General features: G+C 42.7%; 5 protein-coding genes. All 5 read right to left on the reverse strand.

Annotation, left to right across the window (positions count from 1 at the left end; translation table 11 throughout):
• Positions 1-153: 153 nt before the first annotated feature.
• Positions 154-2,496 carry a gliding motility-associated C-terminal domain-containing protein gene (locus AB1349_00100; protein MEW6555736.1) on the reverse strand — a complete coding sequence of 781 codons (2,343 nt, stop codon included), beginning with the start codon at positions 2,494-2,496 and terminating at the stop codon, positions 154-156.
• Positions 2,493-5,738 carry a hypothetical protein gene (locus AB1349_00105; protein ID MEW6555737.1) on the reverse strand — a complete coding sequence of 1,082 codons (3,246 nt, stop codon included), beginning with the start codon at positions 5,736-5,738 and terminating at the stop codon, positions 2,493-2,495. The genes AB1349_00100 and AB1349_00105 overlap by 4 nt, the downstream gene beginning before the upstream one ends.
• Before the next feature lie 98 nt (positions 5,739-5,836).
• Positions 5,837-7,882: a FliG C-terminal domain-containing protein gene (locus AB1349_00110; GenBank protein ID MEW6555738.1), complete on the reverse strand. Its 2,046-nt coding sequence runs from the start codon at positions 7,880-7,882 to the stop codon at positions 5,837-5,839.
• A complete protein-coding gene (locus tag AB1349_00115) occupies positions 7,879-9,534 on the reverse strand; it encodes a PorV/PorQ family protein (protein ID MEW6555739.1) in 1,656 nt (551 codons plus the stop codon). Before AB1349_00115 ends, AB1349_00110 begins: the two co-directional genes overlap by 4 nt.
• A gap of 566 nt (positions 9,535-10,100) precedes the next feature.
• Positions 10,101-44,051: a hypothetical protein gene (locus AB1349_00120; GenBank protein MEW6555740.1), complete on the reverse strand. Its 33,951-nt coding sequence runs from the start codon at positions 44,049-44,051 to the stop codon at positions 10,101-10,103.
• Positions 44,052-44,217: the final 166 nt, after the last annotated feature.

A 44,217-nucleotide genomic window follows, 5' to 3' on the forward strand; every position in this document is an offset into this window, starting at 1 on the left:
AGCAAATAGCAAATAGCAGAGAGAGGAAAGAGGAGAGAGGATAGAGGTTAGCAGTTGGTTTTCTATCCGCTATCCGCTCTACGCTATCCCCTATTCGCTCTACGCTATTTTTTAATCGCTTAATCGCTAAATCGCTAAATTGCTGATTTTTTTTCATCTTGCCACAACTATTGTGCCGTTGCATACATTTTTCCCGTTTTTTATCTGATATATATACACGCCGGGCAACACAATTTTACCGTCTGACTTTTTGCCGTCCCACGCAAACCATGAAAAATCCTTTTTTGTCAGTATAGCGACTTTTTTACCAGTAATATCAAAAACTTCGCCTTCGACATTTTCTTCTGTGATACCTGTGAATATAAGATTTATCTCATCGTTAATACCATCGTTATTTGGTGTAAAAATTTTTTTCGGGAATGCAGATATGAGTTTCAATTTTGGTGTTTCAATTTTACCGGTATAAAACAAACCCAGTTTTGTCGTCTGGATTGTGATACTTTTGTCTTTTTTACCGCCGAGTGCGACATATTCTACGCTGTTGTGCCAGTAGACGCAGTCGTCATCAGTTTCAAAAGTAATCTTTACCGGGGTTGGAAATTGAAAATTGGGTATCTCGGTTAAACTGGAATTATTCAATGGTTTTATCTCGTAAATCTGACCAGTTTTTGTAATTGATATAATAACATCAGAAAGTGTGGACTGAGCCGCAGCCGGGATTTCTATAAGTAAATCCTGCTGTTTTGAAAGCAAGCACTGGTTAGGTTCACTGGGATTTACAGCGATAGAGTTTGCGCTTTCGTTACCGAATTCGTCAACTGCCCTGATAACAGTCCACAAGCCACTGACTGCGGGTGTAGATGTTGTGGTTGTATATCCTGCAAAAGTTTGGGCAGCGCCTATATTTTTAATATCTGCGGATTGATATATTTTATATGTTGCGAAATCAACTATTGGAGTGCCGTCTTCATCCAGCAGCACAGTGTCCCAAGAAATTATTCCGTCGGTAATTTTGACATTTGCAGGTGCAGATGGCAAAACCGGTTTTACATAAAACGAGCCTGTCAGCGTAGAGGTTGTCACTGCAGGTGAGATATACTCGTCAGATGCTATTACTTTCCAGTAGTATGTTGTATTTTCTATCAGATTTGTTGTGAATAAAAAACTCGTATTTGTAGTAGTTGTTGTTAGATAAGTTGAAAAATTAGAAGTTGATGAATAATATATTGTATAATTGATATTCCATGGCGGGTCCGGGTCATCAGAGGCATTCCAAGAAAATGTCGGGCGTTTCAGGACGGTTTCGTTATTAGGTGATAACAAGTTAAAATCTGTTGGTGCTGAATTGGCTATATTTATATGGACAACACTGCTTGTAGAATATGTTATACCTAAGTCCATATCTATCGCTTTTGCCCGCCAGTAGTATGTTTTATCGTCGGAAAGTGGCTCAACAAAAGTGTAAGATGAATATGAAAGCGGTCCTTTTTCGCCTGGCGGATATGGAAAATCGCTATAAAAAGAATACTCTATAGAATATGAAGCGATACCTTCACCATCCGGGTCTGTTGTATCTTGCCAATCAAACGATGGCTTTGTAGTTGTTACAATTGTCCCATTTGAAGGTGAAACAGTTGCAAAATCAAATGGTGGATTATTGAATGGTGTCGCGGATGGTTCCGGCGATGTTATATCTATTGCTGACCAGCCGGTAGCATTTTCATCTCTTGTTTTTATCGCAAAATAATATGTTGTACCATTTGTAAGTGCTGTAACTGTATAACTTTGCGATACAGATGGCGATGTAGAAGTTGGGATAACAACCCGATATTGTGTAAGTATGCTATTCCAATCATTTTCGTTCACAATCTGCTGCTGTATAGAATATCTAACCTCAAACTGTCCATTGGTAATAGGTCCAATTGTGTTATCATCGCCTGGTGCTGTCCATGTAAGTATTGCTTTTTTATAGCCTGGCGTAACTGACAGGTTGGTGATTGTATCTGGTGAAATCCATTTCACGATATTGGCGGCACCGAGATTTATACCTGCGACATCAATTGATGAATTCCAGACCGACCAGCCACCACTACCTGACGATATTATTGCAAAATAATACCACTGGTTAGGTGCAAGCCCTGTGAGAAGCCGTGATTCTAACTTATTTCCTGAGACAAGTCCTGTCCATGCGTGTGGATATGGTGTAGCAATTGAAAATCCTGCTCTTGTAATAACCTCTTTGGTACTATATGTAACCATATAGCCATAGACGGTAGCGAGTGTCCCGTCTTTCCCGGGTGCAGTCCATTGCAGTACAAGTTCACCCTCGTTACTACCGGGCAGTGCGGTTAAGTCCGAGATATTTGCAGGCACTGCAAAGAGGCAGATAGGAGATAGGAGATAGGAGATAGATAAAAAAACAAAAAGCAAAGTTGGGATAGTTTTGCTTTTAGTTTGGAATTTGGAATTTGTGATTTGGAATTTGTCTTTTCTCATACTGCTGGCGAGTTCAGCCACCTCCAGAATTTTGCAAAAACCGAGTCAACCTTTTTGTCTAATTTTTTAATATCTTCTGTTGATTGTTTGTTCTCCAACAGTTTATTTTTAGCATCCAGAATCGCTTTTTGGAATATCTGTATATTTTTAAATGTTTCAAGTTCTTTTGTTAGCCGGTCTATTTCAGCCAAGTTTTTAGTATTTGCATTCAGCAATGTTTCTTCAACCATTTTTCGTTCAGATTGATTTTTGTTTTCTATTGCTTCTATTTTTTTTAGAAACTCGGCATCTAATTTTTTTCTTTCTTGTGCTAATTTGGTTTCCAGTTCGTCTTGTAGTATTAAGAGTTTTTCATCTTTTTGTTTATTTTGGGCTTCTAACAGTGCGAGTTCATTTTCAAATTCCTGTTTTAAGAAATTCAGTTGCTCATTGTTTGTAGCAATCATTTTTTCATACTTCTGGGTTGCCATTCTTATCTGCTCGTCTATTGTTGATTGGCTTGTTTTCAATTTTAACTCCATCGCTTCAAGTTCCGCTTTCTTAACTGCGAGCACTCGTAATTCATCTGCCGATTTTGTACGTAATGTTTCCGTTTCTTTCTGTGCGGCTAATATCTCTTTTTCTAACTCGGTGATTGTTGCTTCTTTATCTACTGCGACTGCTTTTAACTCGGTTTGATAGGCGGCTGTCAGCTGGTTGATTTCTGTTTCTTTCATTTTGACAAGGTTTTCTATCTCTGATTTTTCAGTTTCCAGCTTTTTTATTTTATCTGTATAAACATTTATCTGATGTTCTAAAGTTTTAAGCTCGGTTGTTTTGCTGGTTAGTTCGTTAGCAAATTTTGTTCGTTCTGCAATAAGATCTGCGGATAATCTATCAATTTTTTCTTTTAATCCTTTTTCAATATGAACCATTTCAGCAAGTCGGGTTTCGTAATTGTTTTTCAGGTTTTGTAATTCCTGTTCTTTTGCTAAAATAGTTGTTTTATCGTTTTTGATTTCTTCTAAATATTGTTTATTTCTGTACGATGCCTCGTTTGTAATATCAGCAATTTTTTTCTCAAGATACGATTTCTCAGTATCCAGTTTTTTTTGGGAATCCTGCTGGGCTAATGTCTTTTCTGACTCTATCTGTTTGATTCTGGTTTCATAATCAGTTTTAACTTTTTCGGTTCTTATATGCCATTCTTCATCTCTGGTTCTCATGCTTTTTTCATACTCTACTTTTTTAGTTTCTAATTCAATTCTATATTTTTGTTCAAGTTCATCTCTGACAGAAACCAGTTCGTCAATTCTTCGCTGGTTTTCAGCCCTAAGTTTTTCTATTTCCTGTCTGTATCGTTCTTCAAGGTAATCAATTTCTTTTATCTGCTCCTTTTCAAGCGAACTCAATCTTGCGTAATAATTCTGTTCCAGTTTGGTTTTATCATCCAACGATGCAGAAAGCCGTTTTGTGTATTCAGTAGTCAACACTTCTATCTCACTTTTATATTTCATTTCCAATTTTATATTTTCATTTAATGCATCTGCAAGTCGTTTCTCCAATTCAGACCGGATAGCAAGTTCTCGTCTTTCAAACTCGCTTGTAACGAGTGCAATTTTTTCATCTTTTTCTAAAAGCGCTTCTTCATAAAACTCGTGTTGTTTCCGTAGTTCGTCCTGGAAAGACGATTTAATAGACATTATTTCTTTCTCTTTGTCTGAAATTATGCTGTCAAGTTTTGCATGGTCTTGCAAGATTGTTTGATTTTTCTGGTTTAGTTCTTCTTTCAATTTTGCTATCTCTAACTGATTAGAGTTATTTAACAGGGTGATTCTGTTATTATAGTCCACTTCTATTTTTAGCCGTTCGGCATCTTTTTCGCGTAATTTGCTTTCATAGTCGTTTCTGATATTTGTAGTTCGGGCATGCCATTCAGTTTCTTTTTCGCGTAGTGCTTTTTCAAACTCTGCTTTTCTGAATAGCAGTGTTGTTTCTATTGCTTTTTTCTCAGTTTCAAGTTCGGCTAATTTCTTGTTGTAGTTGTCTTTCAGTTTTTGAGTATCTGATTTCATTTCTGCTTCAAGTCGGGTTTTATCACTGTTATTAAACGAAATTTGTTTCTCGTATTCTGTCTGTAAGAGTGTTTCTCTATCCTGGAACTGTTTTTGCAATGCTGTAATTTCTTCTTCTTTAAATTTCAATTTTTCTAATAGTATTTTTCGTTCACCTTCAATTTGAGAGTTGAGTGTAATATATTTACCTTCTAAATCTGACATTGCGGTTCTGGCTTGGTTAAGTTTTAACTCGTATTCCGATTTTATATTTGCTTCTTTCAGTAAAATTTCGGCTTTTGCGGCTGTTAGTTCGTTTTGCAGTTGTATCAAATTTTTGTTATAATTTTCTTTTGTCTCGTCTAATTTAGCAATTAAGTTGTTGATTTCAGATTGTTTATTAAAAACCTTTTCATTAAACTCTTTATTAAGCCGTTCTTTTTCCTGCTCTATTTGTTTCAGCAATGTTTCTTTTTCAGTTTGTAATGTATCCGCTTTGCTGATATAGTTCTTTTCTTTCTGTGAAAATTTCAGATACACATTAGCGATTTTATCTTCATACTGTTTTCGCAGGAGTTGTAATTTTTCTGCCAGCGTCTGTTCAAGTTTCAGTTTCATTATTTCTATTTCTTGGACAGTATTTTTCTGGATAGTTTTTAACTGCACATCTTTCATTGCGGATTCTAATTGAGCAGAAGTTGCCTGTTCTTCTTTTGCTTTCAGCGCCTGAAAGAATGTTTTTTCCTGTGCGGTTTCCAGTCGGGCTTGGAGTTCTTTCAGTGTCTGTTCAAGCCGTAATTTTTCGTCACGGCTTTCTGCTTCTTTTTTTGTTTTTTCTTCTTCTTCTTTTAACTGCCGTGCTGCGAATTCGTCCATTACTGTTTGTGATTCTTTCTGCAGTGCTGTTATTTTTTCTTCCCATAATGTTTTTTCGTTATCGTGTTTATCTTGTATTTCTTCAAGCATTTTCAGCATATCAAGTCGTGTCTGTTCCATTTCCTGAAACTTTTTTTCATAATCAACGGAAGGAGTAGCAGGTAAAGATTGAGACACAGTTGGCATTGGATAAACACCGGGCAACGAGGGGGCGAGTGGTGAAGAAGTTATATCGGGTAGTGGTAAATCCGGTGGTGGAGGTGGGACCAAATTGTTGTTAGAAGGTAATGGTGGCACAGTGCTACCAAAAATTTTTGTTTTTTCGTCTTCCATTTCTGACCTCCAAAAAAGGCAAGTTAAAGGTAAAAGGTTAAAGGCTAAAATTTTGGTTTTACTTTTAACCTTTTATTTTTCCATTTAACCTATCTTTTTTATTTTGCTGCCAGTCTTTTTTGTTTCTCAGTTGCAAGCCAATCTCTTAACTGTGTATTTGATGGATTAGCAGCGAGTGAGCGTTCATATGATTTTATTGCTTCTTCAATCCGTCCTTTTGAATAGAGACAACTACCAAGATACTGCCACGCCTGCCAGAAATTCGGGTTATACTCTACAGACCGCTGAAAATAATGTATTGCATCATCAATTTTCCCGGATGAATACGCAGTAATACCGGCATTATAATACTCTATAGCACGCTGTGGAGATACTTGTGGTTGCTGAGTTTGGGGTGGGGATTGAGTTTGCTGGGTTTGTTGCTGAGACGGCTGCGGTTGAGTTCTATATTCATCACCAATATCCAGTTTCTGTAGCCGACCTTCTATCACAACCGCTGTCCCTTTTTTTTCTTCCATTCGGAGCACTATTTTTCGTTCAGTTTCCATTCTTTTGATTATTTTTTCAATATCACGCTGTGCTTCTTCTATCTGCTGTGGGCTCACAGGCCTGCCGAAATCCATTTCCTCTTTTAATAATAGCCGACCACCTTCTGACATATTCGCAAGCACCTTCTGCATAACTGCATCCATCCCGGCACCTTTTAATGCAATTGCTAACTGGTCTGTTTTTACCTCACGCATAATAAACTGAACTGTCTGGTCTGGCAGGTTTGCTATATCCTCAAACATAAATACATTCTCACGAACTATTTTAGCCAGTCGTGGCGATTGTTTTTCTAATGTGGATAGCATTTCTTTTCTGATACGGTTTTCAACCTGACCTAAAATTTTTATGAATGCATCCATCCCGCCGACGAGGAAATCAATATTTTTCTTTATCTTATCGTTAATTTTTGTCACATCTTCTTCGGATGTTAGTTTAACATTTGCGAGACAAACCGCAGTTTGGAGTTGTAAATCAGACGGCAGTGCTGCGACAACTTCGGCCGCAAACTCCGGATTAAGATAAGTAATAACTAATGCGATTACTTCCGGCGTTTCTTCCTGTAGAAGATAAATCAGATTTTTAAGATTTTCTTTTGTGATATATTCAAACGGTTTTTCTTTCTTTTTCATTTCTTCTTCCTCCTCTTCTTTTATGGTGACCGAAGCACCTGCTGCACCACCGACACCACCACCGCCACCACCGCCACCACTGCCAGCACCTTCACCTTTAGTTTCACCTTTACTTTCAGTTTCTGATTTTGACAGTACTGTGAACTCGCCACCTTTTCGGCTTTCTTTGAACGCATTTGCAAACGATTGCAAAACACTGTGGAGCGGTCCCATCAAGACAATCAGAAAAATGATACCCAGAATTAGCGGTACAAGAACTTTTGGCTCTAAAAACGGTGCCCAGAATGATGTTGTTGTGAATGGCGCTTCTTTTATTTCTAATGTGAACTTGCCACCACCAACATCAGAACCAACCGATTGAGTAATTGCCTCTTTAATAATTAGTTTCTTGGCTTCCTGTATGCCTTTATCCAGCAGAATTGTTACTTTTAATGCTCTCAACATTGTAGAAACAATTATTCGTTCAGCTTTCTGTGCCTTACCGGCTGATTTTTCGCTACCTGCAGCGGGCTGTTGAACTTCCGGCGCTACTTCTGCTTCAAACCCTGGCAAAACTTTCGGTTTCGGTTTAACGCCTAAAAATGGATTCGCCTGCTCAGCAGTACCTTGTGCTTGTTCAGTTTTACCACTCAATTTGACACTCTGTAATTCCGCTGATACAAATACAACTGCTTTACCGGGTCCGACTATTTTTTCTACAATCTCTATGATACGTTTCTCATAGTCCTTCTCAATCCGCATTTTTTCTTGTAATAGCGTAGAACTATCCGGCTCAACACTATAGAGGCAGGTAGAAAGGTAGAAAGGTAGAAAGGTAGAAAGTAAAAGGTAAAAAGTAAATAGCAAATAGCGGATAGCGTAGAGCGGATAGCGGATAAAAAACCAACTGCTAACCTCTATCCTCTCTCCTCTCTCTGCTATCCGCTCACCTCTATTCGCTATTCGCTTAATTACTGATTGATTCATTTAGCCTCGCTTTTCAGCTCGCCTTCAAACATTTTCAAGATATCAAGCACATCCTTATCAGTTGGGTCTATTTCAAGTACTTTTTTCCAGGTAGCAACCGCTTTCTCTTTCAAGTCCATCTGATAATAGCAGGAACCCATTCGTTTTAATGCGAGCACATTCTTCGGGTCAATAATCAATATTTCCTGACATTCGTTGATTGCAGCATCGTATTGTTTCTTTGCGAAGTACTCGCGTGCTTTTTCCTGCTTCTGCTCTATCAGATTGAGTGCCGGTGCGGTAGTAAGTTTTGTGCCTGCTATTGGCGTTAGTGTCTGTGCGGCTTCTTTTTCTACATCGTTTAACAGCCGTCTTAATTTCTCATGCTGAGGTTGTAGCGTATAAGCATGTCTTAATGCCATCACCGAACTATTCAAATCACCTTCAATATAGTAAGCGATACCAGTTCGGATTGATTCTGCTTCTGTTGTTGTTCCTTTTTCAGCAGCAATCCAGCCGGAGACAATTTGGATTCGTGGTAGCGCTCTGGCTAAATCCTCGTTTGTCGGGTCCACACTATACGCTTTTGATAAACGGTCCATTGCAACCAGATACTCGCCGATTTTGTACGCATCCATACCTTCTCGGAAGTATTTTGCCATCTCTTCAAACTTGCCGGTTGATGCAGATTTACCGAATCGCCAGCCAGCGGAAACCCGTGTGGACGAGCCTAACTCATGAAACGCCATTGCAAAATCAAGCGTATAGTCCCTGTAGCGTCCGCCACAGCCCGCAGTGGTTTCTCTAATACCGCTATCGCCAACATCAAACCCGAACCGTGCTGCAACATAGTCCATCGCCCAGTATTCAGCGCCTACATGATAATTTGGGTTCGCCCGCATTCCCTTTTCAATATCAAGCGCAATTGTTAAGCGGTCTTTCAGCGCTTTGTACGCACCACCAAGTTTCAGAACTATCGGGAAACTATCATCTGTATCACCCATTTTTATTGAGATTAGATTCTGGATATCCAGCCCGATTTTTAATTTTGGATACACATCTTTTATGATGAGTGCTGCATCGGATGTCATGAATGCAACCTTATAGATATCAATCACATGTGAAACATATTTTATAGTAGTGCCGAATGTAATTTTTTTAGACAGGTCTTTCCCGTAAGAGCCGCAGTAGGCTGTCTGTGCATCCTTAAAAGTGCCCAGCACCCTAAAATCTACAACATCATTTTCTGTATTTCGTTCTATTGTAACCTTTTCAAACCCGCCTGATGTAAGCGAGACAATAGAAATACCGAATACACCAAGTTTGGTTGTCGGATGCGCATATGAGATAAAACTGTATGCGGTATCATACCATAATTTTGCGTAAAGCCCTGTGAACTCTTTACGTTCTAATTGAGTAAGCCCTGCGGGATTCCAGTATGTTGCGGATGCATCGTCTGATATTGCGATAAATGCTTTACCCATAGCGAGCGCTCGGGCACCCGCACCCCAGGATAGAAACTGGGCAGGTTGTCCGCCGGAAGCCGCGCCGTAAAGGCAGGTGCCTAAGTGGATAAGTGAATAAGTGAATAAGTGAATAGTAAATACAAACCACTTAACCACATAGCCACTTAACCACTTGTTTCTATTCATTTGGTATTTTTTTGTTTTCATAATTCGCGTTTCCTTATAAAAAAACCGAGTTGACGGGCGATACCGAAACTCGGATGATAACAACAGATGGCAGATAATAGATTGGAGTATGGAGATTGAAGCAAAGACACTACTCCTATCCTCTATCTCCTATCTGTCTCTTCTAATTTCGGTAACCCGGCATCTATAACTGCAAGTTAAAAGTTTAAGGTTAAAGGTTAAAATTTTTCTGTTTCAATTTTAATTTTAACTTTTTACTTTTAACCTGCCTTTACGGATATTGGCTTTGCGTCCCCATTAAAGACTGTGTAATGTTAAAAGTGTAATGTGTAAAGTAAAAATTTAAAACCACTACTTACATTACACATAACACCTTACACATTTCACATCTTCTTCAAATAGGTTTGCTATTATCGTTTCTACAGCGATATAATTAAGCACCTCGCCAATTACATCGGCTCGGTACTATAATTATAAAGAATTTTTTGTATTTTGTCAAGTACTTTTTTGGGAACGCAGATTACGCAGATAAAAACGCAGATTGCCGCAGATTTTTTTAATTTTTAATTTTTAATTTTTAATTGCTTTTAATGGATGACACCTATTTTTCGTATTGCGGTTTTTGTACCATATGGACCAACTGCTCGTATCTGGGCGATATAGCCGCCACGTGCTACAAAATCACTAAGTTCGTTTTTACCATCCCAGATAACATCATTTGGACCTTGTTTCCCGCCCGGGGTGCCTTTCGGGAAACTTATTTCTAACACCTTATAGCCCAGCAAATCATATATTGTGATTGTGACATCCGCATCCTGATTCAAGATATAAGTGATATGTGTTTTACCTTCTTCACCACCTTTTCGGGTATCAAACGGGTTCGGATAATTAGAAACATTAGTTATAACTTCTGCGGGCAGCCCTGTTGTTGCGGCTTCTGATGGCTCAGACCATGCGGACCATGCGCTTGCATTATTTTTGGCACGCACACGGTATCTATAGAAATGTCCTGGTTTCTTATTGAGTACTGTAATTTTTGCATACCCACGTGGTAAGAAATCGCCTTCTAATGTATGTACATCTTTTGGTGATGCAGTTTGAGTATCATTATTCACATCATACCAGTGCCAGACAGGATTATTATCTTCTTGTTCTTGAATTTCATAACCTGAGACACCTGACTCGTCGTCTGTAGAGAATACCCATTCTACTGTGTACTGTGTAGCAGGCACTTTAGTAAGATATGTTGATGGGACGGGCTTACCGGGCACAGATGGTGGTGTTAAATCTACCCTGACTGCTGCCAACCCGGGCAGTGATGGTATCCCGATGTTGTTAACTGACCGAACTGCGACATAATATGTTGCTTTATGTTCAAGTGGTTTAGGCATACTTGCAGCAACATATGTAGAAAGCCCTACTTTTTGATAGCCATCGCTGAAATCCGGTTTGTCTTCATCGCGTGTTACAGGCAGTGTTGCGATACCATATTCATTTTCTACTATTGGGAATTGGAGCGGGTCTGGTGTCTCGCCTGGTATCCATGCAGCTTTGATTTCGTTTTGCGAACAAATCCATTCATCAACAAACACAATTGGTGTTGTAGCTTTAGAGAAATGGCGGATAACGCCAAGTGGCGACTCATATGGGAATGCAGATTCAGTTGATGAAATCGCAGTGAATGGGTCTATTGTAAACATACTGTATGCACCGATACCAATTCCAACCATATCGCCTTCAGTTGAGCGGCCTGTTGTATCGGTTCGGCCGATTTTACCGACGATAAAGTATCTTACAGGCGTAGTTGTTATTGTTTGTGTAGAGAAATAGAGTCGTGCGACACCATTTATGAAGTCCGCAGTTCCGTGAGTAACTGACGAGATAAATTCATCGCCAGTAATAGTATAAAAGCCATCATTGTTGAGATCTCGGATTACAGATTCATTTGTATCCCACTTTTGGTTATTATTGTTGTCTGCATATTTCTCGCTGTTGCCTAGAGACACCAGATGCTCAATCGTGATAGTTTCCAACAACAGTATTGCGGCTGCCTCAGAGAGGTCACTGTAGCCAGCAAGAGTTCCTAATAGTATAGGCTCGCCAGCGTCATAGATACCGTTGTTGTTAGAGTCTCTAACAACAGTTTTTTCTAATTTTTGCTTTATCCCTCTTACTATGCAGTAAATATCTGCATACTTTTCATTATTGTCCGGAGACCTTAGTGGTGTACTTTCTGGAGGAGCATTTCCTAATAACACATTATCTGCAAGATTGGAGGGGACGCATATCCCATCGCCATTATCCTTGTAAAGTCCTAACTCTGAAATATCACCATCACCAATCATAGAGAATGGCGGGTTGTAACTACCTATCTGCTCTATCATCATCCCAGACCAGCCAACAGAATGGATATGTGTATTCATATCTAACGACATCAGTGCATACTGGCGGTCTTGCGTGAGCCCTGGCGGTATCAGGAACTTGCCAATAGCGGAGACCTTGATAGGCCCGATTGCAGATGGTGAGGTCTCAAAAGTACCGAATGGCAGCACAACATCTTTTCTGTTATTTGACAAATCCAGCAGGAAATATGCATTAGAACCGATACTCATACCTAATGTATTATCCCGTAGTGCATTGGGTGAAATATCGTAAGCAATCAGATATGATTTCCAGGACAATGCACCTATTCTTTGTGGCTCGGTTAGATTTATCAGTTTAGAATTCCCAACGACATCTGCGGGGAAGAAATCAGTTCCAGATGATATCAGCGGGTCATCGCCAACCTGTAAGATACCATCTAAATTAGCATCACGGTATATTTTGATATACTGGACATCACGGTTAGTTCCACCACCTGCACCCTGCTGTGCCTGTTGAAATTTAGGTATCCGTTCAACCAATAATGATTTCCAGGTTGCTTCTGAAACTGCGGTTTTCATCTTTGCCCAAATCATTACTACATCGCGGTCGCCCTGTATCACAGACGGTGGTGAGACATCGTATAACTCAATTGTAATCTCATCTGGATAGTCAATAATCAGTGAATTATCCGTCTGTGGCTGAAGTGGGAAGCCCTTGAACTCTACATCATCAGGCGCTATCACAAAGAAATCAGTTGTATTCTCTATGAACAGTCCGATATCGTTACCTACAACTGCGGTTGGGTTTATATCAAATGTAACAAAATAGCGCTGGTTCCAGGATGGATTCTTTGATTTCTGTAATAACTCATACTCGTAAGAATAGATTGTCTGATAGGTACTTTCCGGGAAATTAATTGTTGCGATACCTTCTATGAGTTTATCAGTCCCTAATGAAAGTCTTTCGTCACCCTGACCGGGCACAGTAGATATTTCTAACTCGTTAGAGAAGTTAGTATCCTTGTAGACATTCACACCTGCAATATCTGAATCTATCGCAGAGCCGGTTTTTTTCACCCGAACTCCCTTCCAGATTGCTTGACGAGTTGCAGTTCTCAAATCCAGCGCAACCATCGCATAATCTGCGGTTGCCTGTAATACTGTTTTTTTCGCACGATTCTCGTATCTTACTTCCATAATATCGCGTGTTGGCTTGATTATTGGTGTTGCGGATTTGATTGGGAAGTTGGCATTTGAAACGCTATTGGGGTCGTTGACTTTTACTGCGAATACAGAACAGCCGATAGAATCGTCTTCTACTGCAGACTGTGAAATATCAAATGTAACATAGTAATAAGTTGGTGTTGTGGTAATTACTGCGAAGTTGCCGGGTACACCGGGCGTAATTTTCTCTTTCCACTCTGTATCATTCAAATCTATATATGCCATCCCTTCTGTGCCTTCATAACCTACACCGGGTGTACCAAACTTATACGGATAGTACATACCGGTTGAGATTACGATATCGTCTGGCGACCATTTCCCGTAATTCAGCCCTTCTGCATCACGCCATACTTTTATCTCAACTACATCAGAATCACGCACATTCCCGCCAGGCAGTGTTTCCCGCTTTAAGATAAGTTGTTTCCATTTCACATTATAGCCATCGCAAGATAGTATCAGTTTAAGCATAGGTACATTTGACTCAGATTGAACAAACGCTTTCCAGACAACTGCGGAGATATTATGTCCTGTAATAGAGGTATTAGCGAGTGTTGGGTCACCTCGGGAACAACCTAACAGATAATTATATGGTACTGCTGTAGATACACCGGTATAGTAAATGATTTCGTTATCTATTATTACCCGGCGACCGCCGACACCGGGCGCAGATTCTATTGAATGTGGCTCAAATGCTTCAGCACCAGTATTTGCAGGGTCTATTGGTATCTCGGTTTCATCTAATGCGATAGACCCACCAAGTGAGCAGGCGGTTCTTGAAAGGTCTGTTTTATCAATTGTGACCACACGTGGTGTTGCGATAAGTAATGCAAGGCTTGATTCAAACGGTAGATTATCCGAACCCATTGTATTCGGTGATACGATATTGAACTGCGCAGCCGCATCCGCCGGCTGAGTAGAGCCACTCATTTCAAACCCGGCACCAATAAAGAAGTCAGGCACCGCTAAATCATTAATATCATACAGAATATAATAGAACTGCGTATAGGTTGAAATTATCTGTGTATAGTTAACAGGCCATGTAGCGAATCTTATATCCGCTTCTGCTGGGATACCGTAATTGTTGAATGTGCCACTACCTATAATAATATCATTCTTATAATTGTATACACCATCACCATTATCTTTTGCGATTTTAACCAGTGTTACATCAGAGTCCCGAGAAGTGCCCAGCCGTCTCACTTTCACACCTTTCCACGGTGCCCACGAGTTGACGGTTTTCATCTCAAACCGTGCCATAACCGCATCTGTGGTTCGCTGTTGCAGTGTCAGTGGCACTAACGAGATAGGTTTGCAGATAACAGTATCTGCATACTCCATCACCGTCCCGCTAACTTTTCGTTCAAATGGCGGGATATCGTTATAGACCTCTACTTTATCAGGCGCTTGGACGGTTATGTAATCAGTTGTCTTTATATTAAACCCGGGCAGTGTTGGACCTGTAGATGCGAAGTACGAGAAATCAAATGTCACAAAATAGGTTTTCTTTAACTGGCTGGCTTTCAGGATTTCCTGACCATCAAACTGACCGTAAATTTGAAGTGTTGCTTGACCGGGTTCATCAGGTGCTTGACCAAATTGTCTGATATTAGATACCAGTTGGTCACTGGTGGGCTCAAACAAGCCGTTATCATTTATATCATACCAGACCTTAACTGCGGCTATATCAGCATCAGAAGAACCCGGCTGACCGACTCTATCCAGTTTGAGTTGTTTCCAGATAGTTGCGTTATCATTCGTGTACATTCTGAATGCGCCGATTGCCTTATCCGTATCGCCCTGGACAACATTTTCAGGCGGGATACCTTCAGATTGCCGTGGCTCAATATAAAGCGTATCTATTGTTGCGGTAATTTGGGGTTGTGAAGATTCAAAATCTTTGTGGGTTGCCAATTCACCACCTATTATATCAAACGCATCAATAGGTATCTTGGCGCCAATTGTCTCGCCAATCTGTGCATTACTGCCTATCCTGTATGCGATATAGTACCATCGTGTAGTCGGCGAGATCAGGTTTTCTACATCCCAGTTGGTTTGTGGATTATTATCGTCAGTAGTCGGGTCATCTACAACATCTATCCATGTTGCAGTATATGTAGAGAATTCTATAGCGGATAACAGCGAGTCCTCAGTCGGTTTGAATATCCCATCTGAAGTAACATACAAGTCTGCATAGAGTTTTAGTAATGGTACATTTTGTGGTAATGTTAGTGCAGAACCACTGCCAATTGCTGAGACTCTGATTTTTTTCAGAATAGATGTGAACTCGTTGGTCCATAAACCGAACTTTAAGAAGCCGACATTATCCTTGCCTTGTGAAACTGTAGGCCAGTTAGATGAATACCCGATTTCATACCATGCTGCAATATCGGTTGCTTCAACAGTTACTAATGGTGGTGCGGTTCGTATATATGATGGATATGTATCAAACTGCAGATTATTCGCAGCCAGTTCTACTGAATCAGCGGTTTTGCTAAAATACGCAGTATCTACAATTCGTAAGCCAACCTGTTTATCTTTCTGTGCAGTAATCGGGATCCTAACACAGACAAAGTAGTTGACTGGTGTAGAATAAATCTTTTGCGGGTTGCCTGTAAAATCAAGCCAGCAGTCTGCAGGTTGATTTAGTGCAGTGAGTGTTGTAGAAGTGATAAATGTATCTGTTGGCTCGCCATCTAAGAATGTTTCACCATCAAACTTGGCATTCCCATTAGCATCTTTATAGAGTGCAATCTCGCCAATATCAGCATATGCGCCTGTAGACATTGTAGACATCGCAACCCTTAATTTCTGCCATTCAAACTTTGCAGCAGCTGTAGAGCCAATCACCTGCATTGTGATACGCATCATCTCTATAGGTGCTGGGGCGCCCTTCCGATACCCATCACCTTGATACAGCGCACCCGGGATACCAAGCGATTGTTTGGAAATTGCACGTTCAGGATTATCTGAATACATTGGGTCTTCAGGCGCTGTATCTTTAGGTGAGAATAGCGTACCTGTTGTAGGTAGGTCATCAGTAGATTGCGGACAATTCCCGGGATTACCTGTATAGCCAGTGATTATATCCGGCGAATTAGTAACCCAGTCGGTTGCGCCGATTTTGAGTGTTTCTACATAGAGCGATTTTATCATTGCTGGATATACACCTTTAAGGTCTGCTGTAAACACCGCATTACCTGAAGTTGAAAACCCGTGTCCTGAAACATCCATAGATGCGGTACCAACATAATAGTTTCCATTAGTTTCATCACCTGTACAGATATTACCGAATTCATCTCGGGCAACTACATTAACCTGTGCGGGTGTATTGACCTCTGTTTTTTCTACCTGTTTCTCAACTGAGAAGTAGTCGGCTTTATTCGGTGTGATAGTAACTGCTTTAGTGCCTGCTTGAACCTCATAACCAAACTCACCTGTGGTAGGTTGGACTGTAATCACTGGTGTAGCAGCCCGTTCATCTTTATAATAGAACTCATATGAAAGCGACGAATTAGATGGTATCCCGATACTGTTCGCAGTCCAGTCCCATTTATCAGAGCCCGGCGGGTTTGCGGATGCCGGTCCGTTGCTGAATCTACCAGTATCTGCACTAGAGAATAAATCAGCATTGATAGTTCGCGTAGTGATACAGATATTGCCATATACATCACGCGGTCTGATAAAGAATCTAGTATCAGTAGTTGTGCCAACTGTATAGTTCGGATAGTACTGAACTGTTGTATTGGCAATCAATTTTCTGTAATTGAGTCCTGGCAATACTACTTCTAACGCTTGTATTCTGTTTGGAATGATTGTGATAGATGATATACCGATTGCCAGATTCCCAATAGTTCGCTGTGCGGTAAGCGTGGTAGATGCAGCAACCACATCGAGATAGTAGAAATAGGTTGTCTGTTCACCTGTGAGTATCTTACAACTCCCAGTGTATTCTGTCCAGCCACTATAATCTGAATAGAATTTCTTATATCCGGCACCATCTGATGTAAGGTTTAACACCTCACCACCGGCAACCTGGACGGGTCTGGGATTGTAGTACGCGTCTCTTGTCTGAACATAGATTGCAGTAGAAGTAGTGCCGGCGACTAATTCGCCTTGATATGTATTCACAAAGCCAACCCGAGAGACATCAACTGGTATAATTGTTACTGATTGATAATTAGACGAGATATCCCAACTCGGTGTTGCAATCAGTTTAGGTTTGCCAGTACCCTGGACTTCGGTTGAACAGGAATCCAGATAGTAGAATGTTGCAAAATACCAGTTTAGCGGGATTGTAACAGATGAAATTGTTGTTACAAACCCTTTTGTAGGATGCTGTAAAGATATTGTAGCGGTTGAATCCGAGAACCCGAATGTATCTACTGCGACATCATAGCCAACAGTTCTATTTACAGCCAGATTAATTGTACAGGGTGCGGTAGAGTATGTGGGGTTATTGTAAGAATCCTGCAGTTCTACTTTGAATGTTACATTCCCGAGCCCTGACTGATATGGTTTGCCAGCAAATAGTGTTCGTGCAGGATTATCAAACGCAACTTTTACGGTATCCGCAGGGACAACTAACATATCATGTTTGGTTTGGAATTTGTCCGGCTCAAGTTCTATCTGAACTGACCAGCTACCGGTTCGGTTATCCTCGCCAATTGGGATTGACGACATCTCATCGTGATACCAGAATGCAGCACGGCTGTTGATATACTGCTCACCGCCAACATCCTCAGGCGCACCTGCTCTGCCTTCACCTGGATATGGTATTCGGACATCGTCAATATAGACGCCTTCCGCATCCAGAAAACCGTAATTCAACTGATATAATTTGCCTTGATTAGCGTGATATGTTTTTTCAGCAGATGGCAATGAAACCGAGATAAATGATTGACCTTCCTCAGTTTCGTTATCAAACGCATCCTGTCTAACAATGATAAACTTTATGCGTTGATTATAATTCCCCGCAGTTGCGGTTGGTGACGATATAAATGCCAGTTTAGACGGTGTTCCACCAATCGTTAGCATTTTAGCAGAAATATTCTGTTTCATCAGGATATAATCAGTAACATCGGTTGGTGCAGGGATTGTACCTATCCAGACCCGTGCAAAATCGTCTTTCTTGGTTGATACATAATAGTATAACGCACCGAGTGTACCGCCAATCTTGCCATCTGCATCGGTTGTTGTAGAAGCCCAGACAACATTATTGATATCTCTAACTACGCCAACATTAGTTGAACTGCCGGTATCTACTACTGCAATATAACAGGTAATCCCACTGGAAGAGATATTATTCTCATATTCGTCAATCAGTTGACCTGAAACCTGCTTTTTACCAACAGTGGCTGAAATTTCTACAGGGTCGCCGGCATCAATCTCAGGTGAAACAAGCGAAGCAGCAATCGGACCCGCAGTTATATCTATCAGCGGGTCTGTAGAATAGCCAGTTCTGTTGGTTGATATATTACTATTAGTAGTATCCTGTGCATGTATCCAGCGAGTACCTCGTGCTTTTAAGATAAGCGGACCTGCCGGATGACCGCTGAACAATACTGTTGTGCCTCTATCCAGCGGTGTAAATGTGATATTGGTTGGTAGTGATGGCTCTTTTTTGCCTGTAAACATTTCTGCCGAAAACTCAACAGTACCTGTGTAGGTATTCACTCCAGTAGAGCAGATATTACCGTATTCGTCATAGACAGTCAGTCGTGGATACAGTGGCATACCCGCTTGCTTGGTTGTTAGCGGCTCGTCTGGTAGATTAGGCAGGAACTTCATATAATATGCTGGTTTTGGATAGATATACATTTCAGACGATGTAGACGGCTGATAGTTATAGCCACTCCCATCAATATCAGATGCACAGACAGTATTGGTTGACCACGCAGTTCTTAAGCCATTAGCGATATAGAATTCTCTGAAACCGCTATTTAACTGCCCATCAGGTGGCGAGATAAACAGCGGATCTTTTGAGGTGATTCTGACAAGTGGTGCGCCATCCGGATTCTGGGTGATTCTATTCCAGTAGTTATCAGTCGCATAGACAGTGATAGAGAATGCTTCACCGGCTATCTTGGTTTGCGGTGTGCCTGTTTTACCGCCGGTATTATCAGTATAGGGTGGTTTGCCAGGTACAGCGGTTTCACCGGGTAAGATAACCTGCAGTTTAGTTGGTGTTGATGCAATCACGCTGAATAGCGGTGTAGTATCGTTTAATTTATTTGTATCGTTTTTAGTCACTATGCACGCACTCGCAGCTGCAGTTGATGCCCTGTATAATACTGTATCGCTAAATGTTGCACGACCCTGGCTAAGCGTCTGGGTTGCCGGCTGAACATTATACGGGTCGTTGATTTCCAGCCACACTTTAGTTGAATTATCGTCAGTCCTGAGATTGAAGTAAGTATCTACAAGATTTACAGTAACTGTAAACTGAACACCAGCTGAGACTGAAGTTGGCGTACCGGTTTTGCCCGCAGTCTGACTGGAACTGGCAGTATTGTACTCACCAAAACCGGGTACTGCGGTTTCACCCGGTATAAGTATCTGGAGCCCTGCGATACTGGTTGGTGTTACTGTGAATGTAGAAGTGTTAGAAGGCGAGTATGTTGGCGGTTTACCATCCATATCTTCGGCTTTGATATGCTGTGTACAGGCAGTTTTTAATGTCACACTGAATGTATACGAGCCGAAATCAAGCGTCTTGGTTGATGGCTCAGTATCGTAATTATCGCGTGGTGTTGTAATTTTGACATCCGGCATATTTTTACTATATCCAGTTTCTGTAACTTTGTTCCAGTTCGCATCTGTTAGATTTACTTTAATATCAAACGATTGCCCTGCAATTTTGTCGCTTACATTACCGGTTTTGCCACTACTGGAGCCCGGTAGTTCCTGCTGGTCAGGCACTATCAGTGCTTGTAGTTTCACAGGCGCACCAGCAACTACAGTAATTTCAGGTGTTGTATAAGATTCCTGTAGCCAGCCACCAATCGCAATAACTGATATTGACGAAACCCGAGCAGTCACCATTGTGATATCAACCGTTTTTGTGCCACTGGGTTCTAACTGGAATGCAGATGGCTCTATATCATACTCGTCGGTTGTTGTAAGTTGTGCTTGTGGCGATGAGGCAGTCACATTCCAGTAATAGTCGCAAGCCCGTGCTGTTATAGTGAATGGTATCCCTGCGGTCTGTATATACGGTGTGCCTGTTTTGCCTACTGGCTCTATATTCCATTTCCCAGGTACAGCGGTTTCGCCTGGTGTCAGAAGTTGTAATCTCATAGAAGCCCCTGCAACTACCGGGATATTCGCAGAAACATTATCTATCAGATACGGATATTGCGTATCAGTTGCTGTGATTGTGAAGCCACTACCGGTATTTTCTGCAGTAACAAAAGTCGCAACATAATATGTTGTACCGGTTTGTAATGTTAATGTTTTCGGGTCATCAGTATCATACTCGTCAGTTGTAGTCAATTCTATCGGAGAACTATCGGTTGAATTTATATTCCATCTGGTATCTACTGCGTTGATAGTAACTGTGAACTTTGTACCAGCGGTTTGTGTTGATGGTGTACCGGTTTTGCCGGCTGCAGAGCCCGGCAGCGCAGTTTCGCCAGGCACAAGCACTTGTAATTTAACTGCCGGTCCGGGCACAACTGCTACTTTAGTAGATGTGTACTGCGTGTAGCCGCCAAGCGACACTAATGCAGTTGCAGAACAATATCCAACCGTATAAGGTGTTACTGAAAATGTTCGGTATCCGTTAGATAATAGTGAAAGCGTCTGGTCGGATTCGTCATACAAGTCAGATAGTGAAACCGAAACAGACGGCTGTGCAGGTTTGATATTCCAGTTTGCATCACAGGAAACAACTACAATCCCGGTTGAATAGCCCGCAGTCCAATTCCCAGGTGTGCCGGTCTTACCATACGGGTCTGTATTCTTACCTGCAACTGCGGATTCGCCCGGTAACAGTATCAGCAGTTTCGCTGCTGCACCCGGTACACAGGTGACTACTGTTGAAGTATCTGATGTTAGCGTATAGCCGGGTTGATTTGTTGCAGCAATATAATGCGTAGTATTCGGTGAAAGCCCGACTGCACCAGTTTTAAGTGTTATGCTGAATGTTTGAGCACCCGCAGTCAGTCCTTTACCAGCCGGCTCTGTATCGTATATATCAGTTGTCTGTATCGTTACCTGCTCGCCACAGGTTAAGTCCCGGTTCCAATTAGCATCTACACCATTTACTGTTAGTGTGAATACAGTGCCAGCAGTTTGGTTTGTAGGTGTGCCGGATTTACCAACACCGGGGTTGTTCGCTTCACCCGGCAATAGTATCTGCAGTTTTACCGCTTCACCGGGCACTGTGGCAACCTGTGGTGATGTAACCTCCGCAATACCAGCGTTATCCAAATCTTTCACAGTAACCGTATAAGTTGTACCACTCCAGAGCGATGCAGTGACCATTGTTACAGGATAATATGTTGTGCCAGATTGCAGTATTGCATTTGGTGCCAAATCCTGCGAATAACTATCATTCACATCCGAAGTCCATATATCAACTGAATTAACAATTGTAGTATTGATATTATATGCGACATCGCAAGCACTAACGGTTACTATGAATGGTGTGCCAGCGGTTTGTGTTGATGGTGTACCTGTCTTGCCTGTGAGTGCGCCAGCAACTGCGATTTCGCCCGGGACAAGCAGTTGTAACTGTGTATAAGAGCCGACATTTACCGTAACTGGTGTAGAGTAGCCAACTGTATAACTAGCTTCTGCGTAGCCGGTTGTGTATCTTAAGCCTGCAGTCCTGATAGTCAGCCAGAAATAGGTTGTGCCTGATTGTAATGTAGTAGTTGCGGGTTCAGTATCGTATTTATCATCGGTATGTACCCAAACTTTGGTTGCCGCATCATCAGTGACAGTATTCCAGTAGTTATCACAGCCGTTGATTGTTGTCTTGAATGATATGCCAGCAGTTTGCGGTTGTGGTGTGCCGGTCTTACCTGATGGTGAGCCAGGAACCTGTGTCTCACCGGGAACAAGCAGTTGCAGTTTCGCTTTAGCACCCGGCACAACGGTACAATCTGCACTGTTATTCGGGTCGTTTGGATAATAGTTACCAGCATCTACTTCAGTTGCAGTTATTTTTGCAGATGTAGACACAGTTATCAGCGTCACTGAGAATGTGGTTGCACCATTAGATAATGCTCTATCAGACGGCTCGGTATCATACAGGTCGTTTGTAGTTACTCTTACTGTCGCAGTTGATGCTGCATGGATATCTGGGTCAACAATTTTATTATAATACATATCCACACCATAAACGGTTACTGTGAAGGCAGTCCCAGCAGTTTGCGTAATCGGTGTGGCTGTTTTACCAACCGGTGTAACATTATACTTGCCCTGAACCGCAGTTTCGCCCGGCAGTATCACTTGTAAGCAATATGGATTATTGGGCTGTACTTCTATATCAGCGGATACTGCAGCTGTATAACCCACACCGGAAGCATTCAATTTAGTAGATGTTGATACAGTCACAAGTGTAATCATATTGATACTATCTAATATCAGAGTACCATTTGAGAGTGCTAAATTGCGGTCGTTAGGTGCATATAGGTCTGTTGCCAAAACAGTGATAGCGGTTTCGTTATCATCTGTTTTTACATTATAGTATGCATCACAGCCGTTGATAGTAACCACAAATGCGACACCAGCGGTTTTTGCAGAAACTGTGCCTGTTTTTCCTTGATGTGTGTAGTCGCCTGGAACTGCGGTTTCATTCGGCACAAGTATCTGCAGGCGGTCTTTTACATTTGGTACTATAGTAAATAGTGATGAAGTGTTTGCTAAATAATTATTACCGGGTGCGGTTGAATCGGTTGATGCAGTAATAGTCCAGTATGTTGCGGCTTTCACAAGTGCGGGCGAGAATATAGTTGTGCCTGCCTGTAACAGTAGCGAACCTGGCTCGGTATCATATGGGTCTAAAGTTGCGATTTTTACTTTGGTTGCTGAATCTGTGGTAATTTTGTTCCAGTTGATATCACAGCCGTTAACTGTTATATTGAATGCTGTACCTGCAGTTTGATTACTTGGCGTGCCTGTTTTACCATAGCCTTCAACACCGGTTTCACCCGGCAAAATTACCTGTAACTGATAGGGTCCTGATGGCTTCACATATACATAGCCACTGTAACTATTCTCATAGCCGATTGTATTTGATGCATAAACATATTGGTTGCTGTTTGCGAGTATCGGTGTGATTGTAAATATCGTAGTGCCGTTTGCTAGCGCACGGGTTTGTGTTGCTGGTGTATCATATGGGTCTGAGTACTGGATTGTAACATTCCCATCGCCCCCTGTGTATAACCGGTTAAACTGCGCATCACAGCCGTTTACAGTAATTACAAACGAACTACCAGCGGTTTGATTCGCTATTGTACCACTCTTGCCATTTGCAGAACCTGGTAACGCGGTTTCGCCCGGTAGTAACACCTGCAATGCGCTTTTAACATTCGGCACAGTTGTATACGATTTAGAGGTTGTAGAGGTATACAGCGGGATTTTGCCATCTATATCTTCAATAGTTATTTGGTGGATTGCTGGACCGGTCATAGTGCTATTATTAGCCAGTTTATGTGTTATATTAAATATCGTTGTCCCGTTCAACAGTGTTGCAGATGGCGGTGTAATCACTGCATATGGGTCAGTCCATTTATTCTGGTCTGATTCAGTAATTGATGAAATATAGACCGCTACAACTGGCGATGACACTGTAAGATTCCACCAATCATCTACACAACTTACTGTGATATTAAATGCTGAGCCTGCGGTTCTGGTAAGTGGTGAACCGGTTCTACCAAGTGGCTCTATATTCCATTTACCTTGAACTGCGGTTTCACCAGGGACTAATAGTTGCAGTTTGGTTGCATTATTCGCAACAACTGGTATGGTATCTGAATTATTCAAACTAAGCCCGCAGGTGGTGTTGGCAGTTAAAACTGTAGACTGCTGAGTAAGCAGTGTGATTGTGAAGTATGTAGAAGTATTATATGCCAGTATCGGTTGCGCTGATGGCTCAGTATCATATAGGTCGTCTGTAGTCAGATTCACAAGTATATATGTTGTGGTCTCTGATATATTCCATAACCCATCTGTTGTATAAACAGTTCCGACAAACGGCACACCGGCTGTCTGTGTTATTACACTGCCTGATTTACCGGTTGGTGAGCCACCATCATTTTGCTGGTTAGGCACAACTACCTGGAGGCGGGTTGGATAGCCTGGTTTCACAAGTATCCCTTTGGATGTTGTAGAAGTATAAATACCTGATGGAACAGTTACTGCTGTAACCGTCCAGGTGCCTTTTGTAATCATAGTAACATCTATACCAGCAGTTCCGCCAACTGTTGAAACACCTTCTGCAGATGGGAATGGCTCGGCATCATATGGGTCCTGTGTTTCTATCCGAACTACTGTATTAGCAGTAGTGACTTTATTCCAGTGATTATCTGTGATATTCACAGTAACATTAAATGCGGATGCAACACCTTGATAACTCGGTGTCCCTGTTCTACCTTCAGGTGAGCCCGGTAGCGCGGTTTCGCCAGGGACTATTAGTTGCAGTTTGGTTGGATCACCTACATTTACTGTTAGTGTTGGCGCAGTTGACGCCTCAAAATGATAATGCATAAAATAGTAATTGGTCGTTGTCGCACATAACTGTGAACTGCCTGCAGTAACAAGTGTAACTGGGAAGTCAGATTTCGTACCATTTGTAAGTGCGGCCTGTGCAGGCTCAGTATCATACAAATCGGTTGTATAAATTGCAACCAGTGGCATTGTAATATCCGGATTGGATGCTATTATATTGAACCTGTAATCCACCAGATTCGTAGTTACATAGAACGGACTCCCTGCGGTTCGGGTTGTTGGAGAACCATTCTTACCAGTTGCCGAGCCCGGATATGCGGTTTCGCCCGGTACCAGCACCTGCAGTTTCGCAGTGGCTGTATTAGGAACTACACTGAACTCATCAGTTGTGAAAGTAACGAAATTGTTCGCAGTTGCTCTGACTGTATAGGTTGAGATTGCAAACCAGGGTGTTAGCGTAAATGCTCTCTCACCTGCGGATAATGACTGGTTGGGTGTTGGCTCTGTATCATTCAGGTCGTTTGGTGTAGTAACGGTAACCTGTGAAGATACATTAACAAGGTTCCACCATTCATCAGTTGCCCGAACAGTTACTGTAAATGGTATAGCAACTGTTTGTGCAGAAGGCGTACCAGTCTTGCCATAACCTTCAACTGCGGTTTCGCCCGGTAGAACCACTTGCATTCTCAAAGTAGACGACCAGTTCGGGACAACCGTAACTGACGATGCAGAATCGTTATACTGTGGTGCAACAGGATTAGCATCGGTAGCAGTAGAATATATCACTGTATTGGCAGTAAAGAATGTCCAGTTAAATGTGGTTGTGCCGTTTAGTAATGTTCTTGAAGATGCTTCTGTATCAAAATTATCGGTAGTATAAATTTTTGTAGACGGTGGCCAATCTGCACCAAGCCCGGGGTCAGATGTGAATATATTCCAGTATCTATCACAGGCATTAACTGTGATTGTGAATTGCGTACCAGCTGTACGGGTTTCGGGTGTGCCTGATTTCCCACCGGTTGGATACATTCCTTTACCAGCAACCGCGGTTTCGCCAGGCATAACCAGTTGGAGATATACCGGTGTCTCATTCCGCGGTAATACGGTTACTGCTTGGGTTGATGGTATTATACTGGCATTTGATAAATCAGTTGCACAGCAGGAACTAATTTTGGCAGTTCGTAAATCAAGCACAAACTGGGTAGTACCGGCTACAAGCAGTTTGTTAGTTGGCTCTGTATCATACAGGTCGTCTGTTGTAAGCGAGATATTATCGGTAACAGTCGCATTTGTATTATAGTTTGCATCAACTGCATTTACGGTCACTGTGAATGGTTTCCCAGCGGTCTGCGACTGAATTGAACCAGTATTACCATATCCGGGAATCTGTGTTAACCCAGGTGGTAATAGATTCAGTTTTACCGCTGCACCAGCAACAAAAGTAACTGATGGTGAAGTTGAAATTGTAACAGGTGTACCATCCTGGTCTTCAGCCCAAATCTTCCAACCACCTGCAGTCACTAATATCATACTAACATTAGTAGTCCCATTAGGCAGCACAAACGCAGACGGCTCATAACTATCATCATATGGGTCTGTAGTATAAAGTTTAACAGTTGCAATTGTGTTTGGCTGCCGATTCCATTGGTTATCACAGCCGTTAACAGTTATCCAGAATGGCATTCCTGCAGTTTGGGTATTGGGTGTACCTATTTTGCCAGTTACTGTTGAGGTTCCGCAGATAATTGTCTCGCCAGGAACTGCTACTAAAAGCCGATTTTGAGTTGCAGGATTTACTGTTATAGTTGGTGTGTTTGTAGAACTGAGCACATAGCCAGTATCTGCTGTGACCGTAATTGAATGTGTCGCATAACTGATATTATAGCCCTGCATATTACCGGTTTTGAATGTTATATTGCGGGTGATTGTCCCATTCTGTAACTGCACATGTAATAGTGATTCATCGTCATACAGGTCGGTTGTAGTAAGTGTAACCCATGGATTAGTATCTGTAACGATATTCCACCAGTTATCTACCGCATTGATAGTAACTGTGAATGTAGTATTCACTATTTGCTGTGATGGTGTGCCGGTCTTACCATATGGCTGTTGATAGTATTTACCTGCTACCGCAGTTTCGCCTGGAACAAGTATCTGTAATTGTGTCGGTCCGCCATATGTTACCGGCACAAGCCGTGATATGCCGTTTTGATAGCTGCCAGCAATCGCAGTTATCGTTGTCCCTGCTGACTTCTGAATCAATGTAAATACGAAATATGTTGTACCATTAGTTAGTGATAAATCACCAGGCTCTGTATCATATTCATCGTTAGTATCAACTGAAGTTATCACACCGGAATATGTAGTTGTGATATTCCATCTTAAATCAACCAGATTCACAGTTGCTACAAATGGCGCACCGGCTATCTGAGTAGATACCGTACCAGTATAACCGCTTGACGAACCCGGGACTGCGGTTTCACCGGGCACAAGCACCTGTAATTTTACCGGTGCGGATGAGATACACAGAAACTCCGGTGTAGTATAACCCGTAACAGTCAGTGTGCTCAGGTATGTGCCAACTGGTGAAACGGTTATTGATGACATTTGCGCAGTGAATAATGTTATATCAAATGTCTGCTCACCACTATTCAGTGCTAACTGACTGGGTTCAGTATCAAAATTATCGTTTGTTGTTATCTTCACAGTATGTGTTGAGGTATTCACATAGTTAAAGTTCGGGTCTACGGACCGCACGGTAATTGTGAATGTATTATATACAGTTCTGGCAGTTGGTGTACCGGATTTGCCGGTTGCCGAACCTTCAAGCCAGTTCTCACCAGGCATTCTGATAAGCAATTTGGTTGCACCTGATGAAACAACCGTAATATACGGTGATGAATCCTCTGTATAACCCGCCGCAGTCGCAGTTGCTTTCCAGACACCGCGCGTAATAAACGAATGCGCAAATGTCTTCTGACCAAGATTAGTGATATTACCAGAAATCGCACTATCATATAGGTCGGTAGTTACAACTGATACACCTGCTACAGTCTCTTGAACGGTATTATTTGGCCAGTCGGTATACATCACACGATTCCATTGATTATCAACAGAATTAACCGTTAGTACGAATTGGATTCCTGCAGTTCTGTTTGATGGTGTGCCTGTTTTACCAGTTGTTGAACCCGGTGATGCGGTTTCACCAGGGAACAGAACCTGTAGTTTCGCATTATCTGAATTAGGTCCTATTTTTACAGTAGATGTAGATGAAACCAGCCCGCTCTTAGCAACTGTTAATACCCAATCTGATCCATTCACAGAATCATTCACAGTCCTTAATGTTACCGGATAGTATGTGGTGCCATTAACTAATGTTTTATATGTAGTTCCTGTAACATTCGGGTCGTCAGTTGTCAAACCGATATTCGCAGTGTTAGTGGTAACAATGTTATACCAAGAGTCAGTCGTATGACAGGTTGCAATAAATGTTTTACCAGCAGTTTGATTAGATGGTGTGCCTGTTTTACCGCCAACTGTTATGTTGCCGGGTTTATGTATCTCGCCAGGTATCAAGACCAGAAGTTTAGTTGGATTATTAGAAACTATCGTAGAAACACGAACATCAATCGGGAATACAATATCCGGTCTGATTATATTAGAATCGTCTAATGTAATAGTTGCGTAGCCGCTAGTAAGCAGTGTTAATGGAACAGTTGTTGTGCCATTAACAAGGTCTTTATACCACGGACCTGCTGCGTTGATATCTGTAGATGTAACCTTTATTCGTTCTGTAGAATATGCGATATTGAAATTGTCATCAACTGCATTTGCTGTAATCACAAACTCATTCCCAGCAGTTTGATTAGCTGGCGAACCGGTTCTACCAGTTTCTGAGCCCGGAACCGCGGTTTCACCAGGTACCAGTAACTGCAACTTGACCGCATCTGCCGAAATTACATTCACATTTGATTGTGTATAGGTTGATAGATACACAGGTCCTGCGGTGATATCTAATGCCTTGATTGTATGTGCAGTATTCGCAGTCTTGAATGTCCACCAGAAGGTTGTTGTACCACCTATCAGCCACTGATTTATGTAGGTATCGTCGTAATTATCAGTTGGTGTTTCTACACGAACCTGTGAAGATATAGACACCGTATTCCAGTTACTATCACAACCTCTTACTGTTAACTGGAATGCATCCCCAGCGGTAAGCGTTGACACATTGCCACTCTTACCAGTAGCCGAGCCAGGATTGTAGGTTTCACCAGGCATTATCACTAATAACTTCACAGGCACTGATGCAGACACCACAATATACGGTGTATATGTAGACAACATCACAGGCGCTACTGTATTCTCGGTACATAATTGCGCAGTTGGTGTGGATTTCTTCAGTGTTACCCAGAAATATGTTGTGCCACTCTGTAATGTCTGGCTGCTTACAAATGATGCAAAGTCGTCATTCGTTGTCAGCCGAACCGCTGCATTATACAACCCGCCTGTTGTTGATTTGTTCCAATACGGGTCACAACTATTCACTGTCACCTGGAACCGAACACCTGTTATCTGCTGACTCGGCGAACCACTTTTGCCATTTGTTGAACCAGGTACCGCAGTCTCGCCAGGACATAATGCTTGTAATCTGACTGCAGCAGATGCAACCACTGTCCAGTAGTCGCTGTAGCCACTTGTTAACGCCGCAGCAGTCGCAGTCGCTTTATGAACACTGCCAGCAGTTTTATTTGTGATACTGAATGTCCGCTGACCTTGTGATAATGTCTGGTTATCAGGCTCAGTATCGTATAAATCAGTTGTTACAACAGATACTAAATCACTCCGGCTCTCATCTCGGTTAAAGTTCGGGTCTACGCCGTTGACTGTGATTGTGAATACAAGCCCAGCAGTCTGCGTTGTTATACTACCACTCTTGCCATTTGCAGCGCCAGGTAATGCGGTCTCGCCAGGCAGTAATACTTGTAACTTCACCGCACCACTGGAAACCACTGTTATACTCGGTGATGTATTTGCTGTGTATAACGGTGCTACACCGTCTTTATCAGTTGCTGTCATTGTCCAGGTGCCTGAAGATAAAATAGCTAATGTGTAATTCCTAACTCCACTGACTAAATATGTATATGATGTTACATAACTCGCATACGGCGCAGAGACAGAAATCTGAACCGTTGTAGAATTCCCAAGATTGGTCACCCTATTCCAATACGGGTCCACTAAATTCACAGTCACTGTATAATTCACACCTGCAGTCTGGTTCACTACACTACCACTCTTGCCTGTTCCGGAACCTTTTAATGCAGTCTCATTCGGTACTAATAACTGCAACTTCACTGCTGCGGATGATATCACCACAAAACTATCGCTTGTCTGACTTGCCATCGTACCACCATACTGCGTGGTCAATGTATGTGAGGTGCCTTCGCCTGTCTTCAGTATCACTGTAAATGTTGTAGAGCCATTCGTTAAATTATGTGCGGTCTGTATCACCTCATAATCATCTGTCGCTGATATTACTTCTACCACAGGGCTCGTCCCAGTATTGACATTCCACCAGTTATCACAGCCATTCACAGTCACAATATACTGGATACCAGCAGTCCGCTGTGATGGACTGCCCTGCTTCCCATCGCCAGACGGCTCACTACCAGCATCCGGAGTCTCGCCAGGACACACTATCTGCAACTTCTCTGGATTATTAGGCACTACATTCATATTATACTGTGTTGTGGATTGTAACAGCGGTGTAGCACCATCAACATCCATTGCGACAAGCCGATGGGTTGCTTTTGCGGTTACAATTGTTAAATCAAAGAAGGTTGTACCTGCTGATAATGGCTTATCAGATGGCTCTGTATCGTAGCTATCTTCAGGTGTGGTTACTCTTATTGCGTTATATCCAACACCTTCAGCTGATGTTACCCTGTTAAATTGGTTATCACAGGCATTTACAGTCACTGTGAATAATACCCCAGCGGTCTGATTCAGAACTGTGCCTGTTTTGCCAGTTGTGGTAGAACCTTCTACTGCGGTTTCATTTGGCACAAGTATCAAGAGTTTGGTTGCAGATGAAGGCGTTACAGTAAACGCTGTTGAAATATCAGAAGTTAATGGTGTACCATCTTCATCAGTTGCTGTAAATTTTGCAGTTGTTGTTGTAGTTCTTAATGTGAACCAGAAATGTGTTGTACCTTGTGTTAAATCAAGTGGCTGTGTGATTGCTGATACAAAACTATCGGTTGGTGTAAGTTTAACATTCGCACCACCTTGAGGATATACCGTTGTTTTATTCCATAGTTTATCTACTGAATTAACCGTTACCTTGAATGCATACCCTGCGGTTTGTGTCTGAAGTCCTGATGAGTCCTTACCAGTTGCAGAACCGCCTTTCTCAATCTCGCCCGGTAACAATACCTGTAATGCACAAGCGGTATTCGGCTTCACCTCAAAACTGCTGGAATAACCTTCATCTAACTCTGCTCCTGAATAGACAAACGCGGTTACATAGTGTGTAAGTGCCGCCTGTTTCATTGTCACATTAAATGTCACAAAACCATTGATAAACCCTGTGTATGGTATTTCACTATCTGTTATATACGGATCTGTTACCCTTAAATCAATTGTTTGATTAGCAGATTCGTTACGGTTAAAGTTCGGGTCTACACCATTAACCGTTACTACGAATGTTTCACCCGCAGTTCTATACGATGGCGTACCTGTTTTGCCTTCAGGTGATGCTAATTTACCAGCAACTGCGGTCTCGCCAGGTAGTAATACCTGCAACTTTACCGCACCACTTGATACTACTGTTATACTTGGCGAGGTATTAGATGTATAAAGTGGCGCTACGGAGTCCTTGTCCTGCGCAGTAACAGTCCAACTACCACTTGATAATATCGCAAGTGTGAAGTTCCGCACACCACTTTGTAAATATGTGTAACTTGTCACATATGACGAGTATGGTGCTGAAACTGAAATTTGAACCGTGGTAGAATTACCAAGATTTGTTACTTTATTCCAATACGGGTCTACTAAATTCACAGTCACTGTATAGTTCACACCAGCAGTCTGGTTACTCACACTGCCTGTCTTACCATTGTTGGTAACATCACCTTCTACTGCGGTTTCATTTGGTACTAAAAGTTGTAACTTCACAGCTGCAGATGAGAACACAACAAAATTAGAACAGGTCTGTGGCGACATCTCACCTTCATATGTAGCAGTAAGATTCCGTGTAGCTGCTGCGGTTTTCGCTCTTAATGAAACCGTAAATGTGGTTGCACCCTGCGTTAATGCATGCGATGTCTGTATCACTGCAAAACTATCGTTGGATGTAACTGATACTATCGGCTCGGTTGATGTATTCAGGTTCCACCAGTTATCACATGCACGAACTGTGACAGTATATTGCAACCCGGCAGTTCTATTCTGAACAGTACCCGTTTTACCAGAACCTTGAACAGGTGTTTCATTCGGCACAAGTATCTGGAGTTTCTGCGGTGTATTCGGGACTGTTGTAATCCAGGTTGATGTATATGACTCGTAGTACTCGCCAACTTCATCTACATCAGTTGCAGTAATTAACGAGGTGGCAGCCCGAATTAAAGTAACATTAAATGTTTGAGCACCAAAGAATAGTGCAGCAGACGATGGCTGCGTATCATATGGGTCGTCTGTTGTAATCTCAACAGTCGTGCCTACTGTAAGCTCACCTTCGTTATATGCGTTCCAGTTGTCATCAACCAGATTCACCGTAACCGTGAATTCGCTACCAGCAGTTCTGTTTGTTGGTGTACCTAACTTACCAGCAGGCGCTGTATTTTTGCCAGGTTCCGCAGTTTCACCAGGTACTAATAGTTGCAGTTTCAACTGGTGCGCATCCGAGTTGGGCACAACAGAAACATTTCGGACTGTCTGTGATGACATCGTCGGCTCTGTAGCATCGTTATCTTCTACATAGAATGTTGTAGCAGTTGCTTTTCGTAATGTGATATCTACAGTCGCAACACCACCAGATAGGTTCGGTGTCTGATTAGAATATATTGGTGAATACGGCTGGTCAACTGCATCTGCCGAAACCTTTACCTGCTGACCTGAAGATGATGTATTCCATTTGATATCACAGGAATTGATTGTCACTTTAAACGAAATCCCAGCGGTTCTGGGTGTCGGACTGTTTGATTTACCATCTGTCTCCAGTGGATTAGTTGTTGGCGATTCGCCAGGCATTATCAGCCGCAAACGGTCTACTACGCCGGCTTTGACTGCAACCTGTGAAGATGCAGATGCAACATAATCAAGCCCGTTGGTTATCTGCATAGTTATATTCTGATTCCCAGCAGTTGTGAAGTTCACAGGATACATTCGGGTTGATTCTATTAACGAATATGTATATTCTGTGTCAAAACTATCTGTTGTTTTAAGCCATACTTCAGGCATCCCAGTATCCGTCTGGATATTATACCAATCATCTACAAGATTGACCGTACAGTAATAAGTCACACCAGCATCAAGTTGACTGAATACCATTGATTTTCCGCCACCTGCACCTGCATATGGCGGCTTGCCAGAATCCAGTGTCTCACCAGGAACCAACAGATACAGCCGTGTTGCAAGATTCGGTTTCACATAGACTGATGTTGTATTTTCAGTAAGCCCTGCAGAAAGTGCCGAGATATACTGGGTTGCAGCAGTTACAAGTGTTAGTGTAAATGTTGTAGTGCCGTTTGTTAGAGCGCGGGTTGCGGGCTCTATATCATAAACATCAGTTGTGGTAATGGTAGAGACATTGGTTGCGGATTCATTAGTATTCCAGCATAAATCACAGGCATTCACAGTTACATCAAAATCTTCACCAGCAGTTTGAGTTGTTACACTACCACTCTTGCCATCTAACGAGCCTGGATATGCGGTTTCGCCCGGAACAACTAATTGAAGTTTAATAGCATCATTGTATGTCATTAGAATAGCAGTTGATGTATCTGATTTCGTGCCAGTTGAAATATCAATTCTTGTGCCAGTAGCACCAGTATTTTTTCTTAATTTAACACCTGTTACCTCAACAGAGCCGGTAGTGATATTGTAAATTCCTTCGCCATCTGTTGCATATGGGTCGTCTGCATTTTTGATTTCAACAACCACAGGTGTGCCAGTATCTACAAGGTTCCAGTAATCATCAACCGCATCAACTGTAATTGAGAATGCGCTCCCGGCTGTCTGTTGAGTGACATTACCACTTCTACCGGTTGATGTTCCCGGTGCCCGACTTTCACCAGGCACTATAACCCGCAGGTCATACCACGGCAGTGGGTCTACAATAATTCCGGTTTGTGATGCCAACTGACCGTAACTTAACGGGTCGGTTTCAGAATCAACACCGTTGATATTCCCGCTTAAACCACGCGCATAAACGGTTCTTGTACCCGGACACTGCGGGGTATTATTCGCTGCTTTCCTTAATGTAACCGAACTTGAAAATACTTTGTAGCCCAGGTCACTATCCTCAAGTGTGAACATAGCAGGTAAGCCATTCCCACCTGTTTCAGGCCCGTTAGGTGTATAGAATTCTATATTCCCAACAGCACCCAGTGCGATATTACCATCAGCATCAAATACCTCAATTTTGATACCTGATGACTGCCCGGCAGTAGTATTAACAATCTGCGAGACTTTCATATACGCTGCTGGTTTTGTTACCCTGAACTGATTCGCAATCCCTGCAGCAGAAGCATTTGCCGCCCTGTCCGTCGCTTTTGTTTTTATCTGATAGTATACGCCGGATTGCCAGTTGGCTTCTTTTTCGGCCTGAGTAGCACCAGGGAAGTCATATGTCCATCTGCTAATACTTGGATCGTAATCTGTTGGATTGAACCAGTTCTCACCTAACTGCCAGGTACCTGAAGTTGCCCAGACATACCAGTAAGATGTCGGATTATATAACGGGTCTCCAGTTGTCTTACAGAGTGCGATATAAATTTTTGTTGTATCGTTAATCCCGGAATTAGCCAGACTATCTACATTGTCAGACGCAGTCCCTGTAAGCCGTACTAACTCAGATGCTTGGTATGAAGTATTACCGCCTTCTGGTTTGGTAACTGTTGACGATGGTGGTTTTACATCATACAAGAACTGGTTAGATGTGATTGAGTTTGTGGACTGCTCGTTGCCAATTGAATCTGTCGCCCAGCAGCGTACCTTGTAAAACTCGCCATGCGTCCATGATAGGTCTGCATCATAATATGTCCATGTGCCTGACGATGCACCAACGAAAGTGCCATTCAGAACATATTCATTAGGACCTGCTGAGAAATCTGTACCATTAAAGTACAATGTTGTATTTACCTGTAAGATTGATAGTTTTACGGGTGATATAACACTGCTTGTTTCATCAGATGCAGTTCCTGAAATTGTTGATAATCCACCAGTAGTGTAATATGTAGGCCATGGTGTCGGCTTCACAACTGCTGATTGTGGGACTGTATTATCATATATGAATGTTGAGGTTGAGGTAACTGTGCCGGGATTTCCAGCAGTATCAGTCGCATATGCATAGACAAAATATGTGGTATTGGTTGTCCATGCATAGCCGGTTTTGAAGTATTCATCATTTTTTAACTGCCAGTATGTTGGTGTGCCGCCATTGTAGTTGTTTTCTGTATATCCAGAAACCCATTCGTTTGTTAATTGCGACCAGTATTTCAGCCCGCCTGGTGCAGGTGTGCGATGTATCACAACTTTTACATACTGGGCATCCTGGTCGGTTGGCGATGTCCACGCAGTACCTGAAATTGTCTCTAATGCTGATACAGTTGCGATTGCAGTAGATGGTTTTAGAACAAGTGTCTCAGGTGCTGATGTATCATATTTGAATGTTGCAGTTGCATATGTTGTACCGTATTTAGTATTAGTTGCCGCATCATAAACTTTAGAAACAACCATATAATTGGCACCGCTGGTTAAATCGCTCTCATGACCTGAATAAGTCCATTTTACATAGTTTGAATAACTTGATTGCGCTACATGCCATTTTTCTGTGGTGAACCATCTCGGGTCAGAACCCGGTCCCTGCCAGTAGTTGTTTGTAGCCATTTGTTTTATATAAAACTCTACTGCGGTTGACGGATTAACCATCCACTCGTCAGATGCGGTCCCTGAAATCGTAGGTAATGAATTATATCGTTTGGTTGGCGGGTCGCCTGCTGAAAGCGCCGCATCGGGCATCTTTGTTGCACAGTTCGGCTTTGTAGTATCATACCTGAATGTATGACCATTACCTGATGTCTCAATATTGCCTGAACGGTCTGTTGCCTTAGCAGTTACCTGATACAAGCCACCGTCATCCCATATGGGAATACCCGGCGACCGGGCGGTCATAAGTCCCGTCTTCGTCCAGTTAGGCGCCGGGTCGGTAGTCGCAACATCAGTAGAGGTTACTGTATTCCAATTGTTAAGCCCTTCATCCCACCAAGCTTCTGAGAAGCCGTTATTATTCAGCCGATGTAAAATTACTCTGACACCTGTCGCAGGCACAATCCCAGACGGATTCGTGCCGGGGTCGTTTGATGTGCCAGTAACCTCATCTAATGTATTCAGATAGTCAACTGTCGGTGCAGTAGCAGACGAGATAGGATTGTTTTCATCATACAGGAATTGATTGTAAACAGAGGCGGATTCATTTCCTGCGATATCCTTGCCTCTCACATGAACCCTGTATGTTTTACCACCAGTCCAGATATAATTTGGTGATACACCGGGTAATGTATATGTCCAGGTTGACCACGAGCCAAGATACTGTGAGCAGGTGAACCATTTTTGTGTCTCAGCCCAACTCCCAACCGCACCCTGCCAGTAAGTCGCCGAATAGGTCATATCTTGTACTGATATTGAGACGACAATTACTGTGTAGGGATCGTTTGATGTGCCGGAAATAGTTGGTAGTGTCCTTGTAGCGCCGTAATACGCTTCTATTGGCATTGTAACCGCAGAAGTCGGTGCGGTAACATCATATATAAATGAGATTGTATTGTTGGTTTCCTGCCTTAACCCAACATTATCTTCTGCAATTGATTTTACATAGAATCTATTCTGTGAGCACCCTGCAAACATTGTGCCGGTTGGAAATTGCCAGACACCTGTGCCGGTTGTCGCTGCGGTTGACTCAGTTGTTGTCCATGTAGAACCAGTCCAGTAATTTGTTGTTGCATCTGTAAGATATGTTATCATTACTTTTGTTGCATCCGTTTTGGGTCCGCTCAAAGTATCACCCGCGGTGCCTGAAATCGTTAATAATTCGTTAACAATCTCCTGCGGTGGCGGAACTACCGCAGAAGTTGGTGATGACCTGTCTATTGTGAATGTTCGCGAAGATACTGCAGTCTGTACATTAACAGGTTCGGCTTTGTCTACCGCAGATGAATAAATAATATAATAACTCGCATCATCGTATTTGGTATCATCTACCAATTTTGTCCATGGATATGTGCTTGTGGCATTGAACCATAACTGGCTAAGGGATGCAAATGCAGAATTATCATACCATCTTTGTGTTGTCTGATTATATATCGCTACCTTTATACCGGTTGTGCCTGAAATACCGGCTTTGTTATCTAATGCAGTGCCTGAAATTGTAGGTAAATTATGGATATATGAATTGTCTGCTGATGGCAGTGTCACCTTTGTTGTTGGTGGTGTCGCATCAAAATGGAATGTCCTTGTAGATGAAACAATCTCCTGGTTGCTCGCTATATCAATACCATAAACATGAATATAATAATCTCCACCAGCAGCATGCCAAGATGGTGTCTGCCCTCCCATAAATCCAGGATAAGTCCATACAAGAGTATTTCCAGTTGGTACACCGGTTGAGGCAACAAGCCATCTGTCATTATCAGTACCTGTCCAATCAGCACCATTCCAGTAGCCACCACTGGCAATATGTTTTACAGAAATTTTTACAGCAGAAGGTCCAGAGGCACTATCATATGATGTGCCTGAAATTGTAGATAGCACAGATATTGTAGATGACTGCACAGGTGTGACAACTGCTGTTAGTGGCGGCGTATTATCAAATGTGAACACATTGCTTGATGAAATTATTTGCCAGTTTGTAGCGACATCCTGTGCCGAAGATCTTAAAATATAGTACTTGCCACTCTCTAAAATATCATCCCACGAGTTTGCAGATGCTCTTGTAGAATACCAGGTTGTCCATCCGCCAGATGTTTTTGCATCAAACCAGGTCTCTGTTGTTGCAGTGAACGATGCGACACCCGCAGGGTCATACCAGCAGCCCTGTGGCTCGTTTTGTTTCAGTGAAACTCTGACAATGGTTAAGCCCTTGGCATCAGACGCTGTGCCTGAAAGCGTTGGCAGTGTCTGATAACTGATATTATTCGCAGGTATAATTACAACCGAAGTTGGCATAGTTACATCATATACAAAAGTATTGCCTGCTGATGGCGTCTCTTCATTACCCGCAATATCCTTTGCCTTACTCTTGATTCTATACTGATGCATTGTTGACCAATGGTTATCATTCGGGAATATCAATTTCCAATACCAGTTCCCAGCAACAGAATATGTTGCTGCATAATTGTCCCAGTACTCACTACCTGAAACCCATTGCCCAGTGTTCATATTGTAATATGTTGAGCCAAGCGTTACATCCTGTATCAAAACTGTTACTGTAGAAAGCGTTACCGCAGAGAGAATCTTATCCTCGCAAGTGCCTGACAGTGTAGTTAATGTATTATACGGCGGGTCGCCGACAAGCGGCATCGTAACAGTAGATGTTGGCTTCAAATTGTCATACCAGAATACTTTGGTTGTATACGCAAACTGTGTCCCCTGCTCATTACCTGCACGGTCTTTACATTTTGTAACAACCGTATAAGATGATGCATGAGTCCAGAACAAATCATTATCAGAATAAGACCAATTCGGCTGATTCACAGTAGAAACCGATATCCAGTAGCTATCACTCTGCCAAGTTGTTTCATTAAAGTATTTATTCGTGGTTGATGAATTTGACGCATACCATAAAATATACATATCAATATTTGTCAGAGGTGTAGAAACTCTGGCACCTGTAAATGCCGGGTAATCTTCCGCAGTGCCTGAAATTGCTGTGAGTGTATTATTGTGATATGTCTTGAACGGCATCGTGATTGCTGTGAGCGGCTCGGTAGAATCAAACACAAACAGCGAAGCCCCCACATCAGACGGTGTCTCAATCAACGACGGATACGCATTGTTTGACGAGAATACAGTCACATAATATGACGCACCGGTTGTTAATTTCGCTTGCGTCAAATCAGTATACCACCACGCAGTAGTATCAGGTGAAAGCGTCGCCTGATTCCATATCGGCACACCGGAAACTACCCAGCTGGTTTCCTGCCAGTACTTCTGCGTTATCATATCTTTGATTGCTACAAATGTCTTTGCAACCCCGTCAGGATTGGACGCTTCACTTATTGTTCCGGCTACTTCTGAATATATCTTGTTAAATGAGCTATTCGCTGGAATTGTAACATATGAAGACGGCGTTGAAGTATGAATTGAGAAACTGGATGTAGAATATGTAAGCGAGTATTTGCCTGTCTTGTCTATTGATTTTGCCTCAAGCCGATACTGGTTGTTGTCAGTCCATTTTGTTGGGTCAAATCCATACCACCAGATAGTACAATCTGATGTTAAAGTTGGTGTGAACCACGCGTTTTCAGGTAAAGCCGGGTCACCATCAAACGCATTAACACCATTCCAGTATTTTGAAGGTGCTGTAATTCTTAAAATCCGAATCTTTACTGTGTCTACCTTCCCAGTTGAAGTTGCATCCGCAGCGGTACCTGAAAGTGTTAATAGTGATGACAGTTTGGAACTCCCTTCAGCAGGTGTGAGATTCTTTACCGAAGGCGACGAGACATCTACCCAGAATGTTGTCGCTCTGAATAATTCAGTATTGTTTGATTTGTCTATTGCTCTTGAACGAAACTCTATCCTTACACCATCATAGAGGAACCAATCAGGCATTGTATCACCTGCAGGATATGTCCATTTAAAGTTGGGTGAAGCGCCTGATTTTGTAGTCGCACGCCACGAATTCGCTTCATTAGCATTAAATGCATTCGTGCCATTCCAGTAAAAACCAGCATCTAAATTCTTGATTGCAACTTGAATGTAATCTACATCTGATTTATACACATTCCCCGGGTCAGTTGCAGTCCCGGAACTTGTTAAGAAATTGTCATGCCACTGCGCATATGGTAGACAAATTGTTGAACTGGGCTTCTGCGTATCATACTGAAATATATTCGTTGAAATCGCAACTGCTATATTTCCCGCACGGTCTATACCTCTCGCATTTACCGTATACTGCTTGCCATCCTGCAAGTTCGGCGGTGCTGTATAACTCCAAGAAGATGCACCTACATACCAGTTCGCATCAAACCACGAATTCGCACCTGCATTAAATGCATCAACACCATTCCAGTATGCATTCCCATCGTAAATCCGAACCTGAACTGATGAAACATCAGTATTGAATACAGAACCACTAACATCCGGCTTGTCATTAACTGTGCCAGAAATCGTCACAAGTGTTTTATACGGACCATAATTTTCTGTATCTACCGGGAATACAATTGTGTTTACAGGTGGGTGTGTGTCGTATATTATGGTGTAGCCGGTTTTGGTATCGCCGTTCTCTTGCGTGCCTGTAGGCAGTGCATTATCTATCGCACGCGTCTTTATCAGATACTTCTTGCCACTGATACGGTGCTCGGCACTCGTCGCATATGTCCATGTAGATATCTGGGTGCCTGATTTGGTTGCGAAATTACTCACATCAGTCCACGGCGTTATCACACTCCAGGTTGCACCATATGACGAGATCTGGATTTCTATATCAGATACGCCATCTGATTTCTGCGCACCTGATGGTGTGGTCGGTGTTACATCATCGGCAGACCCGCTTATCGTCGGTAAACTATTCACATAGCCACTAATCACCTGTTGATTCGTCACCGTAGAGGTTGGTGGCGTCACATCCCACACGAAATACGACGAACTCCCGCCAGGCAACACCTCCTGGTTGGTGGACTCGTCGGTTGCGCTGGTATATACCCAGTAGGATACGCCATCGGTCAGTTTACTCTGCAGCAACTCAAAAGTCCATGGCGCAACTGCGGATGCATTATTAGGTGTCTCGGTTGTTTCTGAGAAATCGGGTGCGGCATCTTTGTAATACCAGCTACCCGCGCCGTTATTATTTTTTACATAGACCTTGACGACGGTGACTGAAGTCTCGGTATCTGATGAGGTGCCTGAGATGGTATCCATCGCTGTGAATGTTCTGTATGATTTTGTAGTTTGCGGGAATGATACGATAGAACTTGGTGCGACATTATCTATCTTTATCGTTCTGGTAGATACATACAGCGGACTATTACCGGCTTTATCATATGCGATTGCTTCTATGAAGTATGATGTATTATTATCCAGTGTAGGTTTTGTAGCTGCCCAGTATGTACAGTATGGCGCCAGATAATTAGCGTCATACCATGCGTTTGTTGCGTAATATATGTTGTAATCGTTCGCACCCGGGTTCCAGTAGTACTCGCCACCCTGTCTGCGTATCCGAAGTTGTACTTTAGATAGACCTTGCGCCATATCAGGTGAGGAGCCAGTTGGGAAGTCCAGCGCAGTACCTGAAATAGATGCTAAGTTCGTGGGATTCAGTGCGCCTGATTGTGGCGCTACTACCACTACCGTCGGTACTGAGATATCATATGTGAATGTATATGATGATATTGCGGTTTGCACATTCTGTGCTCTATCTTTTGCCTCGCTATCTATCTTGTACTGCACACCATTTACCCAAGCCGAATACGGCAGTTTCCAAGATGCAGAATCCTGCGCTATTGTCCAGTCCTGCACTACAGACCAGTCTGCGCCAGTCCACGAGGATATCTTTACCGCAACACGTTCTAATAACGAGTATGTATCCGCTGCATTGCCTGATATGGTATTTAGCGGCGACTTCTCAAACTGGCTATTCGGCTCGGTGATATATGATGTTGGTGGTGTAGAATCATACTTGAATACTACCGTAGAATACGCGACCTGAACATTGCCCGTCGGTATTACATTATCAGTAGCGCGTGTTTCTACACGGTATTCTTTGCCATCCTGCCATACGGGTGTTGAGGTGAATACGAACGGGTTGGTCGCAGCGGTATCCGTATTAAGCCAGCTCTCCGCGGTGCCTAACCAGTTTGTGCCATTCCAGTATACTGCTGGTGTGCCTGTAGAGATACGCACTTTTACATTGTTGACGCCCGCGCTATTCGGTGTAGATAAACTATCGTTAGAAGTACCTGAGATTGTCGCAAGTATTTTATTCGGGCCGTAATTCGGGTTTGTTGATTCGGGTGCTATTAGAGTACTTAGTGGCGGATGCGTATCATAGACCACCGTGTACTCGTTAAACACCGTCTGGATATTGTTGGGTATTGCGGTATCATATGCGCGTGGCTTGAACTTATACTGATGCCCACTCTTGAACGCATTACTTAAATTACTGTAACTCCACGAGCTGTTGCCTACAACAAAATTGGTCGCAGTAGACCAGTAGACAGCTGGCTGGGAAACCCAGCCACTACCTGTCCAATAGGTAGTACCGAGTGTCAGGTTCTGGATTGATATTTCTACTGACGAGATACTGTTAGAATATGCAGCTTGTGGTGGGTCAGGTGTCGGTTGAACATCCGCACAACTACCAGTCGCAATTGTGATTGCTGAATACGCTTTGCCATCTACCACAGAGAGCACAGCGGATACTGGCGCGGTGGTATCATAGATAAAGAACGCGCATCTATCCGCAGAAGTCACTTCGGTTAACTGCGGCGACGAGGTATCCACGGCATAACTCTCTACATAGTAGCTAGCGCCGTTAGTCAATTTCCCAGCAGTCAGTTCTGTATAACTCCAGTTGTAATATCCGTTATCCTGCGAGACGGTCCGCCAGGAACCCGCGGCAAACGCATTCCCGTCATATACCGCACCATCCGTCTTCCGTGTCACACGAACCTTCAACATACTTAACCCGCTCGCATCGTAGCCAGTCCCGGAGATAGATGCGAATTGCGAGATCGCGGTATTGTTCGCAGGCGTTATTACACGCGAGGTTGGCGAGGTGGTATCTATCACAAAATTGCTCGTAGAATACATTGTAATATAATTGCCTGCTTTATCTGTCGATTTCGTCTCTATACGGTATGTCCCGCTATCCGTCCACGCACTGAACGGATACCACCATATCGTACAGTCAGTTGTTAAGTTCGGTGTAAACCATGCTAATTCTAACTCGCTGTCTAAATAGTCAAACCCGCTGGTTGATGTCTTCCAGTAGTTAGGTGTAACATCGTCTGGCGGCTTACTTGCTTCCCGGATCCTTATCTGAACTGTATCTATCTTGCCAGTTGATGGCATATCCTGCGCAGTACCTGAGATAGTTGGCAGCACACTGATTGTAGGTGTGTATGTAGATGGCGAGACATTTAACACCGTTGGTGTTGTTATATCTACCCAGAAATAATGCGATTGATACGGGTCTTCGGTATTCTTGGACTTATCCGTCACCTTGCTACGAACCTCTATCCTGTCGCCATCTGTTGACTGGTTGCCGCCAGCACCCCAGTTGGGTATGCTCTCGCCTGTTATTGGATATGTCCAGGTCTTTATCGCACCGGCGCCAGTTACCGTCGTTGTAGACCATTCTACAAGCACACTATCAAACCCATCGCCATCCCAGTAATTACCGCCCTCTATCCTGAGTAATACCTCCACCTTCTCTATATCCGCATTCCCAGGATCTTGCGCAGTCCCGGAGATACTCGGAAACTTCTTGTGCCAACTCTGATTCGGCATCTTGATTGTCGTCGTCGGCTCCTGAGTGTCATACTCAAACTGAATCTGTTTCGGTGTCGTCTCTTCAGTCCCGGTATTGTCTATCGATTTGGTATATACGATATATGTCCCGTCTGTCCAGTTCGGTATCTGCTCGCTATCGTTCGGATATTTCCACTCACTACCTACTAACTTGCAATCCCGCCACGCTGCCGGCACATCGTCTATATCAAACCCATCGCCATCCCAGTATTTGACAGTATTGTAGATCTTTACCTGCACCTTCTGGATGCCACTGTTGAATACACTGCCACCCGCTGTCGGATAGTCCTGCGCTGTCGCACTGAGCACGCTAACTGCATAATTAGGTCCGTAGTTCCCGCTATCCGACGGGAATACAATTGTGTTTACAGGTGGGTGTGTGTCGTATATTATGGTGTAGCCGGTTTTGGTATCGCCGTTCTCTTGCGTGCCTGTAGGCAGTGCATTATCTATCGCACGCGTCTTTATCAGATAC

It is taken from the genome of Elusimicrobiota bacterium (assembly GCA_040757695.1).
Classification (GTDB): domain Bacteria; phylum Elusimicrobiota; class UBA8919; order UBA8919; family UBA8919; genus JBFLWK01.

Excerpts from the sequence above, each read along its gene's own strand:
- AB1349_00100 (MEW6555736.1), bottom strand. The coding sequence starts at position 2,496 with ATGAGAAAAGACAAATTCCAAATCACAAATTCCAAATTCCAAACTAAA.
- AB1349_00115 (MEW6555739.1), bottom strand. The coding sequence starts at position 9,534 with ATGAAAACAAAAAAATACCAAATGAATAGAAACAAGTGGTTAAGTGGC.
- AB1349_00105 (MEW6555737.1), bottom strand. The coding sequence starts at position 5,738 with ATGGAAGACGAAAAAACAAAAATTTTTGGTAGCACTGTGCCACCATTA.
- AB1349_00110 (MEW6555738.1), bottom strand. The coding sequence starts at position 7,882 with ATGAATCAATCAGTAATTAAGCGAATAGCGAATAGAGGTGAGCGGATA.